Here is a 57,671-nt window from a genome sequence, read left to right on the forward strand (position 1 = left end):
GAGGGTCTTCGATGAGTTTCAAGTGTTCAAATAAAGACATGGATTAGGCTCAGTAGAATAACATGTCCGATCAGATCATGCAGATACGAAGAAGTTCCCTACTGTAACAAAGTATGATCCCGCCCTGTAGATAACCCTTGGCGAAATTGTTAAGCCAAACATACATCTTACGCCGCAAACACGTTACACTAAGCCCATCTTTATCCTAATAGATTCAGCTATGCGGACCGAAAATACAGCCACTCTTAATCTTATTTGGGGCGCCCTTATTCTTGAGGAATTAGCACGTCTTGGCGTGCAACATGTGTGTATGGCACCGGGCTCGCGCTCAACGCCATTAACCCTCGCCGCCGCCCAGCAAACTAAACTCCAGCGTCACCTGCATTTCGACGAACGTGGACTCGGCTTTATGGCCTTAGGGCTAGCCAAAGCCAGCCGATCACCCGTCGCTATTATTACCACTTCAGGCACTGCCGTCGCCAACTTGTATCCCGCAATCGTTGAAGCATGGTTAACGCATGTGCCTTTAATCGTCTTAAGCGGCGATCGGCCGTCAGAATTACTCGGCTGCGGCGCCAACCAAGCGATAGTCCAGCCCGGTATTTTTGCCAATTACGCCATGCAAGTGAATTTACCTACGCCGGATACACACATTGCACCGCAAGCGTTGCTCACTACCATCGATGAGGCAGTAGCGAATCAAACTCGTCCTGTGCACATTAACTGTATGTATCGTGAGCCTTTATATCCAAGTGAACTTAGTGGTGCGATTCTCGATGCAGAATCGCCCTACCTCAAACCGCTACACTCTTGGCTACAGTTAACGCACCCTTATACTCAATATGGCAAGAGTAAACAGCTAAGTAGCCCAAGTGATGATGCCATTATGCGGTTCGTCCACGGTAAAGGTGTAATTGTTGTCGGTACGCTTACACCAGAGCAAGATCCACAGCAGCTCATTGCCTTGTCGCAAAAAATTGGCTGGCCGCTTCTCACTGATGCACAGTCACAACTGCGTCAGCACCCTGCCGTCATTGGCAACATCGACCAACTGCTGCAACACCCAAGGGCGCGCAATTTATTACAAGAAGCCGATCGCGTGCTGGTATTCGGCGGTCGTTTATTATCAAAACGCTTGATTGGATATTTAGCCGAGCAAAATTGGCACAGTTACTGGCAAGTGTTACCCGAACAAGACCGGCTCGACCCTAGCCACAATACCAAACACATTTGGCATGCTAATGCAGGGCAGTTTGCAGCATTGAACTGGTATCGCTCATCCTCAGCAAACTGGGCAAATACCTTAATTACCTATAACGATGAATTGCATAACTTATTTGTTCGCAATATCGATCATGGTGAATTTGGTGAAGCACAAGTAGTACGGGCGATCGCCAATACACGCCCGCTAGAACAACAGCTTTTTATCGGGAACAGCCTACCAGTACGTTTGTACGACATGTATGCCCCCGTGAGTTGCTGCACAGCGACCACCTTCACCAATCGTGGCGCATCAGGGATTGATGGCTTACTTGCTACTGCATGTGGCATTGCGGCTCACGCAGGTAAACCCACTAGTTTGATCATTGGTGATTTATCGCAATTGCACGATCTTAACTCGCTAGCGATTGCTAAAAGCTTAACTAGCCCGTTAGTCATCGTCATTCTCAATAACGATGGCGGTAATATTTTCAACTTATTGCCCGTACCGAATGAGAAAATTCGTAGTGATTATTATCGACTCAGCCACGGCTTAGAGTTTGGCTATGCCGCAGCTATGTTTAATTTGCCCTATAATCAAGTGGATAATTTAGCCGATTTTCAAGATAGCTATAATGAGGCGCTAGATTTTCAGGGGGCTTCGATCATTGAGGTCAACGTGAGCCAAAACCAAGCCAGCGACCAAATCGCCGCGCTCAACTTATGGGTGAAACAAAGCTAATGCCAATCATGGCCCGTTACGGTGACGCTTCACTACCGACCTTAGTGCTACTGCATGGCTTGTTAGGCACTAAGGCCGATTGGTTGCCGTTAATTCCTACGCTAAGTCAGCACTTTCACTGTATTTGTGTAGACCTTGCAGGCCATGGGGATAATCAAGCTGAGGGGGCGACTGAGGCTAAGTTTGATTTTAACTTTTGCACGCAAGACATAATGATGCGGCTTGATAGCCTTAGTCTAAGTAACGGCCAGTTTCATCTCTACGGTTATTCATTAGGGGGGCGCATTGCCCTGCATCTTGCTAAAGCCTATCCGCAGCGATTATTGAGTCTTAATCTCGAGTCCTGTCATCCAGGGCTTAAAGATCCGCAGGAAAAACTCGCCAGAAGCCAAAGTGATGCCCTGTGGGCCGAACGTTTGCTCAATCTTAATAGTAAAGATTTTTTAAGCTTGTGGTACCTGCAGCCCGTATTTGCCGATATGAGCGCCGCCAAACGGAAAAGATTAATCGAATATCGAACCCATATATTGGACATGCATCCTAAGCAAATACTTAAACAGGTATTCTTAGCCACCTCATTAGCGCGCCAAGTTTCATTATGGGATGTGCCTTCACAACTTGCCTGTGAATGCCATTTCTTTGCCGGCAGCCAAGATGCTAAGTTCCACGCCCTCGCTCAAGAGTGGCAATTACATGCGCCCATTCTCGTCCACAGTATTAGCGGCGCTGGGCACAACATACACCAAGCTGCTCCCGAGGCATTAAGCTCAACAATAATTAAGCTGCTTGGGTAAATAATGGTATTAAAATGTAGGAAATATATGATCTTAACTTCGCTTAGCCTGTATCAATATCGACTACCGCTCGACGTATTATTACCCGTAGGCAAGCAACGGATTGATCACCGGGCTGGATTAGTATTGCAAGCCAGTGTCCGTTTAGAGGACGAGTATCGACAAGTCGAAGTCGACATTGCTCCACTCTCTGGCATTGATATCAATCAACAAGCCTTAGCAGGATTTAGCCGCGAATCGCTAGCTCAAGTGCAACACTCTTTAGCTGAGTTATTACCGCAACTCTGCGGTCAGCATCTCGACACATTACTGGAATATGCCGACACTAGCGCTTACCCTTCCTTAGCTTTCGGTCTAAGTCTATTACATGCCAAGTTAATGGGTAAACTTGATGCTATCCGCCCGCAAAGCGCGACTGTTCCTTTGATTTATCATCCTACGGATGCAAATACAGACTTACTCGATAACAAAATTGCTGCGCTTGGCATGGACGTTCACTCAGTGAAAGTGAAAGTGGCTCAGTCCTCAATTGAAGATGAGCTTAAACTCATTTATGGCATTCTACGTATCCGCCCAGACCTCAAACTACGCTTAGATGCAAATCAAGGCTTTACACTCGAGCAAGCGATCGAGTTTGCCGCGTGTCTCCCCCTAGATTCTATTGAATACATTGAAGAACCTTGCCATACCCCAAAGGATAATGTGGAATTTTATCAAGCGATTGGGATGCCATATGCCCTCGATGAGTCGCTTAATGATCCCGCATATCAATTTGAGATGCAAAAAGGTCTAACAGCACTGGTGATTAAACCTATGTTGCTCGGCACTCTCGAAAAGCTCGCTGATTTAATCGATAAGGCGCAAAGCTATGGCGTACGTTGTATTATCAGTTCAAGCCTTGAGAGCAGTGTAGGTATTCACGATTTAGCTCATGTAGCCACTATCCTTACTCCCGATGAAATCCCTGGACTCGATACCCTAAGCGCCTTTAGCCAAGATTTATTAATATCATCGGGTAAAAAACACTGCCTGACACTGGCGCAACTTGAGCTTATTGCACAACACACCCTTGATTTAACGCAGCAAAATGATTTTGATGTCCCAAAGTGTGAGGAAAACTAATTTGCCAGATGCTCGCCTATCAAAGTCGTTAGCACTGTTACCGGTGCACCAAGCTGCGCTTGCGTTTCCACAGCAAACGGCCATCAAGCGGGCAGGACAATACATTAGTTACTCTGAATTAAGTCAGCGCGTTATCGCACTTAATCAGCAGTTAAGTGCTGCGGGTATCAACCAAGGGCAATCCCTCGCTTGCGTTGCCAGTAATAATCTGGAGATGATTTGCCTCTACTGGGCCTGTATCGATATCGGGGCAATCTTTTTCCCTATCTCACCACGTTTCCCCCTAACGCAGATCCAAGGTTTAATCGATAGTCATCAGATAGGCTATTTTTGGAGTCAGGAAAATACTGGGTTACAACACTGTCGTCTATTAGAGTTAGATTTTGAATGCGTTAGCACCGACTTACCTCAACCTGTCGATGTGTCACGTCCTGCCAATGTGATTTTAACCTCTGGCTCCAGTGGCTTTCCCAAAGCAGCCGTCCATTGCCTAGCTAACCATATTGCCAACGCTGAGGGTGCTCGCAGCTTAATAGCGCTAGAACAAGGTGATGCTTGGTTACTATCACTCCCCTTATTCCACATTGGTGGTCTGGCAATATTAAATCGCTGCGCCTTAGTCGGTGCCAGTGTTGTCATGCCAGATCATGCGCTTAGTCTAAGCCAACAAATTGACCAAGATAAACTAAGTCATCTCTCTCTGGTACCTACGCAGCTGAATAAACTATTAACCGGCACCAGTAGCAAGCTTGAAAGCATCAAAGCCTTATTACTCGGTGGCGGCGCCGTCTCACTCGACTTACTCACGCAACTTAAGCAGCGTAATATCGCCAGCTACACCAGTTACGGCATGACAGAAATGGGCTCGCAGATCACCACGGGTCCCGCCTTAAGCGACGGCAGCAGTGGCAAATTACTCCCCAAACGTGAGCTTAAAATCGAAGACGGTGTTATTTGGGTGCGCGGCGCTTGCCTATTTATGGGCTATCTCACTCCCGATGGAATACAAGCGTGCGTTGATCAAGATGGCTGGTTTTATACCAAAGACAGGGGGGAATGGGACGAGAATGGTAATCTACGCATCCTCGGCCGCGTCGATAATATGTTTATCAGCGGCGGCGAAAATATCCAGCCTGAAGAAATTGAAGCCGCACTAAAGCAGCACCCACAAATAGACGATGCTATCGTTTTCCCCATACCTGACGATATATTTGGTCATCTTCCCGCCGCCATTATTCGCGGTAGTTTAGCTCGTCAGCCTGAGGCGATAACCAGCGAACTCGAATTATTTCTCGCCGATAAAATCGCCCGTTTCAAACGTCCAAGACAATATTACTCATGGCCAGAGAGTAGTGAGCAGACAGGGCTGAAAGTGAACCGAAAATCACTGATTGCTAGCCTTGCTGGTGGCTAATTTATTAACCTGAATTTCAACCACAAAAAAACCTGCCGCAGCAGGTTTTTTTATGGTTGAGCCACTTGTAATTAACGCGACTTAGGCTTCCATACAAGCTTTTAGCTTATTCATGGCATTTTTCTCAAGTTGGCGAATACGCTCAGCCGACACTTGATAGGTTTCTGCCAGTTCTTGCAGTGTCGTTTTATTATCATCTAACCAACGGGCGCGCAGAATATGCTGGCTACGCTCATCTAAGGTTTTAATCGCCGATAATAAACGACCTTGAGAATCGGATTCCCAGTTGTCGTTTTCGATATTCTCCGCTAAATCTGACGAATGATCTTCTAGATAATGCACAGGAGCAAAGTCATGCTCCTCATCTTGATCATTAGTCAAATCAAATGCAGGATCCTGCGCCGCCATACGTGATTCCATTTCGGTCACATCAGCTTTAGAAACACCGAGATTTTCCGCAACCATAGTAACTTCAGCATCGCTGAACCAACCTAAGCGAGTTTTCGCTTTGCGGATATTAAAGAATAACTTACGTTGCGCTTTAGTGGTGGCAACTTTAACAATGCGCCAGTTTTTCAGCACATATTCATGGATTTCAGCTTTGATCCAGTGCACAGCAAAAGACACCAGACGCACACCAACATCAGGATCGAAGCGTTTAACCGCTTTCATCAAACCTATGTTGCCTTCTTGGATCAAGTCAGCCTGTGGCAGGCCGTAGCCTGAGTAGCCTTTTGCGACATGCACAACAAAACGTAAGTGCGACATAATCAGTTGCTTCGCCGCCTGCAGATCGCCTGTTTCCTGCAAACGCTTGGCTAACTCATACTCAGCCTCAGCATCCAGCATGCTGATGCTAGTCACTGAATTGATATAAGCTTCTAGGCTACTGGCGCCCTGTGGGACAGTCAGTGCCATTGATTGCGTTTGAAAGGTCATTCGCTCTCCTACATTTTATCAGACTACTTACGAGTGTATTCTTGGGTTTGTTAACGAAACACCTTAAGAATAAGCTGACGAACTATCGGCTAATTGACAGACTATGTCAACCTTAGCGCGTTTACCGATAGCCTTTTTAACTCGTTAAAATAGACATATCAAGTGAAAAAAAGTTCATCACTGTGGATTTTTTTAGCGACTTTTTCGCTATTTTTTAACTTCACAAGTTAGTGATTACGACGGCTCAATAGCGCGTATATGTTGACGAACCGATAGATACGAACCCAACCAACCTAAAAACGATGCTAGACCGACTAACTGTAATAGCTCAGTAAACGTCAGTGATTTCATTTCGAGCTGGCTACCGTACAGCCCTAGCAATTCTGCCAACGCCGAATCGAGATACCACACTAATAAGTTAATAATAAGCCAAGCTAATATGCCACCAATAACCCCGTACCATATCCCTGTATAAAGGAACGGACGTTGGATAAAAGCTTCGGTTGCGCCGACTAATTTCATCACTTCGATTTCGCTACGTCGATTCATAATCGCAAGACGGATAGTATTACCAATCACTAATACCACAGCCAATATGAGGAGAGCCGCAATGGCCATCACAGTCCGCTCGAGCAGACGAACCACAGCTTGTAAACGCTCTAACCATTCAATATCTAAACGGCCAAAACTAATCTCAGGTTCCCGTTCTAGTTTAGTTAATAACTCTCTCGCCCCCGCTGGCGTTGAATAACGCTTAGTCGGTGTCACGGTTATAACGGCCGGTAAGGGGTTTTGATCCAAATAGGCCAAGGCTTCACCAAACCCTGACAGGCGTTGAAACTCCTCTAAAGCTTGATTTTTATCGATATACAGCACTTTATCAACTTCAGAATAAGTACCAATACGCGTCAACAAACTCTGGATTGTTTGGTCACTGCGATTATCATCAATAAACAAGGAAATCTCAGCGGCACTATTCCACGAGCTAGTGATGGTTTCCGCATTTTTGACTAATACTTGTAAGGCTGCCGGTAAACTCAAACTCACACCGAGTACAGCCATCGTCATCACAGAGGATATTGGATTACGCCAGAGCTCACCAAGACTCGCCATCGCTTGCTGCGCATGACGAATAAAGAACATCACAAACCGCCCCGAAAAGGGTAATTTACTACGCGTTAATTTTGCGCTAGTGCTCATTGGCCTTCACCTCTATTAAGCGGTGTGCTACGCGCGTGCAGGCTGTGATGTAGCTCTTGCGTGTCCAACATACGTCCCTGTTTAAGCGTAAAAGTGCGATATTTCATCCGCGCGATTAATCCCAAATCGTGGGTGGCAATGAGCACGCTAGTGCCGGCATCATTAAAGGTTTCAAATAAGCGTAAAATATCCATCGATAGCTTGGGATCTAAGTTACCCGTTGGCTCGTCGGCAAGTAGTAAAAGCGGTTTGTTCACAATGGCACGGGCAATACCGACACGTTGCTGCTCACCGCCTGACAACATGACTGGGTTATGACGCTCTTTGCCATATAGCCCCACCATGTCGAGGGCGCCAGCCACACGCTTACGGATCTCACCATGGGAAAAACCTTCTATCACCAGCGGTAAGGCGACGTTATCAAAAACACTTCTATCCATTAACAAGTGATGATTTTGAAAAATCATCCCGATATTACGGCGTAAATACGGCACATGTTTAGCGCTTAACTTGGCAATGTCGAAGCCATTAATCGCCACGCGGCCAGTCGTCGCGCGCTCAATAACTGTGATTAATTTCAACAGCGTACTCTTACCCGCACCCGAGTGGCCGGTTAAAAATGCCATTTCACCCTGTTGTAGATGAAAATTCACATCTTCCAGCGCCATTTGGCCGCCAGGATAAATCTTACTGACCTGCTGAAAATCAATCATAAATTAGCTATCCACTTTTTCTTGGGTGAACAAGGCTTCGATAAATTCTTTCGAATTAAAGGGGCGCAAATCATCAATTTGCTCACCAACACCGATATAACGGATTGGGATATTAAACTTGTCGGCAATCGCAAACACAACACCGCCCTTAGCCGTTCCATCTAACTTACTGATGGTAATACCCGTTACACCTACGGCTTCTTGGAATAATTGCGCTTGGCTAATCGCATTTTGTCCTGTGCTGGCATCGAGTGTCAGCATGACCTCATGTGGTGTATCGGGGTCGAGCTTTTTCATTACTCGTACGACTTTTTTCAATTCTTCCATTAGATGTGCTTTATTTTGCAAACGACCCGCTGTGTCGGCAATCAATACATCGACTTTACGCGCTTTGGCGGCTTGTAAGGCATCAAACAATACCGAAGCACTATCAGCGCCTGTATGCTGGGCAATCACGGTAATGTCGTTGCGCTGTCCCCAAACTTGTAGCTGCTCAACCGCGGCGGCACGGAAAGTATCACCCGCAGCTAACATCACTGATTTACCTTGGCTCTGGTACTGTTTGGCCATTTTACCGATGGTGGTCGTTTTACCCACACCATTAACACCCACCATTAAAATAACAAATGGGCCGTTGGCATTATCTGGTACTAACGGGATAGCGACAGGATCGAGTGTTTTTTGCAACTCATCCCGCAGCAATTCATATAAAGCTTCGGCATCTTTAAGCTGTTTACGTGAGGCATGCTCGGTCAAATTCTTAATTAATCGCGTAGTGGTTTCGACACCCACGTCGGCGATTAATAATTGCTCTTCGAGTTCTTCAAACAGATCGTCATCAATTTTTTTACCGCGAAATAGTCCGATAAAGCCGCTACCAATATTCTCGCTGGTACGCATTAAGCCGCGCTTCAGGCGAGCAAACAAGCCTTCTTTAACCGGTCTAGCCTGCGGCTCTGGTTGTAATTCAGCAACGGCTATAACAGTTTGCTCAGTTTCAGCTTGTTGCTGAACTAAAGACTCTGCTTGCTCACGTGCTAGTGCTTCGCCAGCAAGTTGTTCTGCCGCTAAGGCTTCAGCGGCCAAGCGGGCAAGTTCAGCTTGTTCCGCTGCGAGTAATTCTGCTTCTAGCTGAGCGGCAACTACACGCGCCGCCTCTGCTTGAGCTAATTGCTCTGCGGCGGCTTGCTCAACCGCTAACTGGTGTGCTGCCAATTGTTCAGCTTCTAACTGAGCGGTAGCAATACGTGCTGCTTCGGCTTGTTGCTCGGCTAAACACTGGGCCTCGATGGCTGCTTGTTCTTGGACAATACGCTCGGCTTGCGCCTGCTCGACAGCTAACTGTTCTACTGCCAGCGCTTCTGCGGCCGCCTGAGCGTCAGCGTCTAAATGCTGTGCCTCTACTTGTTCCTGCGCTACACGCTGTGCTGCTTCAGTGTCTTGTGTTGGAGTAACAACTGGCGTTTCAGCGACGACCTCATCTTGTGACTTATCTTTACGAAACCAGGAGAAAAAACCTTTCTTTGCCATGTGTGATTCCAGCGCTCTACTTCAGTGTTGAATTTTTGAATAAGACCCTGATGTTATACCAGATTGCCTCGGAAATTACGCCCGAAAAGTCGGCAATTAGCTAAGCTCACTCAGCCTTCTCACCTTTTAGTGAGACTTTGATATAAAATAGCGGCCTTTATTAAGGTGGCACAGTCTACCACTTTCTTTCTTCAGGCAAAATCACGGGGGCACTTTGGTTAATCATCGAACGGTCAAAAATAATGTGACCAAGGGTCAAACAGCCAAAAATAAACCCGGCAGTGGACAAGTGCGGATCATTGGCGGGCAATGGCGTTCGCGTCGCTTACCTATTCAGGATCTCGATGGCTTAAGACCAACACCAGATAGAGTGCGCGAAACGCTTTTTAACTGGTTAGCCAACAGTGTTGTTAATGCTCGCGTGCTAGACTGTTTTGGCGGGAGCGGCGCATTAGCACTCGAAGCCCTATCTCGTTATGCCAGTTTCGCCAAAATTATCGAGTTGCAACGCAGCGCAGCCATGCAATTAAAAGAAAATCTACAAACCCTTAAATGCGATAAGGCCGACGTGCTCAATGCTGATACGTTAGTGGTACTGCAAAGGGGCTGCGAGCAAGGTTTCGATCTGGTATTTATCGATCCACCCTTTCGTAAGGGATTGGCAGAAAAGACGATTCAACTGCTCGATACTCAAGGTTGGCTCAATGATGGTGCGCTGATTTATGTCGAAATCGAGTCTGAATTGATGCAACTGGCTATCCCTTCTCGCTGGCACGCCTTAAAAGAAAAGAATGCGGGGCAAGTGAGCTACCGTTTATATCAATATCACTCAGAAACCGCTGTTGAGCCCATCGAAGATGAAAACCATGCCCTTATTAATTAACTTAGGTAAAGCCATCACTCTGATTGCATGGTTGATGATGGCCTACAACTTAGTCACCCCCTTTGAAGGCAATGTGGCGATTATTTTAAATATCCTGTTTGCCATTACTTGCATGATGCATTGCTTCCAAGTCGCGATTTTCCACATGCTGTTTAAGACCTTGCTGCCATTAACGAAACAAGATTATCTACAAGTGTTTATCTTCGGAATTTTCAGCCTGTTAACTTATCGGCAAAAAGTGATGACTCAAGCGAATTAACCGAGTACTCAGACACAGACAAAAAAAGCCCTCAACAGAGGGCTTTTTAATGGCTATCAATTAAGAAACTTAATCGCTAAACCTTATCCTTTTGGATAGAGGTGTGCTACGCCTTTATGGCAGTCAACACAGGTCTTTCTCGCGTCAGGTTCTTTCTTGAAGTTATTTGAGTGCATTCTTACAGCCATTTTACTCATAGTTTCTGGCTGATTCTCGTAAATACGAGTGTGGCAATGCTGACAGTTAGCAGAATCGTTCGCACGGAAATAATTCAGCGCTTTATCTGCTTGTTCTTTACGATTTTCATCTAACCAAGCTTGAGTGTTAAAGCCATCAATTGTCATGAAACCATATAAATCTTTAGATACGATGATTTTTTTGATCAAATAATCGACTGGGCCATGGGGTAAGTGACAGTCTTGACACTGAACCGTAATCCCCGCTTTGCCGCCGCCATGGGCAGAAGCCAACACTTCATCCTTAAGCGAATGATTGCTATGGCAAGACATACAGAACTCATCTGTACTGGTCGCGTGTAATGTTTGCTGTGTTGTGAAATAGCCCACAACACCGATCACAATACCGACGACCAGTAGCGCCAGGATTGAATATTTCGCGCTAGGTTTAAATAGTGCACGCCAGTTCATCACTCTATCTCCAAAATTGTCAAAATTAGTTTTTATAAGACTATTTTATGTTCTTTCATTTATTAGAAATTTGATTTTAAGCAGAAATTTGCTGATTGCATTAACCTTAAAGCGCAAAATGAGACTTAGCTCTAACTATTTGGACATCATTTGGTAAAAACCGCTAGCTGAACTGTGATGCACTTTAACTAAAGCTAATGCAATCACCCGATAATCGCAAGTTACCGATTTTTTATAGTCAGGTTTTCCCTTGATAATCTAGAACTAGAAATTTATTTTCTAGAAAACAGAAATGTGATCACCACCATGTTTATTGCACCTTAAGAGTGAAGCAGAAATAAATGGTAAACGCAGGTAAGCCGAATAATACTGTTCGAAATGAAACTTTCTACGATCAATTTGAGTCTCTTAAAATACGCAGTCATATTCATGATAAGCCCGTTGAAGACAAAACTGCGAGTCAGAAATTCTATTGGCTAATTTAGATGAATTAGATATTTAAATTGAGGCGTTAACTGAAGTGTGAGTTAAATCATTACAGCTAAACATCGCTATGCTAGAATCGAGCCGTTCATCATTTGGAAGACTTATGCATCACACACTCGGTCGTTACTTTTTAGTCATATTCACTCTACTCGCACTCGTCGGGCAAAGTGTCGTGTCTAATGGTCACGCCATGGTGCCACACACTATGGATATGAGTGCGATGGATCATGAGGTTTCCTCCCAAATGTACCACGCTACAATGATGCAGATGGACACGGAGAACCCTTCTGACTCACATTCAATGGCCAACGCGGATTGCTGCAACGATAAAATGCTTCCCGGCGCGAAACAGCATTGCTGTGATGGCACCACATCATGTTCAAATGATTGTGGTCATTGTTTGACGATTTCAGTCGCTGGCACTCTATTCAGCCCACACCTCTGGCCAAGTGTGAGCATGAGCGATACTGCAATGGCCACTCCTATGCCTCATTTCCACTCTATCTCTTTGTCTTCGGCCTTTAAACCACCGATAGCCTAGCCCTACTTTGTGCTTATTGGGCAAATCAACCCTTAAAAAAGCCAAACGACCAAGCTAAAACGACAATACTGTTAGCCCTAAGCTAACGCCCTATTTAGCCGTTTATTGTGGTGCCTTATCATTAAATCGTGCACCCGAGTCTAGCAAAACGTTGATTACTGAGCTGAATGCCAAATTGTGGCATCAATCCGTCTATCGAAGCGAACCGCTTTGATCCACTGTGCTCACTGACGTTTATGCGCTCGTATTCGGCCGTTAATCCGGTGGAGTGAATAATATGAAAACACTAACTAATCTCGCCTTAATCGCATTCTTGCTGACCAGCACAAGCGTGTTTGCGACGGCCGCGCCGCACGCACATCAACACGACAATGCCAATCCACAGCAACAAGCCCATACCCATGTTTGCCCTATGCACCCTGAAGTGACTGGCAGCAGAGAGGATACTTGCCCTCAATGTGGTATGAACTTAGAGCCAAAGGCAGTAGAAGCAAAACCAGCTGAAGGTGCGGCAAAAAACGACCACAAACACCACTAAGCTAGGCTGGAGATGAGGCATATGAATTCATTTAAAACCGTAAAAAAGCAGACCCCTAAAGCCGTACTAATCTTGAGTAGCTTACTCTTAGGTACGCCTTGGTTGAGCCATGCCCAACTGGCGAGCACACAACAGCCAGTGGCGACCGAAGCGGCAGTAAATTCTGCAACAGCGCCGAAGAGTAATCCGTTAAATCAAGTCAAAACCTACACTTGCCCTATGCATCCTGAAGTGCTCAGCCATGAGCCTGGTCGCTGCCCTCAGTGCAATATGTTTTTAGTTGAGAAACAAGATGCCGCGAACTCTGCGGCCGAGCATGCGCAGCATCAAGCCGCAGATCACCAAGCCTCTGAGCATGGGCAAACCTTGGCAGCGAAAGCGTCGAGTCAGGTATTCGATACCCCAACACCTAAGGCCGACAGTGTAGTTAAAGCCCAAAATAATGTGACAACAATTAAGTACGTTTGCCCTATGCATGCCCACATTATCAGTGACGTACCCGGCACTTGCCCTATCTGCGGCATGAACCTAGAAAAGGTCGAAACGGGCGGCAATACCCAAGAAATCAATATCAATGTTTCCGGCAGTATGCAGCAAGCGCTGGCACTCAAAGTTGCCAAGGTTGAACGCGACACACTGTGGAAATTCGTCGAAACCGTCGGTCAAATCGATTACGACGAAAGCCAGATCACCCATATCCATGCCCGCGTCACCGGCTGGATTGAAAAGCTCATGGTCAAATCCGTGGGCGACACTGTCAAAAAAGGTCAGCTTCTTTATGAGATCTATTCACCCGATTTGGTCAATGCTCAAGATGATTACCTACTCGCTTTAGATACAGCGAAAACGTCTGGTAACCAAAGATATCAAGATCTGGTTCGCAGAGCGGGATTAAGATTGTCGTTCCTTGGGTTTAACGAACAACAGATCAAACTCTTAGCGAGTTCGCGCCAAACCCAATATCGGGTACCTTTTTATGCACAGCAGGATGGGGTGGTTGAAACACTTTCAATCCGAGATGGCATGTATATTGACCCATCCACTGAGGTCATGTCGTTAGTCGATTTATCCAAGGTATGGGTCATAGCCGATGTGTTTGAAAATGAACAAAGTTGGATTGCCAAAGGCCAGAAAGCCAACATTGCCGTTCCAGCAATGAACGTCAGCGGTATCGAGGGCACGATCGATTATATCTACCCTGAGCTTGATCCTGTCACCCGTAGCCTACGAGTTCGAGTGGTGTTGAATAATACCCAGATCGACCTAAGACCCAAAACCCTCGCTAAAGTCGCCCTTTTTGGTGGCCCCAATAAAGACGCCCTCGTGATCCCTCAGGAAGCCTTAATCCAAACCGGTAAAGAGAATCGTGTCATTGTCAGACAAGACGACCATAGTTTTGCCGCCAAGGTCGTCACCGTTGGCATGATGAGTCAAGGTAAAGCAGAGATTATCTCAGGTTTAACCGAAGGTGAAAGTGTGGTGATATCAGGACAATTTTTACTCGATTCCGAAGCCAGCCTCAAGGGCAGCTTAATGCGTTTAAGCAGCGGTCATCAGCACTAGGAGCGCGTCATGTTAAAGTACATTATCGAAGCCTCCATCAGGCAGCGACTTATGGTGTTAATCATCGCCATCATGATCACTGTTTGGGGCGTACAAGAGCTGCGGAAAACGCCACTCGATGCACTGCCCGATCTATCGGATGTGCAAGTCATTATTAAAACCTCCTACCCTGGGCAAGCACCTAAATTGGTAGAAGAACAAGTGACTTATCCATTATCGACCGCCATGTTAGCCGTCCCGGGTGCTAAAACCGTACGTGGCTATTCCATGTTTGGCGACTCCTATGTCTATGTGATTTTTGAAGATGGTACTGATATCTACTGGGCGCGCTCACGGGTATTGGAATACTTAAGTCAGATCAGTAGCCGCTTGCCACCGGGTGTACAACCGTCTCTCGGTCCCGATGCATCCGGCGTGGGTTGGGTGTTTGAATATGCATTGGTCGATCGCTCTGGCAGTTTAGATTTATCGCAACTTAAAAGCCTGCAGGATTGGTATCTCAAACTTGAATTACAAAGTGTTGCCGGGGTATCGGAAGTCGCCACAGTAGGCGGTATGGAGCAAACCTATCAGATTGTGCTCGAACCGGACAAAATGGCAATCTATAAACTGGATATTGCCAGCATTAAAGATGCGATAGAAAAATCCAATAACGAAGCGGGTGGCTCGGTCATCGAAATGGCGGAAGCCGAGTATATGGTACGCGCCAAGGGTTATCGTCAAACCCTTGAAGATTTTCGTGAAATTCCACTAGGCATCACCAGCCCATCGGGGACGGGCCTATTACTCAAGGATGTCGCCACCGTACGCAAAGGCCCAGCTTCACGCCGCGGTATTGCCGAGCTTGACGGTGAAGGTGAAGTCGTGGGTGGCATAATTGTGATGCGCTACGGCGAAAATGCCCTCGCAACCATAGATGCGGTAAAAGTTAAACTCGAAGAACTCAAAGCCGGCCTGCCCGATGGGGTTGAGATCATCCCGACCTATGACAGATCGCAACTGATCCTCAACTCAGTAGATAATCTGTTCAGTAAGGTTATCGAAGAGATGCTCGTCGTAGGCTTAGTTTGCCTGCTGTTTTTACTGCATGCTCGCTCAACCTTAGTAGCCATCATTACCCTTCCGCTGTCGATACTTATCGCCTTTATCGTGATGAATAAAATGGGCGTGAATGCCAATATTATGAGTTTGGGTGGGATTGCCATTGCCATCGGTGCTGTTGTGGATGGCGCGATTGTGATGATCGAAAACCTGCACAAACATTTGGAGCAGTTTCACGTAGAACACAACCGAGAACCCGATACCAAAGAGCATTGGCGGATCGTGACAGAAGCCTCCATCGAAGTCGGCCCAGCACTCTTTTTCTCATTAATTATTATTACCTTAAGCTTTGTACCTGTATTTGCTCTCGAAGCGCAAGAAGGCCGACTATTTGCCCCATTGGCATATACTAAATCCTTTGCTATGGCAGCCTCTGCATTACTGGCGATCACATTGGTGCCCATTTTAATGGGCTATTTTATTCGCGGAAAAATTCCGAGTGAAAATAAAAATCCCATTAGTCGCGTCTTAATTGCTTTATACAAACCGTCGCTTAATCTGGTACTTAAATTTCCTAAAATCACCCTAGGATTTGCATTGATTGCATTGGTTAGCGCGTGGTATCCCATGACACGCATGGGTAGTGAGTTTATGCCCCAGTTAGAAGAAGGTGATCTCCTCTACATGCCAACCGCTTTACCTGGGATCAGTGCCAGTAAAGCCGCCGAAGTATTGCAGCAAACAGATCGTTTAATCAAAACCGTCCCCGAAGTCGCTCGCGTATTCGGTAAAGTGGGCCGCGCAGAAACCGCGACCGATCCCGCGCCGCTGACCATGCTTGAAACCACTATCATGCTCAAACCCCATGAGGAATGGCGTGAAGGCATGACCTTAGATGGCATCATTGCCCAACTACAGCAAACCGTCAAAGTACCAGGACTCACCAATGCTTGGGTACAACCCATCAAAACCCGTATTGACATGCTCTCTACGGGGATAAAAACCCCCGTCGGCATTAAGATCACTGGTGCCGATGTCAACGAGCTGCAAAGCATAGGAGCTAAGATAGAAGCCATCTTAAGCAAAGTGCCACACACAAAATCAGCCTATGCTGAACGCAGTGGCGGCGGGCGTTATATTGATATCACCCCAAAACTGGATGTCGCCGCACGTTACGGTATGTCACTACAAGATATTCAAGATGTCGTGCGTTACGCCATTGGCGGTATGGATATTGGCGAGTCGGTACAAGGGGCTGAGCGCTATCCCATCAACCTACGTTATCCCCGTGAGCTACGCGATAATATCGAAAAGCTGCGCGAACTCCCTGTGATCACTAAATCGGGGAATTATCTACCACTGCGAAATTTAGCGGATATAGAAATCACCGATGGCGCACCTATGCTCACCAGTGAAAACGGACGTTTAATCTCTTGGGTATTTATCGATATTGAAGGCACGTCTATCGGCGAATACATTAGCACCGCTAAGCAAGCTTTAGCTGCCGAACTCAAGGTACCACCCCGTTACAGCTACACCTTTGCTGGGCAGTACGAATATATGCAACGGGTAGATGCAAAACTGAAGCAAGTGATCCCTATGGCGTTAGCCGTAATTTTCATCCTGCTGATGATGACCTTTGGCTCCACTATGCAAGCGAGCATCATAATGCTCAGCCTGCCCTTCGCCTTGGTCGGCAGCACTTGGCTCCTGTACTTACTGGATTACAACATCTCGGTCGCCGTTGCTGTGGGTATGATAGCTTTGGCCGGTGTTGCAGCTGAGTTTGGGGTGATCATGCTTATTTACCTCAATAATGCGATTAAGCACAGGCAGGAAAAGAATAACTACCACACAGTGACCGATCTCAAAGAAGCCTTAATCGAAGGGGCGGTCATGCGCATTCGCCCTAAGGCGATGACAGTGGCCACTATCTTCTTCGGCCTGCTACCCATTATGTGGGGTGCAGGATCGGGTAACGATGTGATGCAAAAAATTGCCGCACCTATGGTCGGCGGCATGGTTACAGCCCCATTATTGTCACTGTTTGTCCTGCCCGCACTCTATCTACTGATTTACTCGCGTAAGCTAAAGAACGAAACCGCGCATGTGAGTTAACAGCAATAGCGCACTTATAAATATCCCCTCCAGCGATGAGGTTTGAGGGGATTTTTTATTCAATATGGAAAAATACTTACCAAGATCATCCGAACAAAGTTTGATGATAGAAAGCCACAGGATATGAACGAGCAACAGCACACCACGCTGATTAAAATAAGCCTCTAAGTTTATAGCGCTTATGTGTACCATTGACTCAGTGCCACACAGAATTGACTCAATTCACTGCAGCAGGAAGGATCCCATCACATGACCAAGTCATTTTGTTTAACTATCAGCCGGATATGGCCGCAAGCACTTTCCCTTAAAACCCCATCACGCGCGTTACTTGCTGCATTCGGTTTATGCGCTGCGCTAATCATTACAGCACCCGCCTTTGCCGCACCCGCTACCGGTGAATTCGTTGCCGACAAACGCTGTGAGCTATTTCAATCGAAAAATAAGCAGACAAATCCAGACCAATGGCAGAGCAATATTGGTGAGCGCTACCCTGTACTCGAAATCCTCGGCAACAGCGCCAAACCTGATTGGCTGCGAGTGCGTACCAACGCAGTGAAGTCTCCCATGCGCTGGATCAGTGGCGCTTGTGGTCAGTATCTGTTCAACGTTGCAGGCAGTAATGTATCGACACCTGCAACGGCAGTAGAACCCGCGCAAACCACCACAGCATCAGATATCAAAGCGAAAAACAGAGATAGCTTTAAAGAACGGGGAACTGTAGAGAAAAAGCAGGAGGATCAATGCAAAATTGGTGGCGAATTCGATGCTAACGTGCTCGCATTAAGCTGGCAAAGCACCTTCTGTGAACTCTATGGCCGCCGTAAAGCCGAATGCCGCGCCCTCAGCCAAACACCAGAATCGAGCCAATGGCAACACTTCAGCCTGCACGGACTGTGGCCGAATAAACAACAATGCGGCACGCGATATGGCTATTGCAGCACAGTCAAACTGCAACCGAATGATTTCTGTACTTATCCGGAGTTTGAACTGAATCCATCGGTGCGCAAAAATTTAGAAGAAGTCATGCCAAGCGCCCAATATGGCACCTGTTTAGAACGCCACGAATGGTGGAAACACGGCACTTGCCGTAGCCAAGACCCTAACGAGTACTTTTTATTGGCAACCCAGCTGACCCAAGCGGTCAATGCCTCGGCATGGGTACAAAAATTTATTCATGACAACATAGGTAAGAGTGTCAGTAAAAGTGAGTTAAACCAAAGTTTTGATAACAGCTTCGGTCAAGGTGCTCACACTAAAATGAGCCTAGAATGTGGCAAGGGATTACTGAGTGAAATCCGCATTAATTTGCCCGAGGTCATTAAAGCCTCAGACTCCTTGCCTAGCCTACTCGCCAAAGCCAACAAGGCAGGCAGAGGCTCATGCCCTGAAACAATCATGATTGATAACGCTAATTAAACAAATAGTTAGACAAATAAAAACGGCGATTTAGCGTCGCCGTTTTTCATCTTAATGATAGTCCTAAATATGGCCGTCACATTTGATTAAGCTTGATCACCGCAAAGGTAGCGCCTTGGGTGTCAGCAATAACAGAAATCGTCCCACATCAGGAATATTGCGGCAGTAAATGTGCCATCGCTAACAGATGACAAGCCCCTGTGACTATGCCAAATAACACCACAAGAATAATCAGCGGTGTACCGCCTATCACTCTAAAACCTGTACTCTCGGGGAATAACTGCCGCGATTTATAGGCCATCAGTGCTGGGACGATTACCGCCCACACAGTTGCCGCTAATGCCGCAAAGCCAATCGCCACTAAAAAACCATCAGGGAAGAGTAAACCTAAAATCGTTGGGGGTACAAATGTCACTAATGCGGTTTTCATCCGGCCCGAGCGCGAATCGTCAAAACCAAATAAATCGGCGAGATAATCAAACAGACCTAAGGTCACCCCTAAGAAAGATGAAGCTACCGCCAAGTTAGCAAACAGCGACAACATACTGTTTAACCAGCTACTCGCCATCACCTCAGACAAAGCGCCCACCAACACACCCATATTGCCACCTTGAGCAATAATGTCGATAAACTGGCTGCGGGGAATATTGCCCATAGTCGCCACTAACCAACAGACATAAATCACCAGCGCGATAAAAGTACCAACGAAAATCGCCTTGATAATGGTGGAGGAATCTTTGCCGTAATACTTCACTAAGCTGGGAACGTTACCGTGGTATCCAAAGCTGGCAAGACCAAAGGGTAGCGCCGCCCACAGATAAGGTGAAAAGCGGTTATTACCATCAGGTTCGAGCAACTTAGTCACATCAATTTCGATCAGTAAATTGCCGATAGCGAGGAAGAAGGTAATGATCATACCGCCGAGCATAATCGTGGTAATCCGATCCACGGCTTTAGTGCTGATCAACACTATGCTCGCCAATACTATGGCGAACACTAGCCCTGCCACACTTTGCGGTAACTCAATTCCCATGCCCTGCAAGCTGTGATTCACAATCGAACCACCGCCGCTGATATAAGCATAGGTCAAAATATACAACACGAACGCGATAGAAACGCCGTTCACTATCCGCCAAAACTGCCCAAGAGTTTGCTTGCTTAAGGTGTCGAAGCTAGCACCAGGTTCGAAATGTAAATTGGTTTCGAGCAACAATAAGCCCGACATCAACATGCAAAACCAAATGCCCAATAACATTAAAATCGAATAGCCAAACCACATACCTGCACCGACCACGGGCAGAGAAAACATCCCTGCACCTACTGTCGTGCCGGCAATAATCATGGCGCCGCCGAGCAAGGACTTACCTGTGGGCTTATGCTTAGCCGCATTCATATGATTTGCCATTAAACAATGTGCTCCGCGGTGACACTCGCCACTATGGTTTGTCTCACTGACGGACGTAATAAATTATTGGCTTGATCTCGAATGCGATTGATATTGGACTTATCTTCGCTATCCGCCAGATAACCCAATGCTTTTAACTTAACGCTCAATGTGCCATAAAGTTTTTTATCGTAAAACTCAGGTGCGGTAATACCATGCAAAGCCCCTAAACGCTGAGCCAGTAGATGACTCTCAGATTCAAGCTCTGAGCGTTCCATCTTAGGTCTATTCGCTAACAAGTTGAAAATAATGGCGTAGCGCTGCAGGGTCTCACTCACTGAACTGGCCAACAACAATAGTTGGCTAGTGTGCTCAGGCACGATAGCTAAGGTATCAGTCTCAACCACTAATCCTTGTTCAATCAGGAAATCCAGCACTTGCTCAACATAGGCTGGTAAGTCTTTAATTCCCATGAAGAGTTCGGCTTTCAGCAGTGGATAAAAATCGGCAACGACTGACGCGACTTGCTGACGCTGAATTTGCTCATTATGCGTTAAACAGCTAGCGATTAATGACGGTACAATAAATAAGTGAATGATATTATTACGATAGTAAGTCATAGAGACCGCCTGACTTGCTTCGATCGACACGATTTCACCTAGGGAGTCGGCGGATACAACAAACTTATTTAGCTCTAAGCCCTGCTGCACTAACAGCTTGCCATCTCCTTCGGCAACCGAAGTATAAGCAGTGTAAGGCACTTTTTTAAGTAAGGTTAAATACAAATCAAGCTGACGCTCTAGCAGACTGCGCTGTAAGGCATTTTGATCTGTGGCGAGTAACACTAAGCTTGTTAATGTCACTGAACTCGCTGCCGCGGCATCATTGATATGGGTCATAACCCGATTAGCCAGAACATTTACCGCTGGTGTTAACCAACTTGGTTTTTGCTCGGGATCATCAGCAAGCTCAGCACGCCAGTTGGGTGCGCGTTCATTCAAAAAGTTTTGCAGAGTAATCGGCTCGCCAAAATTCACATAACCTTGACCGAAATTACCGAGTTTGCGAATCGCACCAAATACCTGCCAGACTGATTCTTTTTTCTTTTTCTTACCACTTAACTCTTTATGGTAAGTCGCCACTTCCATCACATGGTCATAGCCTAAATACACAGGCACTAGCGTTACCGGACGTTCAATACCGCGTAGTACGCTATTCATTGTCATGGCGATCATGCCCGTTTTGGGTGCCAACAGACGACCCGTACGTGAGCGGCCGCCTTCAGAGAAGTATTCTACCGAATAACCTTTCGCAAATAGCTGGTCTAAATATTCACGGAATACTGCGGTATAAAGCTTATTGCCATTAAAGCTACGACGAATAAAGAAAGCACCACCGCGACGGAACATAGGCCCAGCGGGCCAAAAATTAAGGTTTATACCAGCAGCAATGTGCGGCGGAACCATACCTTGATAATACAAAATATACGATAACAGCAGGTAATCCATATGGCTGCGATGGCAAGGCACATAGACAATCTCGTGACCATCGTGGTGTAACTGACGAACTTGCTCGGCGCCTTTAATGTTGATCCCGCTATAAAGCTTATTCCACAACCAAGTTAAGAAACGCTCGGCAATACGAACTAAGCTATCAGAATAATCAGCAGCAATTTCATCGAGATACTCAATAGCCGTCTCGCGCGCTTGGGTTTCTGAAATCTTTTTGGTAGCGGCTTCTTCTTGAATCGCTTTACGTATTGATTCAGATTTTAACAGCGAATGAAATAACGCTTGGCGATTAGGCAACACAGGCCCTGTCATCACTTTACGTTGGCGACGGAAATGCACTCGCGCCACTCGCGCTAACTTATGGGCAATACCCATATCAGTACCATGCTCATCAGCCATATAACGCAGAGATACTGCATTGGAAAACTGCACAAAATTATGTCGACCTAAGAACAGAATCATTAGGCACTTGCGCAGCCAAGTCGGGTTTTCCCGCTCAAATACGGCCGCCTTCATCGTATCGTCCTCTTTCCCTGGCGTTCTCCCCCAATACAAACTGACGGGTACCAGTTGAATATCGAGCTCAGGATGTTGTTTATGCACCGCTAATAAGCGCATAAAACATTCGAGGAAAGGTTCATTGCCGGTACGCTCACCAAACAACGGCTTGCGCCCTTGAAGGCAAACGACTCGCGGTGCAACTACGCCATTAGCGACTAACGGCTCATAGGGACTAGGCAGCCCGAGTTTAGCGGTTATTTCACTCAGTGCAGCAATGTCACTAAGTGATTCTGTTTTCATCACATAAGCAAGAGGTCTGGAGGCATCCAGATTCAGATCGGCAAAGGGATCCTGAGGCACCACAATGGTATGCACCAATTGTTTTTGGATCCAACGTAATGATTTTAACCAAAGAGAGTCATGTTTAGGCATTATTCTTATGCAATTAAGTACGTTCACTAGCCCGATAGAATACCAGACTATAGGGAATATTCGCTAATTCTCTCCGATATGGTTAAAAAGTGGTTAATACTTGCGCTGCAAACAATACTGTATATACTAACAGTAACTGTATAGAAAAACAGGAAAGACCATGAGACCTTTGACGCCACGCCAAGCTGAAATTTTAGAGCTAATCAAACGAAATATTGCCGACACTGGCATGCCACCTACTCGGGCTGAAATTGCCACCCGCTTAGGTTTTAAGAGTGCCAATGCAGCTGAAGAACATCTAAAAGCGTTGGCGAAAAAAGGCTGTATCGAGATTATACCCGGCACCTCACGAGGTATTCGCCTCACTGCTGAAGTGGAGGATGTAACTGAAACAGGTTTACCTCTTATAGGCCAAGTGGCTGCAGGTGAACCGATTCTCGCCCAAGAACACGTAGAACAGTATTACCAAGTCGACCCAAACATGTTCCATCCCGCTGCCGACTTTTTACTACGAGTTAAAGGCGACAGTATGAAAAATATTGGTATTCTCGAAGGAGATTTACTGGCAGTTCATAAAGTAGAACAAGCTAGGAATGGTCAAGTGGTTGTCGCTAGAGTCGACGACGATGTCACAGTTAAACGTTTCGAAAAAAAAGGTAATGTGGTCTATCTACACGCCGAAAATGAAGACTACTCTCCAATTAAAGTGGATTTAGGCTTTCAAAGTTTAACAATTGAAGGACTCGCCGTCGGTGTGATCCGTAATGGAGATTGGCTATGAACAAACTAATTGGCAATGCCCCGCGCCATCCGGGATTGTGGCGTGATGATGAAGTTCGTGCAGCCGATTATGATTGGCATCACACACCTATCGCCTGTATGCCCACTAAAACTCAAGGTCGCCAAGAATTAATTCATCTGAGTGCGCAACTCGCTCAGTTAAGCCAACAGGGCCGTTGGTTAGTGCTCATCAACCCACCAAGTATTGGCTACAAGCAAATGCTCGCCAGCGCAGGTGTGCGTATGGATAGAGTCTTACTGGTACATGCTAAAGATGAAGTAGAAACCCTGTGGGCGATGGAAAAAGCCTTAACAAGTGGTACGTCCAGTGCAGTCATTACTTGGACTCAATCATTAGATGCGCGGGATAATCGTCGCCTACAAATCGTGGCTAAAAGTGCCCGAGCTATGGGCATAGTGCTTGAAGACGTAAACAGTCACTTACATGCCGACGTACGCATTGAGCAAGGCAATCTCTTCGGTCAGCAATCTTTTTTTAGCGCTGTACATTAAATATTCATTTAATTTTTTACCTTGAAAGCCGCCTCACCTATGAATGTGAGGCTTTTTTTTGGCAATTTTTCAGATAATTAGATAAATAAGTGATCTTGATCAATATTTAAACAGCAAGTATGGTTGGTTAAGTCGGTGATGATATATCACCTTCCGTGGTCAATGAATCGAGTATTTATCGGACTCGAAGCGCCACTAAAAATAGAGAACAGATTTATTTCAGTCGTATGTGCCAGCGTGGCTAATTACCAGCAGTAACAATACTTGATTAAAAGTAACAGCCGCCAACGCACGTTGAAGTCAAAAAAGCTTTTTTGGGAACTGAAGAGTTTGCATAGAGTTGAGACTTACTGTGTTGCTCTTCTTTGTAGTTGCTATTCGCAATTGGCAGAGGAGAAGTCTTGTGAAGCAATTGTTGTATTGTTTACTCGTGGTGTTATTCGCACCACCGTTGGCCGCCGCGGACATGCGGTTCAACATGACCCCTGGCGTGACCGAGATCAGTGGCAAGGTTTATCACTTGCACATGACCATCTTGTATATCTGCTGCGCAATAGGCCTAGTGGTCTTTGGCGTGATGATTTACGCCATGATCAACCACAGAAAATCCAAAGGCGCTGTCGCGTCCCACTTTCACGAAAGCACTAAAGTTGAAATCGCTTGGACGATTCTGCCATTTATCATTTTGATCTTAATGGCGATTCCAGCGACAAAAACTTTAATCGCAATGGAAGATCCCAGCAACGCCGATCTCACCGTAAAAGTCACGGGATCCCAATGGAAATGGCATTACAGCTACTTTGATCAAGATATTGATTTTTATAGCATACTGACAACACCCAGAGCACAAATCGAAGGCACCGAAACTAAGGGTGAAAACTATCTATTGGAAGTCGATAAACCGCTCGTTCTGCCGATAAATCGCAAAATCCGCTTTTTGATGACCTCTGAAGATGTCATCCATTCATGGTGGGTGCCCGCCTTTGCCATTAAGAAAGATGCCAACCCAGGATTTATTAATGAGGCGTGGACTCGCATAGACAAACCCGGTATTTACCGTGGTCAATGCGCCGAACTTTGTGGTAAAGACCATGGTTTTATGCCGATCGTAGTGCAAGCCTTACCCGAAGCCGAGTTTGAAGCTTGGGTGACGGAGCAGAAACAAGCCGCAGGTGCTGCAGCTGAAGCCGCTCAAGCCGCTTTATCACAAACCCTAAGTAAAGAAGAGTTGATGACTCAAGGTGAACAAGTTTACCTCGGGCACTGCGCAGCCTGCCACCAGCCCAATGGCGAAGGGTTGCAAGGCGTATTTCCGCCCCTTAAAGGTAGCCCGATTGCAACGGGATCACTCAGCGGTCACCTTGAAATCGTGCTCAACGGTAAAACGGGTACAGCCATGCAAGCGTTTAGTAAGCAATTGACTGCACAAGAAATCGCGGCAGTGACTACCTACGAGCGTAATGCTTGGGGTAATAATACTGGCGATGCAGTGCAAGCCAAAGACGTAAACGAGTACATGAACGGCAATTCTGCACAAACATCCGCCGCGGTACCAAGCAGTACAACTCCGACACCCGCGCCTGCAAAAGACGTCTCAGCTGCAGTCGATCCCGCAAGCCTCCCCACACTCAGCCATGACGCCCTCATGGCCGAAGGTGAAACTGTCTATGCGACCTTCTGTGCTGCCTGCCATCAAGTGACAGGTGCAGGAATACCACCCGCCTTCCCCGCGCTAGTGGGTAGCGCTATCGCCATTGGACCAGTCGCCAATCACATCGATATTGTGATGCACGGTAAAACAGGCACGGCTATGCAGGCATTTGGCAAACAGCTTAGCCCACAGCAACTTGCAGCAGTCATTACCTATGAACGCAATGCTTGGGGCAACAATACCGGCGATACAGTGCAACCTGCTGATATCGCAAGTCATGGACAGTAGGGGATAATGATGAGCACAACGACTCAAGATCAAACCGCAGCCCATGATGAGCATCATCATGGTGCGCCAAAGGGCATCATGCGCTGGCTGCTAACCACCAACCATAAAGACATAGGTACTTTGTATTTATGGTTCAGCTTCATTATGTTCTTAACCGGTGGCGCTATGGCCATGGTTATCCGCGCTGAACTCTTTCAACCTGGATTACAATTGGTCGAGCCCAACTTCTTTAACCAAATGACCACAATCCACGGGTTGATCATGGTATTCGGCGCGGTAATGCCGGCCTTTACAGGGCTAGCTAACTGGCTGATCCCTATGATGATTGGTGCGCCCGATATGGCGCTGCCACGGATGAATAACTGGAGTTTTTGGATACTACCCTTCGCCTTCACTATCCTTCTCAGTTCGCTATTTATGGAAGGTGGCGGACCTAACTTTGGTTGGACCTTCTACGCACCACTATCAACCACATATAGCCCAGATAGCACGGCGCTCTTTGTATTTTCTATTCACATCATGGGGATAAGTTCGATCATGGGTGCGATCAACGTGATTGTGACCATAGTGAATTTACGCGCACCAGGCATGACATGGATGAAGTTACCGTTGTTTGTGTGGACTTGGCTTATCACGGCATTCCTACTGATCGCGGTTATGCCCGTACTCGCGGGCGCTGTGACTATGGTGCTGACCGATAAGTTTTTCGGCACGAGTTTCTTCGATGCGGCTGGCGGCGGCGATCCTGTGATGTTCCAGCATATTTTCTGGTTCTTCGGCCACCCTGAAGTTTACATCATGATCTTGCCGTCCTTTGGCATCATCTCTGCCATAGTGCCAGCCTTCAGTCGTAAACCCTTATTTGGCTATGCATCCATGGTTTATGCTACCGCTAGTATTGCAATTCTGTCGTTTCTCGTATGGGCGCACCATATGTTCACCACAGGTATGCCAGTGTTTGCCGAGCTGTTCTTCATGTATTGCACTATGTTGATTGCAGTGCCAACTGGGGTGAAAGTGTTTAACTGGGTTGCCACTATGTGGCGCGGCTCACTCAGTTTCGAAACGCCCATGCTGTTTGCTGTCGCCTTTATCATACTCTTCACTATTGGCGGTTTTTCGGGGTTAATGCTCGCCATTACGCCAGCCGACTTCCAATACCACGACACCTATTTTGTGGTGGCGCATTTCCATTATGTGCTCGTGACTGGGGCGATTTTCTCCATCATGGCAGCGGCCTATTACTGGCTACCTAAGTGGACGGGGCACATGTACAACGAACGACTGGGACAATGGCATTTCTGGTGTTCGGTGATATCCGTCAACGTGCTGTTTTTCCCGATGCATTTCCTTGGGCTGGCAGGAATGCCAAGGCGCATCCCTGACTACTCGATTCAATTTGCCGATGTTAATCAAATCGTCTCGATTGGTGGGTTCGCCTTCGGCTTATCGCAATTGATTTTCTTAGTATTAGTAATTAAGTGCATCCGTGGCGGCGAAAAAGCTCCCGCTAAACCTTGGGAAGGTTCCGAGGGTTTAGAGTGGACATTGCCAAGCCCTGCGCCTTACCACTCCTTCACGACACCACCTGAGGTGAAATGAAATGGCAACCCAACACCAGCAAGATAAACCCAAGTCAAATCGTAAACTTATCAGCATGTTAGTTATCGGCTGTATTGGCATGTTTGGCTTTGGATTCGCGCTGGTGCCGCTCTACGATGTGTTGTGCGAGCAACTCGGTATCAATGGAAAACCCTCCAATACCGCGAGTAGTTATCAAGCAATCACAGTAGATACAAGCCGAATAGTGACTGTGGAATTTATTTCTCAGGTACAAACAGGCATGCCATGGACATTTGCGCCACAAACCAAGCGGCTCGAAGTTCACCCTGGCGAGCTAATCCATACTGCATTTTTGGCGCGCAATATGTCCGCTAAAGCAACTATTGGCCAAGCGATACCTTCAGTTTCGCCCGGCCAAGGTGCCGCTTATTTTAATAAAACAGAATGCTTTTGCTTTAATCAACAACCCTTAGCGGCGGACACTAGCGCTGAGCTGCCGCTCATTTTCTATGTAGATCCTCAGTTACCTGAGTCTATCCATACTCTGACCCTCTCTTACACTCTCTACGACATTACCGACAAGCAGTTAGCGTCTGCCATAGAGCAAGGAGCTGCAAAATGACAACGAAACATCAGTCTTACTACGTTCCATCCCAAAGTGTCTGGCCTATTGTAGGTGCCATTGGCTTGTTCTTAATCGCCTCTGGTGCAGGCCTTTTCGTGCAGCAGTTGAAATCAGGTGCATCCGGTGGCGGTTATGTGCTGCTGGTTGGGATAGCTGTGATCTTATTCATGCTGGTAGGTTGGTTTAGAACCGTGATCCAAGAGTCGATGGCAGGGCTCTATTCTAGCCAAATGGATCGATCGTTTCGCCAAGGTATGAGCTGGTTTATTTTTTCGGAAGTCATGTTTTTCGGGGCTTTTTTCGGGGCACTATTTTATGCCCGCATGTTCGCAGTGCCTTGGCTCGGTGGCGCATCGAATAATGCCATGACCCACGAAGTACTCTGGCCTCAGTTTGAAGCTATTTGGCCGCTCATTACTACGCCAGATGGCACTAAAACCCAAGCTATGCCATGGACTGGACTGCCATTAATCAACACTATCGTACTGCTAACCTCCTCCGTAACCTTACATTTCGCCCATGTCAGCCTAGAAAAAGGTAAACGTTCTGCCATCCTCCTTTGGCTGGGGATTACGGTCTTATTGGGTGTGGGTTTCCTTTGTTTACAGGTCGAAGAATACAGGCATGCCTACCAAGAAATAGGGCTGACACTCGCCTCCGGCATATACGGTAATACTTTTTACTTGTTAACAGGTTTTCATGGCATGCATGTGACCTTGGGTACCGTTTTTTTATTGATTCTGTTTTTCAGGGTATTAAAAGGCCATTTTACGCCTGATAAACATTTTGCGTTCCAAGCGGGGAGCTGGTATTGGCACTTTGTGGATGTGGTCTGGCTATGTTTGTTTATTTTCGTTTACGTTCTCTAGTGCTTTAGTAAGGCGTGGGATTGGGGCTAATTAACCCAGTCCCTAAGGCCACCAGCAATAACAGGATAACGAGCACGGAGAAAATCACTCGCCGACCAAGATAACGGCTCATAGGCACTTTTTCATCACCTTTCACCATAATAAACAAGGCGCGACCTAGATTAAAAATGATGAATAGTAACAGCAGAACTAAGACCAACTTAAAAATGAACAGGCTATTCATACAATATCCTCATGTTCTGCTGAATAAATTAACGGTTTTTCTACTGATATTGACTGTGGCTGTATTAACTATATTGGTCAAGTTGGGTTTATGGCAGTTAGCCCGTGGTGAAGATAAAACGGCGCTTTTAGCCCAAATGGAAGCAAGGCAAGCTTTGCTGCCATTAAGTTTTGAGCAGCTCCAACTCAAAGTCGGCAAAGAAGGTGTAACTGGTTATCGACTGCAAGTACGCGCCACTCCCGCGAGCTCACAAATCTGGCTGCTGGATAATCAAATCTATCAAGGTCAAGTGGGATATTTAGCCTTTCAACCTCTGCAAGTAGAAGTTGAAAAGCCTTGGTTGCTGGTCGAATTAGGCTTTGTTGCCGCAGGCTCCCATCGTGATGAGTTGCCTCACATCACTCCCCTAAGCGGGGAATTAAATATCGAAGGCAGGCTTTATCAAAAGCAAATCAATCCCTTGAGCCAAGCTTTAATGGCTGAAATGGGGGCAAGCATTCGCTTTCAAAATTTAAATATGCCCGAAATGGCTAAGGTATTAGGGCACCCAGTGTTGCCTGTCGTGTTGCAACCAGAGCAATTACCTTCCCTCACATTGCCCCATCCTTGGCAACCTTTCCCACTGTCGGCACAAAAACATTGGGGCTATGCGTTGCAGTGGTTTTCGATGGCAGCCGTATTTGCAGGGCTAATGCTGTGGCAAGGGATTAAATATGTAAAACGCCATAGTGCCGAAACAATCGCAAACTCAAGGAGCGAATAGGGAAATTCGTACCATACTTAGCAAGACACAAATAAAAACTAAATAAATATAAAACAATAAATTAGGGATAATTTGAATGAGAGGAGCAAGCATGAACTCCCAGAATAAATCGAAACACAAGGCATTGGGCTTATTGTTGCTGGCGTTTATCGCGCCCGTGGTGATAGCCAAGCTAGTGCTGAGCCTGAATTTATACCACGGCGGTGCCACCAATCATGGCGAGCTGATCAGTCCCGAAACCAGCTATGCCAGCCTTGGGGTTGAAAATCCCAATCCCAAAGAGTGGCAACTACTGTATTTACTGCCCGCCAAATGCGACGATGCTTGCCGCGAACGCCTGTATATTTTGCGCCAAAGCCACACAGCGCTAGGGCCAGATCAGGCGCGAGTCGAACCGCTGATCCTCACTCATCCCGACAGCGATCTTAACGCCTTAAGCACCTTTAACTTCAATACTCGTCCCGCCAATGCAGGCTTAAGCAAATGGTTAGATGAACAGCAGCTAATCATAGTCGATCCCTTAGGCAGCTTAGTCCTACGCTATCCTCAAGTGCAGGGCAAAGAAGCGCATTTAGCTCAAGGCAAGGCGCTGATTGCGGATCTGCGTAAGTTGTTAAAACTGTCGAGGGTAGATTGATGCAACTAACTTGGATCCTACGCTTAACCTTAGTCTTTACCCTATTGGTGATTTTAATGGGCGCTTACACCCGCCTATCGGATGCAGGGCTCGGCTGCCCCGATTGGCCAGGCTGCTACGGCCATATTAAAGTGCCCACCCAAGACCATGAAATCGCCCATGCGCAAACTATATTCCCAGATCACGATATCAATCCAGAGAAAGCTTGGCTGGAAATGATCCACAGATATATCGCAGGCGGACTTGGCTTACTGGTGTTGTTCATCTTAATTTTGTGCTTAAAAACACCAGAAGCACCCAAAAAGTTGCCGATCATCATAGTGCTGCTGATCCTTTTTCAAGGAGCGCTAGGCATGTGGACAGTAACCATGAAACTCATGCCAATAATTGTGATGTCGCATCTTATTGGTGGCTTTAGCCTAATCTCGCTGCTGTTACTCCTTTACCTGCGAACCCGACCTCGGCGTATATTTAATAGCGAAACCCATGCTCGACATCTCGCACCGTTAGCGTTGGTAAGCCTATTAGTCCTTGTGGGCCAAATCATGCTGGGCGCTTGGACATCATCGAATTACGCGGCGCTCGCCTGCACCTCTTTACCCATCTGTGAGGGAAATTGGGTAGATAACTTAGCAATAGCCGAGGCATTTTCACCGTTCCAAGGCCAACACCCTAGCTTCGAATTTGGGGTGCTCGATTACCCTGCACGAATGACTATCCACGTAGCCCACAGAATTGGCGCTATCGTCACTGCCAGCTTGTTACTCGTGCTCGCCTACCGATTATTTGTGGGCGCTACGGGACTTAAGGCTTTAAGCCTTTTATTAGTGGGGCTAGTCATACTACAAGTGAGCTTAGGTATTTCTAACGTAGTGATGCATTTACCACTCGGTATTGCCGTGTCTCACAACGGTGGTGCGGCACTACTGCTACTGACCTTAGTCACAATCAACTATTTTTTATGGCGCAAAGCATAAGCGAGGGATCCAAGATGGCAAAACCACTCTCAATCACCAGTAGCCTACCCACTTTTAGCGTGACATGGCGCGCCTATTTTGAAATGACCAAACCTAAAGTGGTCGCACTTATGCTGCTCACTGTCTTAGTCGGCATGTGTTTGGCCGTGCCCAATGCGGTGCCCGTTCAACCTTTACTCGCTGGTATGCTGGGCATTGCCATGATGGCGGGTTCGGCGGCGGCGTTGAATCATCTGATCGATCGCCGTATCGATGGCTTAATGGCGCGCACCTACAATCGCCCACTGCCTAAGGGACGCATTTCGGCCACGCGCGCGTTAATTTTCGCCGCTAGCTTAGGTAGTTTTGGCTTTATCGTCTTATATTCCTTAGTGAATCCACTCACGGCTTGGCTCACCTTTGCCAGCTTGATTGGTTATGCCTTGGTTTATACTGCCTATTTGAAACGCGCGACATCACAAAACATTGTGATCGGCGGCCTTGCGGGAGCTATGCCACCCTTGCTGGGATGGACGGCAGTGACGAACGAATTTCACGGCCATGCGTTATTGCTAGTGATCATCATTTTTACGTGGACGCCGCCACATTTTTGGGCACTGGCCATTCACAGACGCGCCGAATATGCCAAAGTAGATATTCCCATGCTGCCAGTCACCCACGGTGTCGAATTTACTAAAACCTGTATTCTGCTTTACACAGTATTGCTGGCAATTGCTTGCCTGTTACCTGTGCTGGTTGGTATGTGTGGGCCAGTGTATTTCGTCTGCTCGAGTTTACTCAGCACCGGATTTATCTATAAAGCATGGCAACTTAAATATCGGGATCATGATGGCTTAGCGATGCAAGTGTTTCGCTTCTCTATCTATCATTTAATGTTGTTATTTATGGCATTACTGCTCGACCACTATTTGTGGAACTAGTGTATGCAACTCGTTTGTCGCGCTAACCTGTCGTTATGGAGCCAATAATGCAGAAAATAATGTTAGTCATCGCCATTTTATTGTTCGGTCTTGGCGGCCTATTTGCGGTGAAATTTAATCCCTCGAAACCTATCGAGCTAGAGAGCGGCTTTCTGTTTCCGCAGGCCTATGAATTAGCGCCCTTTGAATTGGTTGATCAACATCAGCAGGCTTTTACCAACGCCAGCTTACAGGGGAAATGGAGCTTATTCTTTATCGGTTTTACCTTTTGCCCCGATGTTTGCCCGACAACCTTAAATAAACTCGCTGCGGCTTATCCCGATCTAAACAAAATTGCGCCATTGCAAGTGGTGTTTCTATCCGTCGACCCCAAACGGGACACACCGGATAAACTCCTGACCTATGTGAATTTTTTCAATCCAGAATTTAAAGCGGTCACGGGCGAGCAGACACAAATCTTCCCGCTCACCCGCAGCTTAGGACTCACTTATGCCATGGTGGGTGAAGGGGAAAACTACCAAGTCGACCATAGTGCGGGTTATGTGTTGGTGTCGCCGCAGGGAACGCGAGTTGCAGTATTTAAACCTACGGCAGCGTTAGGCAAACCGCCGCAGGTATTAAATGATAAATTAATTAGCGATTTTGAAAAAATAGTGGCGCAATACAAACCTAGCCGTTGATCACTCTTTGACCCAAGAGCCATCGTCCTTTGGCCTCACCCAAGGCTGAGAAAACCAATAGTAGCCATTGCGCGCCTTGCTCGGCGCGGTGCAGTTATAACGCGATCGCCCCGCAGGTAAGGCTAAATCCGCTTGAACACTAAACTCGTTCTCACTCAACCAAGTCGGCTGTTTTGAACCTTGACCTTGGATATAACACATCACTTGATTAGCCGAGATATCGCTCATATCGAGCGTGACTTTAAGCTCTGGGCGCCAATGGCCGCCCTTTAACTCAGGATCACTAGGACTCTGCGCAATCACAGGCATATTTAAACTGTATAACTTTGCCTTAAGGCTTTTTAAATCCGCATATTGTCCAGCAACGGGGAAACGCGGCATGGCCGTTAATGGCGAATAGGGCCCCGCGGCACCGGACTGCTGCCCAAAAGCGACAAAGCCGTTCTCAGTTAACATATCCTGCAACGCTTGATTGTACTCACCGTAGGGATACGCCAGCATTTTAAAATTGTGCCCAGTGGCATCTGCAATCGCTTTTTCTGTATCTAAGATATTGGCTTTTATCCGCGCGAACCACTGCGCCTGTGATTCATTTTCTAAGGCGCGGATCAAATGTTCGTGCGCCCAACTGTGGTTAGCAATATCGGCGCCTTCCTTGGATAGTGTGATGAGTTCATCCCAAGTCATCATCTCGGTAAACTTTTGTTTAATCGGCTCAATTGCCACAAACAAGGTGTAGGGGAATCCAAATTCCTTTAGGATAGGATGCGCCGTCGTCGCTATACTGCGATAACCATCATCGAAGGTAATTGCGATTGTTTTAGCGGGTAAATCTTGTTTTTGCTTGATCGCTTCAACCACTTTAGAAAGCGGGATCACCTTAAAGCCGTCATCGACGAGAAACTGCATTTGCTCACGAAATTGCGCGGGCGTAACGCTAGTTGCCGCCGGAGTGGTTTCTGACACATGGTGATATTGCAGAATGACCACGGCATGGGCAGAAAACGTCATTAGCCCTATGAGTGCCAACAGCACACGTTTAACCATAATGTGAACACCTCTGAAATTAATGAATACTGCTAAATCAACTTGGCTCGACCTCATGCTCAACGGCGCGAAAAATCGCCAGTTACTGGCGCTCGCCCTGCCGATGATACTCTCCAATATCACTATCCCGCTGTTGGGCTTAGTCGATACGGCTGTTATTGGTCATCTGAGTGAGGCCTATTATTTAGGGGGAGTCGCTGTCGGGTCAACGATTATCACATTAATCATTTGGTTATTGGGATTTTTGCGTATGGCGACGACAGGTTTAGTCGCGCAAGCCTTTGGTGCTGACGATCTTCACGCCCAGCACAAACTCTTAGTCCAAGGCGCTATGCTAGCGATGTTATTGGGCGCAGGCGTTATCGCACTGCAAGTCCCGATATTGAATTTAGCGTTAGGATTATCCGAAGCGAGTAGCGAGGTCGAACGTTATTGCCGCGAATATTTTCAGGTACGGATTTGGTCAACGCCCTTCGCCCTGCTCAATTTAGTGATGTTAGGTTGGCTCTTAGGGCGACAACAACCTAAAGCCGCCATGTGGCAGCTGATTTTAGCGAACCTTGCCAATATTATTCTCGATGTGGTGTTTGTCCTCGGCTTGGGCTGGGGCGTTAAAGGCGCTGCCCTCGCCTCAGTCTTTGCCGATATCACCGCTTTCTCAGTCGCACTCACTATGGTGTTACAACAACTCAAGCGCGCACCAGAGTTTCACTTATCTCAGCTATTCCCCCATGTCACCTTAACGGGTTATGGCAAATTACTGAGGCTCAACACAGATATTTTTGTCCGTAGCCTCTGCTTGCAGGCAGCTTTTGCCTTTATGACATTCCATGGTGCAGGTCTAGGTGATAATACCGTTGCGGCCAATGCCGTGTTATTGAATTTACTGCTATTAATCTCCTATGCGCTGGATGGTATAGCCTATTATGCCGAGGCAGAAGTCGGTCGAGCTTATGGGCAAAAACAGGCAGAACAATTAAGGGAAGCTGTAATATTAGCTTGGTGCTGGTCGGCCATTACGGCGTTAGGGTTCTGCGCTGTATTCAGTCTTTTGGGCAGTAATATTATCGCCTTACTGACCAGCATTAATGAGGTCAGATCCACTGCGCAAACCTATCTTATCTGGCTAATATTCTTGCCTTTATGGTCTTTTAGCTCGTATTTATTCGACGGGGTTTATATCGGTGCCGCTAAAGGCAAAGTGATGCGCAATAGCATGATACTCGCCACCTTCGGTGCGTTTTTCCCAACATGGTATTTGCTGCAGCAACTGTTATTGCCTGAGCAATGCAACCATGCCCTTTGGGCCGCCATGAGTGTCTTTATGATCGCCAGAAGCCTAACGCTTGCGGGGCACTATTATTTCAGTAAAAATTTCTTGGTTTAAACTAACACGGCTAATAAACAACCCTATTTAGTACCACAAAATAATTTGCGAACGTAAAATAAAAAACGCGACCCAAAGGTCGCGATCTTTATTAAAATCAGCAAATAAAACTAAGCGTAAGAATGCTCGCCATGCTGATGATCGGTCACATCACGCACACCAGTCAGCTCACCTGGGAACATGTCTAACAATTGTTTTTCGATACCATCCTTTAAGGTGATATCAACTTGAGAACAACCGTTACATCCACCGCCGAACTGCAGTACAGCCACGCCTTCTTTAGTGATTTCAACCAGCATGATATTACCACCATGGCCGGCTAACTGAGGGTTGATTTCAGATTGGATCACGTATTCGATACGCTCGACTAAAGGTGCATCACCAGACACTTTACGCATTTTTGCGTTAGGTGCTTTGAGCGTGAGTTGTGAACCTAATTGGTCCGTCACAAAATCGATAGTAGCATCTTCAAGGAAAGGTGCACTTTTCTCATCGACCATAGCATTGAAACCAGTGAACTCGATTTCAATATCATCACTTTCTACTGCATCCGGTGGACAATAAGACACACCACACTCGGCTTGCGAGGTTCCTGGACTGATCACAAATACGCGAATATGAGTGCCTTCAGGTTGATCTGCTAACAACTTAACAAAATGGGCTTGAGCCGTATCGGAAATAGTAATCATGAAAACCTGCTCCGTCAGGGGATACCTGAGTGTTTTAGTAAGAATTAGCCGTATGATACTCCGACTCACCCTTGCTTTGTAGTCCCTTGGGTAGCAAGTTTGTGGATTTTTGCCATAACGGTCACCATTAAACACTACTATTTCGATGAATATAACGCCATAGCTTCGATAAATAAAAATAAAATAATTCTAATAAGACAATCACTTAATCAGATATAAACTAGAGCCCAAAACTTGCCAGTTCATTCGCTATCAAGGTCATCGAGCAAGCCTGGCGCCTCTGCCCTTGCCAGACACCAGACTTGCACATGCACGTATCGCGCTTCGAATAAGCGCGCAATTTCAGAGACTGTAGTGCCAGTGGTGACCACATCATCCACCAATGCAACACGCTGGAACGCAAAATCATCCGCTAATATAAAGGCATCATGTAAATTGCGTCGCCGCTGTGCACCCGAAAGCCCCGCCTGCGGTCGAGTGTCTTGTTGGCGCGTTAACCCTTCGCTCACTAACGGCAGTTGCAAGAGCTGTGATAACTCATGGGCAATTAACCAAGCCTGATTAAATCCCCGTTGTTGCAAACGTTTTGGATGCAATGGAACTGGTACTATCGCTTGAGGCAGCGAGATTAATCCTTGCTGTTCTAATACCTTAATGCGTGCCACCAAGGCGCGACACAGCACGGGCAAAGCGGCAAGTTGACCTTGATACTTTATAGCGCCAATCCAAGCGCCTAAACCTTGATGATAACTACAAGGAGCAATGACTTTGCGTGGTTGGTGTTTTTGGCATTCACCGCAATAATCGACCTCAATTTGCATCGACTTGCCGCAGCCTAAACAAATCGGGCCGTGATATAAGCCAGAATGCAGGCAAATAGCACAAATGCCGCTCTCGGGGAGTGATATCGATTGGTGGCACAGTAAGCAACGGTTAGGTAAACTGCTCGCTAGCCAAGTAGTACCAAGTTGATATCCTAAATGCATTATCCGCAAAGCGGCTGGCAGCCAAATCCTTTTGACAACATGCGACATATATTCACCTAATCCATTTTTGAGGCACTCAAGTGAGCCAAGTGATATCCACACATTCAGCAAATTTACATATTGAAATCAGAGGCCAAGGGCCAGATCTGGTGATGCTTCACGGTTGGGGAGTCAATAGCGCTGTGTTTACGCCATTACATGAGTCACTGTCTCAGTATAGGGTGCACTATGTCGACTTGCCGGGCTTTGGCCATAGTCAGCAGATAGAAGGTGGGCTATCCACTTGGGTTGATGCCTTAGTGGCAGCATTACCAGAACACGCCATTTGGGCGGGCTGGTCACTCGGCGGGCTTGTTGCGACTCAGGCAGCGCTGAGTTATCCACAAAAAATCAAAGGCTTGATTACTATTGCCTCTTCACCCTGTTTTATGGCGAAAGAAGATGAAGCTTGGCCGGGCATTCCGCCACAAGTACTCAATCAGTTTAGTGAACAGCTTGAGCAAAATTTACCTCGCACGATAGAACGATTTCTGGCAATTCAAGCTATGGGCAGCGAAACCGCTAAAGAAGATATCAAACAGCTGCGCGATCTTGTCCTCGTACGCCCTTTACCGACTGCAACAGCGTTAGCACAGGGCTTAAGTATGTTGACTGACATCGACTTAAGAACGCAACTTACAGAGCTACAGCTGCCTTGGCTTAGAATTTGGGGGCGACTTGATGGACTCGTGCCCAAACGCGTACAACCTAAAATGCCAATGGCGAGCCACATTGAAGATGCTATGTTAACCAAAGCCTCCCATGCGCCGTTTATTTCCCATCGACAGGAGTTTTTGCAGGTATTCATACCTTGGTTAACATTACAAACACACTAATGCTTTATCTTTAAGCGATTAATGGCTAGTATTTAACCATCAATGCACTAAGGGATTTTCTATGTTAGTTGTCAGTAACTACCCCCAAGTTCCGCTAGCGACCACTAATGTCGCGACGGACTCGGCTCGGGTCGACAACCAACTGAAACCTGTGGTCATTCCCCCACAAGCAGCAACTAAGGGGCACCAAGAACGTGCCTTTAATCCGCAGAATGAACGCACAGCGGATCAAACTCAGCAACAGACCAAAACCCTTGAGCATAATCAGCAACAAGTTCAAGAAAAACAACAGCAGCAACAATCCTCCCAACAACAAAGCCAACAGCAGCAAGAGAGAAAAGCGCCCCTTGTAGTCCCTGAGCGTGTTTTGCCCAAAACGCTAAAAATGGCCATAAGAGGTCAAGCAGCACTACAACGTAAGGATATACGCCTCAAAGTCAGCCAAGACGCGGCAAGTTATATCAGCAATAGTGCTAAAGCTAATACAACAAGTAGCGCTACACGGCAATTCCCCCAAGATGAGCCAAACTATTTCTATCAACAACTCGGGCAACGTATTAGCCAGTTCTACGAACAGCAAACACAACCAGCACAAGAACCCGCTTTGTCGACGTCGATTTGATCTCTTTATTTTTTATAAACAAAAATGCCGCTAAATAGCGGCATTTTTGTTTGATGTTGAATACGTTAGTAGCAAAGTTAACGCAGATAAAGGGGGAAAATAATCTGTAAAGACGCAGAGCTTATCCTGAGTTACTTATTTCGGTAATCGATAAAGCTCTTTTTGATACGCTAAACTGCCCCATAATGCCCAACTCAATGCTTTCTTTTCTAACGCTTGTGCCGCTGGGATGTGAGGAGTTAGTTGCTTAGTGTGTTTATTATATTGGAAACCTTGTGCAGCTTTTTCTGGCTGCAGAATGACTACGTCATTACCTTCCATTAAGGCGAAGTTTTTATCGTATTGCATTAATGCACGGCCAGGCCAATCATCACTGACTTGGGTCAAATCTCGGCCAAGCATAGGGTAAGAGTCCGAAATACCAATCAATGATAACAGTGTTGGTGGTAAATCGATTTGACTTACAATACGCTGATCGCGCTTTGGCGCTAGATTATCCCCAAGGATTAAACCCGGAATACGAAAACGCGATATCGGTACCAGATCCGCACCAACGACCCGACTGTCATGGTCAGCAACAACGATAAAAATCGTGTCCTTCCAGTAATCGGCATTTTTCGCCAGCTTAAAAAACTCGCCAATAGCATAATCGGCATACTTTGCCGCATTATTACGAGTTTGTTTCGGTTCTTCGTAAAGCTTAATACGGTCATCGGGGAACTCGAATGGATCATGATTACTCGAGCTAAAGACTAAACTAAAGAAGGGTTTACCTTCGCTGTGCAGGCGTTCAAACTCACTATTAGCCTTACGCATTAAGTCTTCGTCAGATGCGCCCCACGAGCCGACAAAGGCCGGAGACTTATAATCTTTCTGGTCTATAATGTCGCTAAAACCATTGCCTAAGAAAAAGCTGCGCATATTATCGAAATGACTCTCACCACCATAGATAAATTGGGTGGTATAGCCATGATTTTTAAGTAGTTCGGCAATACTAAAAAAGCCAACTTGACTCTTACCCAATTTGACCACCGAGCGAGCTGGCGTTGGTGTAAAACCTGTCGTCACGGCTTCGATACCGCGTACTGAGCGAGTTCCTGTGGCATACAAATTATCGAAATACCAACCCTCTTTAGACAAGGCATCAATATTGGGTGTTAGAGGTAAACCGCCTAAGCTACCCACAAAACGCGCGCCTAAACTCTCTTGCAATAAAATAACTAAATTCTTTGGCTTACCGGTATAACTGGCTTGATTAAAGCTCAGCGACGGAACATCGGTTGAGGTAAATGCACTTTCAGGACGGCCACTTTCCTGCCGAATTGTAGCAATAATATCCTTATCCTCTAGATCGCCATAAACGTCTGACGCCTCTTCTTCATTCCCCATCTGCTTGATTGCAAAAACTAATGAATAAGCAGAGTTAATAACCAAAGAGTTCACCAATGGATCATCGACAAAAGCTACCATCGCAGGGTTAATCGGCCTATGGCCTAAAGTTGAGCGAGCACCTACGATCGTGAGTGTAATCACAAGTAACGCCAACACAGGACGCCAGTACCAACGTGGAAAGCGAAGATTTTTTGTGAGCTTACCGCTTAATATCCACCCACCCCAGAGCGTGCCAATCGTTAACAATACCGAGAAAAAGAGTTCGAATTTACGGCCCGCCCAGAACATAGATAACACTTCTTTCGGGTAGATCAGATATTCCACATACAAACGGTTTGGGCGAATACCGTATTCTTCAATAAATGCAGGCGTCGATGCCTCCAAAAATAGGATGACCCACAGACCAACAGTTAACCACACGCGTAAAATAAATTGCCATAAACGCCCAACGGCATGATCACCAGAAAAAAGTGCGGTTCCTAACGCTGCGATACCCCATAACCAACACAGAGTTGCTATATCAACGCGTAACCCCTGCATTAATAGGTGTGACCAACCATCAACAGCAGCGACGCGATCGGCCTGCCACAACCCCAATGCGATACGGCTTAGGGTGGTAATGAATATGACAAATAGCGAAAAGATGAAGATGGCACGAAAAGGCCCATGGACCTTATTCTGCCCACGAGAAAATAAACTTGCTTGCATGTGCTACCCCAAAACATATAAAAAGCCACTCTGCTTTGGAGTGTCAATTCGAGAAAATCAGTTAATAAGCCATGCTATGACAACTGACTTTGCTTAACGTTGCATTAAATGCCAACGTTATATTCCGTAAAGCAGCATTTATGCAACAATTTTGTGAATAACAAGTAAAAAATGATGGCTCGGACACAATCTGTATCCGAGTCTTGATATTGCAGCAGTTACTTTTTCAGTTTAGCGAAGGCATCGGCAAACGCATTTCCCATAGCCGCATTGGCAGAGGCTTTAGGTGCCGATTTTTGTGCAGGTCGAGATGTAGGTTTTGCCAACACGGGTGTCTTAGCGTTATTACTTCGACTTTGGCTACTGGGTCGTGATTGGGATTTCGTTTGATCGATAGATTCATCCAAACGCATACTCAAACTAATACGGCGGCGCTCAACATCCACCTCCATTACTTTAACTTTCACTACATCACCTGCTTTCACCACGGTATGGGGATCGCTGATAAATTTATCGGTCAATGAAGATATATGTACTAAACCATCTTGGTGCACGCCAATATCGACAAAAGCACCAAAGTTAGTCACGTTGGTCACCACACCCTCAAGCACCATTTCGGCTTTTAAATGCTTAAGCTCTTCAATACCATCTTTGAAGGTTGCAGTTTTAAACTCGCCACGGGGATCGCGGCCGGGTTTATCAAGCTCAGCCAAAATATCGGTCACGGTTGGTAAACCAAAATCTGGCGTAATAAAGTCCTGCGCTTTTATGCTACGCAATAGCTCTGAGTTACCTATCAGGCTCGCCAATTCAACTTGCTTAGCCTTAGCGATTGATTCCACCAGCGAATACGCCTCTGGATGCACAGATGAAGCATCCAGAGGATTGTCACCAGCACTGATGCGTAAAAATCCTGCCGCTTGTTCATAAGCCTTAGGCCCTAAACGTGGTACTTTTAATAACTCTTTGCGGTTTTTAAACTGACCATTGGCATCGCGATAATCCACTACATTTTTAGCTAATGTTTTATTTAAACCCGCCACTTGCGACAACAAGGGCGCAGAGGCCATGTTGAGATCGACACCCACACCGTTTACGCAGTCTTCCACCACGGCTTCCAGCGAACCCGATAATTGGCTTTGGCTCACGTCGTGTTGGTATTGCCCCACACCGATAGACTTAGGCTCAATCTTCACCAGTTCGGCTAACGGATCCTGCAGACGACGCGCGATAGACACAGCGCCACGAATCGAGACATCAAGATCAGGAAACTCCAGCGCCGCTAATTCCGATGCTGAATACACAGACGCGCCCGCTTCACTGACCATCACTTTAGTCAACTGTGGATGGGTATCTTTCACGGCGGCAATCAGCTCAGCGGCTAGCTTGTCGGTTTCCCGTGATGCGGTACCGTTACCAATCGCAATCAACTCAACCTTATGCATTTTGACAAGGTTAGCCAAAGTACGAATCGACTTTTCCCACAGATTTTGCGGGGCATGGGGGAAAATCGTCGCATGGCACAACATCTTGCCAGTGTTATCCACCACAGCCACTTTCACGCCAGTACGTAAACCTGGGTCCAGTCCCATAGTGGCTTTTGCGCCTGCAGGTGCCGCCATCAGTAAGTCGCCTAAATTACGGGCAAAGACTTTAATCGCTTCGGCTTCAGCGCGTTCACGCATTTGCGAAATAAACTCGGTTTCCATTTGCAGGGCAATTTTGATGCGCCATGCTGCGGTAACTACGGTTTTCAACCACTGATCGACACTACTTTCGCCCAGTTTAAGGTGTAAATGATCAGCAATAATCACTTCACAATAACTACCTTGCCCCACTTGCGCGGCGGGATCGGCATTCATCGATAGGGATAAAAAGCCTTCATTGCGGCCCCGTAGCATAGCCAAGGCACGGTGTGATGGGATTTTAGCTAACGGCTCGGTATGCTCGAAATAGTCGCGAAATTTCGCGCCCTCTTTCTCTTTACCAGCGATTAAGCGGCTTTCTAATACGCTATTTTGGCCTAAATGCTCACGCACCTTGCGCAATAACTCAGCATCTTCGGCGTAACGTTCCATGAGGATATAACGCGTACCTTCAAGCACGGCTTTAATGTCAGCAAACCCTGAATCGCTATTAATATATTCGCTCGCTTTAGCGTCTATATCGGCGTTACGGTCAGCCAATAACGCATCAGCTAATGGCTCTAATCCTGCTTCAATCGCGATTTGGCCCTTAGTGCGGCGCTTAGGTTTGAAGGGCAAATATAAGTCTTCGAGACGTGTTTTACTGTCAGCCTCGTCAATCGCCCTTTGTAATTCTGGCGTTAACTTACCCTGAGCTTGGATGCTAGACAGGATCACTTGGCGTCTGTCGTTAAGCTCACGCAGGTAACCTAAACGTGTGTACAAGGTACGCAGTTGCGTATCGTCTAATCCGCCCGTGGCTTCTTTACGGTAGCGGGCGACGAAGGGAACCGTGGCACCATCGTCAAGCAGAGTGATGGTTGCGGCAACTTGTTGCTCACGAACATTCAGTTCTTGAGCGATAATCTGAGCGATGTTATGTGCATTAGTTTGCATAAATAAAGTGTCGTGCCTAACTGTAAAGTAAGTCGTTATTGCGCCAAAGATACCACAGACGCCCCGTATGTTTCATGCTAAAGCCTAGGTCGAAGCAGAGTCTTTGATCTTTCCCCATCATGCCATGACGACCGCGGCGGTTATCACGGCGGCAAGCCTGTCGCTAATCTGCCTCACTGGCGAGAGTGGTTTCAAAAGGAGTGTAACGGATCTGATTGATATACCACTCTTTTGGACCCGACGGCGTTTGCACTACCACCTCATCGCCCACTTGTTTGCCGATTAAGGCACGCGCCATGGGCGAGTCGATGGTGATATAGCCTAATTTTGTATCGAGCTCATCTTTACCCACAATACGGTAACGTACGCGTTCACCCGCTTCGTTTTCGAGTTCAAACCACGCGCCAAAGTAAATTTTACCTTCTTGCTGTGGCGAGTAATCAACAATCTTTAATTCTTCAAGTCGTTTAACTAAGTATCTGACACGGCCATCAATTTGCCTTAACAAACGCTTGTTGTAAGTGTAATCAGCGTTCTCACTACGATCACCCTGCGCTGCCGCCTCTTGCACTTTAAGGGTGATTTGCGGTCGATATTCTTTCCATAAATACTTCAATTCTTTATCTAAAGCTTGCCAACCTTGACGGGTGATCAAATGCGCTTTCATACTCATTACTCAATCGTTGGATTAAACGACCACAATTGATGCGGGATAATATATTGGACTGATGATACTCAGACTGGACGCTAAAGTTAACTCTCTAAATCATCTCTGTGCATAATGGCTTTTAAATCACCTCTTTTGCTGATGCCAATTTAGTTACAATTTCAGCTATAGCGTGAATAAACGCAACTATTCCCATGCAATTTCATTTGCTTAGTATTAACATTGGGCAATCAATGTCAGCATTTATCGCATTCAAGCCACTAAGGTGAGCTAGTCGCCTGTGTTGAATGCGGCTATATTAGGCAGATTCGTTTTCAATTTCAGCCAGTTGGTTAATCTTAACCACTTCTCAACTGTAGAATAAACGCCAATATGTGCAATTAAGGGACATTCCATGGGACAAGAAACCTCGAAAATTCTCGTCGTCGATGACGATATGCGCCTAAGAGCGTTACTCGAGCGTTACCTGATGGAGCAAGGTTATCAGGTACGCAGCGCGGCCAATGCCGAACAGATGGACCGCTTATTAGAACGCGAAAACTTTCATCTACTGGTGCTCGACCTGATGTTACCCGGTGAAGATGGCCTGTCTATTTGCCGTCGTCTGCGCCAACAAGAAAATCGGATCCCTATCGTGATGCTGACAGCCAAAGGCGATGAAGTTGACCGCATTATTGGTCTAGAACTCGGCGCCGATGATTATTTGCCAAAACCGTTTAACCCGCGGGAGTTACTCGCGCGAATTAAAGCGGTAATGCGTCGCCAAACCCAAGATGTACCTGGCGCACCCGCGCAGCAAGAGGCACAAATCAGCTTTGGTGAATTTTCCTTAGATTTAGCGACCCGCGAGATGTACCACGGCGACGAATCTATCGCACTCACGAGCGGCGAATTTGCTGTATTAAAAGTGCTCGTTACTCATCCGCGCGAACCATTATCACGGGATAAACTGATGAACCTTGCCCGCGGCCGTGATTATTCAGCATTAGAGCGCTCTATCGACGTGCAAGTATCGCGTCTACGTCGCTTAATTGAAAAAGATCCCGCCAACCCTCGCTATATTCAAACGGTTTGGGGATTGGGTTATGTGTTTGTGCCCGATGGCGCCGCCCGTCGATGAGCCGTATTTGCCACTCAATGTGTCGTGATTAAACCCGCCATGAAAACGAAATTTTGGTGGCGTTTTTTACCTCGTAGCGCGTTTAGTCAAACCGTAATGCTGATTGGTTGTTTACTATTAATCAATCAGCTGGTGTCTTACATCACAGTGGCAGTTTATGTGCTCAAGCCTAGCTACCAGCAAATCAACCAGCTTATCGCTCGCCAAGTCAAACTGCTGTTTGTCGACGGTATCGATATTGGCCGCGAACACTTAACCATAGTCGATGCCCTCAATGCCAAAGTACGTGACGATGGCATGAAGATTTATAATCAACAGCAGGCGCGCGAAGCGGGCATTGATCAAGCCACTTATTATGGTTTTTGGTCGTCACAGATGTCGGAATATTTGGGTGGTGATGCCGAAGTGCGCGTTACCCACGGCAATGTGCTACAGATTTGGATCCGCCCACCGCAAGCACCCTCGATTTGGATAAAAGTGCCACTTATCGGCCAAAATGTTTCAGATCTTTCACCACTGACCCTGTATTTACTGGTGATTGGTGCCCTAAGCGTCGCGGGCGGTTGGTGGTTTGCACGCCAGCAAAATCGCCCACTTAGGCGGCTACAAAAAGCGGCTATCTCAGTTTCCCGTGGTGAATTCCCCGATCCCTTGCCACTGAAAGGCTCGAGTGAAATTGTTGAAGTGACTAATGCTTTTAACCAGATGGCGCACAGCATGAAGCAACTTGAACAGGACAGAGCGCTATTGATGGCGGGGATTTCCCATGACTTGCGCACGCCGCTCACCCGTATTCGCCTCGCCTCTGAGATGATGGTAGAGGAAGATCAATATCTTAAAGATGGCATAGTCAATGATATCGAAGATATGGACGCCATCATCAGCCAATTTATTGCTTACATTCGCCAAGATCAGGAAACCAGCCGTGAGCTAGGCCAAATCAATAAACTCATTCAAGATATCGCTCAAGCAGAAGCCAATCGCGCTGGTGAAATTGAAGTGGTGTTAACTGACTGCCCAGAAGCACAATTTCAAGCGATTGCCATCAAGCGGGTACTGAGCAACTTAGTCGAAAATGCCTTTCGCTATGGTTCAGGCTGGATCCGCATTAGCTCACAGTTCGATGGCAAGCGTATCGGTTTTAGTGTTGAAGATAACGGCCCTGGGATCGACGAGTCGCAAATTACCAAATTATTTCAACCTTTTACTCAAGGTGATATCGCCCGTGGTAGTGTTGGTTCGGGCCTAGGCCTCGCCATTATCAAACGGATTATCGATAGACACCAAGGGCAAATCACTCTATCAAACCGTGCTGAAGGTGGGTTAAAAGCGCAAGTGTGGCTACCGTTAGAGTAACGCGAGATCACATATCTGCAAATCAAATAATAACGCTGATATTCAAGTGGGTACTTGTCATATTTATGTCACCTTAAATTCATAAACTCAGAACAGTTAACTGGCTCTGACAATTATGAAGATTGCAAAATGAAAATTTCAACACTGTCGCTCTCTGCTTCTGCCCTGTTGTTATTGCTCGCGGGATTATTAGCGGCCGTAGTGCTATGGAGCAGTGATCAGCGACAAAATATAGAACAGCAAACACTCACACTGCAAAGCATACAAGAAGACTTCCTGGTTGGCGTACGCCGCGATCTCGACGGCTATCTCGCCAGCGGCAACGCTAGCCAACTTGAGCAAGCTAAAACTAAACTCAGCGCCATTAAGAACCAGCTTACAGAGCTTAATCTCGCCACCATGGGCGCTACTGATAATAACTTGCAAGCCAGCCTAAGTAGCTTCATTCAAGATTTAGATACCAAGTACCGCGCTGCAGGTAAACTCGCTGGCAACCCTAGGCAATTGCTGGCCCACGCCGAATCTGAAATGCTCGACTATAACCGTCGTCTGGGCAGTTATGCCGATAAAGGCTTAGCCACAAATGCGGCGGTCGCCGAACAATATCTGCAATTGAGCCGCGATTTACCTTCTATCGTCTACCAACTTTCCCAGCTGACCGATGGCTATCTGATCGGTAAAAATCAGCAGCTCAAGGGTATTTTAGACAGCACCAGCAAAGAGCTAAATACGTGGCACGACTCCCTCAGCGCACTGCCGTTAATCGGCGTATATGAACAGCAAGAAGCCGATGAGTTTGCCCTCGGTGCCAGCGAACCGGAACAAATTGAAATCGGCGAGAGTGACCGCAGTGAGCTGCTCAGTCTCGCCAATCGATATAACAAAGAAGTCGCCAATACCCACCAATTGCTGCAAACCAACCAAGAGGTGCAAAACCAACTCATTCAAGCGATTAGCAATGTGGAACAACAGCTTATTGGTTTAGGTGAGGCTCAGGCAGCAAAGAATCAGCAGCTGAAATATGAGTTACAGCTGATCCTCTACACTATGGTTTCCATCATGGCCTTGTTTGCCATTGGTTATTTAGTCCTGCAGCAAAATCGCGTCGTCAAACCGCTAAAACGTCTCAACCAAGCTTTTATGAAATTAAGCGAATCGAACAGCCGCGAGCGTTTAGACATTAATCGTCGCTGCGAGACTGGCCAAATTGCAGGTCATTTCAACCAGTTACTGCACAGGTTTGAACAGGAAGACGAGGCACAGCGCCAGCAAATCACTAAGGTTTCTCAATCATTAAGCCAACTGGTGGCGCGCATTACTCAACTATCACAACACACAGAGCACACCCAAACGATTGTGGCCGATACGCAAACACAGACCGAACATATCCGCAGCCTCGCCAATGAGGTGAGCCATACTTCGGCACTCGTGGAAGACAGCGCAGCCGAAACTATGCGCCAAATGCAGTCGAGCCAAACACAAGCTGAGGCGGTATTGAGCGCAACTGAGCAAACACAAACCGCTGTTGGCCTTTGCCATACTTCCCTCGAAAGCCTGAATAACTCAGTGACGGACGTGTCGAAAATCATTGATGTGATTGGCAATATTGCCGAGCAAACTAACTTACTCGCCCTTAATGCTGCCATCGAAGCTGCGCGGGCGGGTGAGCAAGGTCGCGGCTTTGCCGTGGTCGCCGATGAAGTGCGTAATTTAAGTCAGCGCACCCAAGTGTCCTTAAACGAAATCGTGAAGATTCTGCAGCAACTGACCCAATCGAATCATGCCCTCAGTGAGAGTGTCGATGGCATAGCACAGGCCACCAGCAGTCAAAAACTGCGCGCTCAAAGCCTATGGCAAGTAGCACAAACAGTGCAAAACCAAGCGAGCGACATGGCCAATACCGCTAAACAAGGCTCGCTCAATGCCAAGGAGCAAGTCGATTATCTCGATCAATTTATGCGCACTATGGATAGCTTAAAAGAGCAGGCGCAAACCAGTTCGCAACAGAGTGAAGTCATCGCCCAAGAAGTGCAGCAAAGCGTCGAAGATATTGAGACCAGTTTAGGTATTGCCGATGCTGGTAACTTACCGCCACAGTCGCGGGCCGCTTAACCCATTAAAATATCAATAAAAATGGGAGCCTAAGCTCCTATTTTTATTGATGTCCGATTAAGTTCGGACCCTAATCATTACAGCGCGGCTAAAACCACTTCAGCTTTACTGGCTTCAAACGCCTTTGGCTCTTCAACATTCAGAAGTGTAACGACACCGTCATCGATGACCATCGCATAACGTTGTGAACGTATACCGCCAAAACCAGCTGTATCCATTTCTAAGCCTAATGCTTTAGTAAAACTGGCATCGCCATCGGCAAGCATCATTAACTCAGAGGCATTTTGCGCTTCACCCCATGCTTTCATGACGAAGGCATCATTCACGGCCACACAGGCAATTAAATCAACGCCTTTGGCTTTAAATTCGTCAGCAAGCACGACATATCCAGGCAAATGTGCTTCAGAACACGTTGGCGTAAACGCGCCAGGCACGGCAAACAATACGACTTTCTTGCCCGCGAATAATTCTAAAACTTGGTGATTCACCATGCCATCTTTCGTCAGTTGGCTTAATGTGGCGGCTGGTAATGTTTGACCTTGAGCAATCATGTTTATCTCCATTGAGTTGAATTAACTTGTCCATACTAGCCCTATTTCCCCAAGATAAACACCGAGAGAAAAAGAGAATTTGTAGGAGAGGAAGCAAATTGCTATGCGGGAACGCCTAGAAGTGAATAGCAAGTTTTTACTTTGGGATATGCCCACTTCTTTCTGATGAATTATACATCACCGCAAAGGACACCGACTCAACGGCAAAACCGCTTCAAGTTCAAATAATACTGACTAATCTTCGATGGTTATAGTTTGAACAAAATAGGACATTACCCTTGCTAAATCCGAGGAGACTATATATGTCTATTTCTCAATTCTACTTTTTCTCATAACTTTTAATGAAAATATCTGCTATTTTTTTAAAGTTTATTTTCACCGCCCCCCATTTAAACTCACCAACACTAATTACACCATTGAGAACTTTGAACTCATCTTGGTTCTTAATACTTTTCAGCAATAGCAATTCATTATCTTTTTTCTGGTTCTCAAACGCCAAGGAAGATAAAGTTGCATCTTTAAGTTGAATAATTGACTCTTTCATTTGAATTTGTAACTTAAAGTTCTCTACTTGATTTACTAAAAGCTGAAATGTAGCCTTATCAATATTCGAAGTGGCGTCCGTTTCACTAGGTAAGTACTCAGAGTATGGGAGAGCAAGGTACTGATAAAAGATCTTCTCAATTTCATCCAACAACTCTGGAGCGTCAGTTGGAGATACAATTAATGATGTCTTTCCGTTTTTAATTTCCGTAGTCACATTTGCATTTATATTTAATGTATTTAGAAGCTCTCCAAACCAAAGGACATATTGGCTACAAATTACCTCATACTCTTTTGGAAAATTAAATATTTTTACAAATGAGCTTTGAGCGTCATCTCTAACTATCTTTATCAGTAATTTCTCATAAACGTCTTTTGCTTTACGACTACTAGATATTACATGGTCTATTAAGCAACCAGCTGCTATATAGATGATAACATTTACCGATGCCCAAGAATCTGCTGTTTCTTTAAATACTCTAGTTTTAAACCCAACAGCCTGCAATTCTGAGCTATACAACTCCAAGAACTTACCTATAACAATAGGTTTATCCCACTTTTCCCAATCAAATGTTATTGATAATTCTATTTCGACAGATTCACCATCACGTTGAAAATCAACCCAATTTATGATTTCGAATTCATTATTAATGTAGTTAAAGTAAAACTGGAGCCCAAAAGGAATTTCAGTTGCATCACAGTGCAAAACTTTGACCGCAAGTTCATCAGTAAAATCTTCAGAATAGTATGCTAATACAGACGATTCTTTATCATTTTTTTCAATAGTTAGTAACTCAACGCCATCTTCAAAGATGATTAAGTTATTATTTACTTCTTTGAATTCAAGTTTCACCTAAGTCTTCGAAAGGTATAATATTTATATCGTGCGCATACACATAATATCACCTTCGACCACTTGGCAAAATTATTCACAAGCCACTGATTTAAAATTTTATTTACACAATAGCAAGAATCAAGCCGGGTAGAAAGTGAGCATACGCATGATTTTGCTGCTTTTGTTACCCGCATTTCGAAATAAAAAAGCAGCATATCGATAGATACGCTGCCTTTTTCGTGTGAGACCTTCTGCCTACTCTAAACTAGGCGCTATGACTATTGATGACTTTCATAAGATTTTATTTTGAACTCAAAGCATTAAACCCATTTTTCACGCCTGCGTAGTGCCGCCAACAACCCAAGACAGAGCAAGGCAAAGATAGAAAATGCGCCGCCACTTTCTTCCACCACAATCACTTCATCAATATGGTCACGGTCGCTACTTTCCAGTGGCAGCGCATACAAACTATCGGTCTCATCGGCGCTAATGGTCGCAACAATATCGCTGTAACCCACTTCATACACGTCAATCAACACATCATAGTGATCTGTTACATAACCCGTATAAAGCGTGGTTAGTACTTCATAATCATCCTGCTGCGAGTCACCATAAATACTAAACACCTCTGTGGTGTAGTAATGCACCCAAGGGCCACCATTACGACTTAGATACAGTTCGGCAAATAAGTCCGCTCTTTCATTAAGATAATTACCATAAACATCTACGTCAAAAGTTACACTAAAGGTTTGATAAAAACCATCATAGTCAAAGTCTTCGAACAAACGGCTGCTGGCATCATAAATCGAAAAACTATGATACACAGGCGCACGATTGAGATCTTCACTGGCCGCGCTCGAACGAGGCATGCCTTGGCTCGCATGCTTAGCCGTCACTTGTTCACGCGTCATCGGTGAAGCGCCCATCAACTCGACTCGTTTCGCAGCGGGTGCTTTAGCCGATAAAGCCGGCGCTAAGGATTTAACCACTGTTGCCGCCGCTTCAGTAATATTTTTAGCGGGGGCTGCTTGCTGTAACAAAGCAAGCGCTTGCTGCTCCCGTTCGGCAATTCGTTCACTGCTTTCTTCCGCTTTTTTGGCAAGACCCACACTCGCAGCCGCAAATGGTGTTAAGTTTTGTGACGATTCTAATTGTCTAGGCTCGGCACTCACCGCTGAAGAAACTAATAATAACGTGCCAATGGCTGCGCCTTTCACTAATAAGGTATTCATTATCGCTGCCATACCTAGGTTATTGCCTGTGTTCATCTTGAATACCCCATGGATAATCCGTTCAAATTGGAGCTATTAAAGTGCAATGAAGGTGAACATAAGCTGAACATCCAAGTTTATGACTTAATCAATACGTTCAGTCTCAATTCATCTACATTAGACGACACTAGGACACGCCCTAAGATAAGGCTAAAAATATGACTCGCGACCACAGCTTCAGTTCAGCTATCGCAGTTAAATAGCCGTAACGGGATGATTTAAGCCGCTGCAGAATTATTTTTAAAGGAATTTTGCTAACCAATTGGCTGATCTCTATATGTTTGTTAAGGTGATGAGGTATTCTTAATCGGCTCGATAACTTATCCATCTCACCCATTAACTCAAGATCGCCGAACACTGCGGGTACCCGATATGAAACTTGGTTTAACATTGGCCCTAATCGCTTGCTTATTTGCCTCTTTTGGCAGCGCGGCTGGCAATGATAAACGTGATGATCGCAATCAGTCTCGCAATCAAGGGGCAAAGAACGAGCAGCGCCGTCTTGCCGTCAACAGCCCAGATCAAGCTGTAGCGATGGCACAGCGCCAATTTAAAGGTAAAGTACTGAGCGTGCAATCTAGCGGCGCGGGTTATCGCGTTAAAATCCTCAATAATGATGGCCAAGTATTTTCAGTCTCAGTAGACGCCGCAACGGGCCGAGTATCGAGGAACTAACGATGCGATTGTTATTAGTGGAAGATGATTTAGAATTACAAGCGAACTTAAAGCAACATTTGCTTGATGCTCATTACAGTGTCGATATTGCCAGCGATGGTGAAGAAGGTTTATTTCAAGCGCTCGAAGTTAACTATGATGCGGCGATTATTGATGTGGGTTTACCCAAACTCGATGGTATCGCCCTGATCCGCCGCGTACGCGAACAGGAACGCGGTTTTCCGATCCTAATTTTAACCGCCAGAGACAGTTGGCAAGACAAGGTTGAAGGGCTTGACGCCGGCGCCGACGACTACCTCACAAAGCCGTTTCACCCCCAAGAACTCATCGCACGCTTAAAAGCGTTAATTCGCCGCTCCGCAGGTAAATCCAGTCCCTTAATTTATAACGGTCCTTTTAGCCTTAATACCAGCAGCTTAGAAGTGCGTAAAAGCGAAGCCTTAGTGAGTCTCAGTAGCTCAGAATACAAGCTATTCGAATTTTTTATGCTGCATCAAGGCGAAGTAAAATCTAAAACGGTACTGACTGAGCATATTTACGATCAAGACTTTGATTTAGACTCTAACGTTATTGAGGTTTTTATCCGCCGTCTACGTAAAAAACTCGATCCAGATAATCAATATAATCTTATTGAAACCCTGCGCGGCCAAGGCTATCGCCTAAAAGCTTTAACGCCCGAGCAAAGCGGCGATGAGTAAACGCGCCATGGCGTGGCAGGTATTAAATTCTCTTAAAACGCGTTTAGTGACCAGCGCGTTATTGTTTATTTTAGTGTTATTGCCCTTGATTGGTATTGCCTTAAACGATGCCTTTACTGAACAAGTTAAAAGTGCAACCAAAAATGAACTCAGCGCCTATGTCTATTCGATACTCGCGGTGACTGAAGTAGACAATCAACGAATCTCTATCCCAGAATTAGTACTCGAAAATCGTTTTAACCTCATTCAATCTGGGCTGTATGCCATTGCGACCACTGAAGATGCCAGCGGCACACAAGCGATTGTATGGCACTCGCAATCTTTTATGGGCATTACGCCACCGCCCCATTTTACTATTCCAGCAACAGGTCAAAGCGCATTTGAGCAAATCACACTCGCCGATAAACCCCATTTGGTTTATAGCTTTAGCGTGAGTTTTGCCAGTCAAGATCAAAACGTACCAGTAACAATCCACATCATTAAAGATGAGCTAGCATTTCAGCAGCAAATTGACCAATTTAATCAACAACTTTGGACTTGGCTGCTGATTTTAATGTTAGTCATGTTAGTGTTTCAACTCAGTTGGTTGTGGTGGACACTGCGACCACTGGCACGCTTTACTCAAGAATTACATTATGTTGAGCAAGGTAAATCGATGCAGCTCAGCTGCCAATATCCCACCGAATTACAAGCCGTAGCGCGGCAACTCAATATTTTACTTAATACCGAACAAACCCAGCGTTCACGCTACCGAAATGCCTTAGCCGATCTTGCCCACAGCCTTAAAACGCCACTGGCGGTGATTAAGAGCCAAGCCGATTTGAGCGAAGCTTCCAGTGAGCAAGTGTCGTTAATCAGCCGAATCATTGGCCACCAGCTGAAGCGCGCTCAAACCGCGGCAGCCGCTTCGTGGCATTTAGGGATTAGCACGAATGAAGTCGCAGCTAAACTGTTGCGTACATTAGCTAAAATCTATCGAGAACCACAAATAAACCTTAGTAGCGAGGTCGCAGCACCAGCAGTATTTAAGGGGGATGAGGCAGATTTAACCGAGATATTAGGCAACCTGCTGGACAACGCCTGTAAAGCGGCAAAATCTACCGTCAAGTTAACGATAACCGGTGATGCCTATCAATTACTGATTTGCATCGAAGATGATGGCCCAGGGATCACTGAAGCATTAAAGAATCAAATCTTTGAACGCGGTATCCGCGCAGACTCTTATCTGCAGGGTAATGGGATTGGGCTTGCGATCGTGCGCGATTTAGTCGATAGCTATAACGGCAGGATCACCGTGTCTCGTTCAGAAGCTTTAGGCGGCGCTAAATTCAGTATCAGCTTTGTGCATTCGGTTTAATTATTTAATTTCAATATGATAAAGCTACCACCCCACTTACCTGTCTATTAAAAATACATTTGATACCGCAAAACACTTTCAGCTTATGTTCATATTCAAACATCTATTATGCCTATAACATCCTCGAATAGGATTATTGGAGCGAATTATGAACAGATCATCTCGATGGAATTGGCTAGTGTTAACGGCGGCATTAGTGGCCTTGCCTTTCACTACCACAGCACAGGCGGCGGGCGTATCGGTGAGCCAAGGCTCAAGCTCAAACCAAGCAGCACTCGAACAAATGCTGGCACCCATTGCCTTGTATCCGGACAGTCTTTTGACTCACATCCTGATCGCTTCGACTTATCCACTGGAAATCGTGCAAGCACAACGTTGGTTAACACAGCGATCTAACTTATCGGTCGACCAAATCATGTCGCAGGCCGACGATCAAGATTGGGATCCGAGTGTAAAAGCCTTGCTGGCCTTCCCCACGCTATTACAAAAAATGGCTGAAGATCTCGACTGGACTCAAAGATTAGGAGAAGCCTTCTTAGAAGATGAAGGCCAAGTGATGAACGGCATTCAATCCTTAAGGCAACAAGCTGATAACGCCAACAGCTTGGCTAATATGGATAACATGGCAATCACTCGTACCAATAACCAAATTATAATTGAGCCGGCTAAGCGCGAAATAGTCTATGTGCCCTACTATGATCCCCGTGTCGTGTTTGGTTCATGGCGCTGGGGCGCGGCCTATCCACCGGTCTATTGGGAATTTAGCGGCTATGCGGGTTATCCCTATCGCCCGCGTCATAACCATGTTTACTGGTCACCCGGGATCCACATCTCCTTCAACTACTTCTTTAGCTCATTCCACTGGCATAGCAACAAAGTGGTCGTACTCGACTACCGTCACTCGCACCGCTATCGCCCACGGGAAAGATATAGCGTTAGCCATGGCGCGCAGCCTTGGCAGCATAAACCAGAGCATCGACGTGGCGTGAATTATCACAACCCCGTCGTCAAGCAACGCTATTACAACGATAACAAATATCGTGGCCGTGACTCGCACTCCAGTGGCAGTAACAAGCACTACAATAGCCAATATTCAAAATCTAATGAACGCCAAAATCAACATGACAAGAGTCGTGACCATAAAGATAACCAGCATAACAATGGGGGTCGTGAGCATGATAAGCGCGCACCTAATTACCAAAAAACGCAGGCCGAGTTAAAGGAACGTCGCTCTGCGCCTATGGTGCAAACGCCCACTCACAAGGATCGTAATGACGCCCAATCAAGACCCGTGCAGTCAAAACCTATACAAGTAAAAGAGCCACAGCAAAGGCAATATCAAACTCGGGAACCTCAATCACGCAATACTGATCAACAAAGGGCGCAGCCACAAAGGCAAGAGAACTTACGAACTGTGACGCCCAGAGTTGAAACTCCGCGCCCTGAGGTAAGACGTGCAGAACCACAACGCAGTCAACCACAGCAGCGTAATGAACCACAGCGCATCGAACAGCCAAGGCAGTCGGCGCCAAAACAACGTGAAGAAGTGAGGGTAAGACCAAGTGAGCCACGCCAAAATGCACAAGCGGCTCGCTCAGTAGAACATAACCAAGGTCGTACAACTCAAAGCCAAGAGCGACGTCACAGAGAATAGGTTCGCATTCTCAACACTAAAAAACGAAGAACGCCATAAATGGCGTTCTTCATTTAGTTAAGCGGCTAAATTTTTAAGTATTATCAATAACTCAGAGCCGTTATAAATTACGCTGGATAAAATGGAAACACTCCTCTGCCACTAAGGGTTTAGAGAAATGGAACCCCTGCGCTAAATCGCATCCCATACCCGATAACAATACCAGCTGCACCTCGTTCTCAACGCCCTCAGCGACGACCGTCAAGCCAAGTTCATGGGACATAGAAATCGTAGCCGCACTGATCGCAGCATCGTTAGGATCGTGTTCAATATCCTTCACAAAAGAGCGATCAAGTTTCAGCCTGTCTAAGGGTAAAAGCTTCAAATAGGATAGCGACGAATAACCAGTACCGAAATCATCGATAGCAAGCTCAATACCATACTGGCGTAATTGCGCTAATAAACGCGCATTTTGCTCTGGATGTTGCATCGCCACACTTTCAGTAATCTCGAGCTCCAATGCCCCTTTACCCAAATTATGTTTCAGCAATACATTGGTGATATCACTAACAATGGTATCTTTTCGTAATTGATGTGCAGATAAATTAACTGCCATGCGCAATTCAGTGGCGCCTGCTGCGCGCCAAGCAGCAAGCTGTGCCAGAGCGGTTTCTAACACCCATTGCCCAATAGGAATGATCATGTCAATTTCTTCGGCAATAGTGATAAAACGGTCTGGTGCCACTAAACCAAGCTCAGGATGTTGCCAACGTATCAGCGCTTCAACACTCACCACTTGGCCGCTATGAATATCCATTTGCGGCTGATAATGCAGTAGTAATTCATTCTTAGCTAATGCTTGCCTCAAACCGGTTTCAATATGTTGGCGCTCAGTGACAGAGGTATTCATTGCCGCTGTAAAAAATTGATAGTTGTTGCGGCCAGCCGCCTTAGCACGGTACATGGCCATATCGGCATTTTTCATTAAGGCTTCAACACTATCCCCATCCGTTGGAAACAAGCTTATCCCAATACTCGGTGATGAATGTAATGCCTGATTATCAATAACATAGGTTTGGCTCAAACCACCACGTAACGCTTC

General features: G+C 46.3%; 50 protein-coding genes and 1 pseudogene (1 of these 51 running past the window's edge). 32 read left to right on the top strand and 19 right to left on the bottom strand.

Going from position 1 to position 57,671, the window contains the following annotated elements:
- Nucleotides 1-220 precede the first annotated feature (220 nt).
- From menD to menE, 4 genes are read left to right on the top strand one after another with little or no spacing between them, the layout of a single operon-like run.
- Entirely contained in the window at nt 221-1,942 is a 1,722-nt protein-coding gene (gene menD, locus ACRN9H_RS14180; protein ID WP_432314609.1) for a 2-succinyl-5-enolpyruvyl-6-hydroxy-3-cyclohexene-1-carboxylic-acid synthase, read from the top strand.
- Nucleotides 1,942-2,736, top strand: a complete 795-nt coding sequence (gene menH, locus ACRN9H_RS14185) for a 2-succinyl-6-hydroxy-2,4-cyclohexadiene-1-carboxylate synthase (protein ID WP_432314611.1) — start codon at nt 1,942-1,944, stop codon at nt 2,734-2,736. The genes menD and menH overlap by 1 nt, the downstream gene beginning before the upstream one ends.
- A 27-nt stretch (nt 2,737-2,763) precedes the next feature.
- Complete coding sequence (gene menC, locus ACRN9H_RS14190) at nt 2,764-3,858, top strand: o-succinylbenzoate synthase (RefSeq protein WP_432314613.1); 1,095 nt, start codon at nt 2,764-2,766, stop codon at nt 3,856-3,858.
- A gap of 1 nt (nt 3,859) precedes the next feature.
- On the top strand, nt 3,860-5,272 hold the full coding sequence (gene menE, locus ACRN9H_RS14195; RefSeq protein ID WP_432314615.1) for an o-succinylbenzoate--CoA ligase: 1,413 nt from the start codon (nt 3,860-3,862) through the stop codon (nt 5,270-5,272).
- An 81-nt stretch (nt 5,273-5,353) separates the two neighbouring features.
- On the opposite strand, the gene rpoH is transcribed toward menE, so the two are convergent.
- The 4 genes from rpoH to ftsY form a co-directional block, all read right to left on the bottom strand.
- Nucleotides 5,354-6,211, bottom strand: a complete 858-nt coding sequence (rpoH, locus tag ACRN9H_RS14200) for an RNA polymerase sigma factor RpoH (protein WP_432314617.1) — start codon at nt 6,209-6,211, stop codon at nt 5,354-5,356.
- A gap of 234 nt (nt 6,212-6,445) precedes the next feature.
- Nucleotides 6,446-7,411 carry a permease-like cell division protein FtsX gene (gene ftsX / locus ACRN9H_RS14205; RefSeq protein WP_432314619.1) on the bottom strand — a complete coding sequence of 322 codons (966 nt, stop codon included), beginning with the start codon at nt 7,409-7,411 and terminating at the stop codon, nt 6,446-6,448.
- Complete coding sequence (gene ftsE / locus ACRN9H_RS14210; RefSeq protein WP_432314621.1) at nt 7,408-8,124, bottom strand: cell division ATP-binding protein FtsE; 717 nt, start codon at nt 8,122-8,124, stop codon at nt 7,408-7,410. The genes ftsX and ftsE overlap by 4 nt, the downstream gene beginning before the upstream one ends.
- 3 nt (nt 8,125-8,127) lie before the next feature.
- The gene (ftsY, locus tag ACRN9H_RS14215; protein WP_432314623.1) at nt 8,128-9,654 is read right to left on the bottom strand and encodes a signal recognition particle-docking protein FtsY; all 1,527 of its coding nucleotides are present in this window, start codon (nt 9,652-9,654) and stop codon (nt 8,128-8,130) included.
- Between the two features lie 214 nt (nt 9,655-9,868).
- Between ftsY and rsmD the strand changes: the two genes are divergently transcribed.
- Together rsmD and ACRN9H_RS14225 are read left to right on the top strand one after the other, a co-directional pair.
- Nucleotides 9,869-10,537 (top strand): 16S rRNA (guanine(966)-N(2))-methyltransferase RsmD, encoded by a 669-nt coding sequence (gene rsmD / locus ACRN9H_RS14220; protein WP_432314625.1) that lies wholly within the window; start codon nt 9,869-9,871, stop codon nt 10,535-10,537.
- Nucleotides 10,512-10,796, top strand: a complete 285-nt coding sequence (locus ACRN9H_RS14225) for a DUF1145 domain-containing protein (protein WP_432314626.1) — start codon at nt 10,512-10,514, stop codon at nt 10,794-10,796. The genes rsmD and ACRN9H_RS14225 overlap by 26 nt, the downstream gene beginning before the upstream one ends.
- Nucleotides 10,797-10,879: 83 nt before the next feature.
- Here ACRN9H_RS14225 and ACRN9H_RS14230 read toward each other — a convergent pair whose 3' ends face one another.
- The gene (locus tag ACRN9H_RS14230) at nt 10,880-11,443 is read right to left on the bottom strand and encodes a NapC/NirT family cytochrome c (protein WP_432314628.1); all 564 of its coding nucleotides are present in this window, start codon (nt 11,441-11,443) and stop codon (nt 10,880-10,882) included.
- A 589-nt stretch (nt 11,444-12,032) separates the two neighbouring features.
- Between ACRN9H_RS14230 and ACRN9H_RS14235 the strand changes: the two genes are divergently transcribed.
- The 5 genes from ACRN9H_RS14235 to ACRN9H_RS14255 all read left to right on the top strand — a co-directional run bounded on the left by ACRN9H_RS14235 (nt 12,033) and on the right by ACRN9H_RS14255 (nt 19,146).
- A complete protein-coding gene (locus ACRN9H_RS14235; protein WP_432314630.1) occupies nt 12,033-12,470 on the top strand; it encodes a hypothetical protein in 438 nt (145 codons plus the stop codon).
- Nucleotides 12,471-12,747: 277 nt separating this feature from the next.
- Complete coding sequence (locus ACRN9H_RS14240; protein ID WP_432314632.1) at nt 12,748-13,008, top strand: heavy metal-binding domain-containing protein; 261 nt, start codon at nt 12,748-12,750, stop codon at nt 13,006-13,008.
- Between the two features lie 21 nt (nt 13,009-13,029).
- Nucleotides 13,030-14,571 carry an efflux RND transporter periplasmic adaptor subunit gene (locus tag ACRN9H_RS14245; protein ID WP_432314634.1) on the top strand — a complete coding sequence of 514 codons (1,542 nt, stop codon included), beginning with the start codon at nt 13,030-13,032 and terminating at the stop codon, nt 14,569-14,571.
- A gap of 9 nt (nt 14,572-14,580) precedes the next feature.
- Nucleotides 14,581-17,730, top strand: a complete 3,150-nt coding sequence (locus ACRN9H_RS14250) for an efflux RND transporter permease subunit (RefSeq protein ID WP_432314636.1) — start codon at nt 14,581-14,583, stop codon at nt 17,728-17,730.
- Between the two features lie 249 nt (nt 17,731-17,979).
- The gene (locus ACRN9H_RS14255; RefSeq protein WP_432314638.1) at nt 17,980-19,146 is read left to right on the top strand and encodes a ribonuclease T2 family protein; all 1,167 of its coding nucleotides are present in this window, start codon (nt 17,980-17,982) and stop codon (nt 19,144-19,146) included.
- Nucleotides 19,147-19,222: 76 nt separating this feature from the next.
- Here the strand turns inward: ACRN9H_RS14255 and ACRN9H_RS14260 are convergent.
- The 3 genes and pseudogenes from ACRN9H_RS14260 to plsB all read right to left on the bottom strand — a co-directional run.
- Nucleotides 19,223-19,305 (bottom strand): annotated as a pseudogene (locus tag ACRN9H_RS14260) (VOC family protein); the annotation flags it as partial.
- On the bottom strand, nt 19,295-20,551 hold the full coding sequence (gene mtr / locus ACRN9H_RS14265; protein ID WP_432314640.1) for a tryptophan permease: 1,257 nt from the start codon (nt 20,549-20,551) through the stop codon (nt 19,295-19,297). The gene mtr and the pseudogene ACRN9H_RS14260, both read right to left, overlap by 11 nt.
- On the bottom strand, nt 20,551-22,974 hold the full coding sequence (gene plsB / locus ACRN9H_RS14270; protein WP_432314641.1) for a glycerol-3-phosphate 1-O-acyltransferase PlsB: 2,424 nt from the start codon (nt 22,972-22,974) through the stop codon (nt 20,551-20,553). The genes mtr and plsB overlap by 1 nt, the downstream gene beginning before the upstream one ends.
- Nucleotides 22,975-23,134: 160 nt before the next feature.
- Here plsB and lexA point away from each other — a divergent pair, with 160 nt between their 5' ends.
- The 6 genes from lexA (at nt 23,135) to ACRN9H_RS14300 (ending at nt 29,263) form a co-directional block, all read left to right on the top strand.
- Complete coding sequence (lexA, locus tag ACRN9H_RS14275) at nt 23,135-23,755, top strand: transcriptional repressor LexA (protein ID WP_432314643.1); 621 nt, start codon at nt 23,135-23,137, stop codon at nt 23,753-23,755.
- On the top strand, nt 23,752-24,267 hold the full coding sequence (locus tag ACRN9H_RS14280; RefSeq protein ID WP_432314645.1) for a cell division inhibitor SulA: 516 nt from the start codon (nt 23,752-23,754) through the stop codon (nt 24,265-24,267). Before lexA ends, ACRN9H_RS14280 begins: the two co-directional genes overlap by 4 nt.
- 403 nt (nt 24,268-24,670) lie before the next feature.
- On the top strand, nt 24,671-26,206 hold the full coding sequence (coxB, locus tag ACRN9H_RS14285; protein ID WP_432314647.1) for a cytochrome c oxidase subunit II: 1,536 nt from the start codon (nt 24,671-24,673) through the stop codon (nt 26,204-26,206).
- Between the two features lie 9 nt (nt 26,207-26,215).
- Nucleotides 26,216-27,808: a cytochrome c oxidase subunit I gene (ctaD, locus tag ACRN9H_RS14290; protein ID WP_432314649.1), complete on the top strand. Its 1,593-nt coding sequence runs from the start codon at nt 26,216-26,218 to the stop codon at nt 27,806-27,808.
- Between the two features lies 1 nt (nt 27,809).
- The gene (locus ACRN9H_RS14295; protein ID WP_105250643.1) at nt 27,810-28,391 is read left to right on the top strand and encodes a cytochrome c oxidase assembly protein; all 582 of its coding nucleotides are present in this window, start codon (nt 27,810-27,812) and stop codon (nt 28,389-28,391) included.
- Nucleotides 28,388-29,263 (top strand): cytochrome c oxidase subunit 3, encoded by an 876-nt coding sequence (locus ACRN9H_RS14300; RefSeq protein ID WP_432314651.1) that lies wholly within the window; start codon nt 28,388-28,390, stop codon nt 29,261-29,263. The genes ACRN9H_RS14295 and ACRN9H_RS14300 overlap by 4 nt, the downstream gene beginning before the upstream one ends.
- Nucleotides 29,264-29,267: 4 nt before the next feature.
- Here the strand turns inward: ACRN9H_RS14300 and ACRN9H_RS14305 are convergent, their stop codons facing one another.
- The gene (locus ACRN9H_RS14305; protein ID WP_105250645.1) at nt 29,268-29,486 is read right to left on the bottom strand and encodes a DUF2909 family protein; all 219 of its coding nucleotides are present in this window, start codon (nt 29,484-29,486) and stop codon (nt 29,268-29,270) included.
- Between ACRN9H_RS14305 and ACRN9H_RS14310 the strand changes: the two genes are divergently transcribed.
- The 5 genes from ACRN9H_RS14310 (at nt 29,485) to ACRN9H_RS14330 (ending at nt 33,463) form a co-directional block, all read left to right on the top strand.
- Nucleotides 29,485-30,249 carry an SURF1 family protein gene (locus tag ACRN9H_RS14310; RefSeq protein ID WP_432314739.1) on the top strand — a complete coding sequence of 255 codons (765 nt, stop codon included), beginning with the start codon at nt 29,485-29,487 and terminating at the stop codon, nt 30,247-30,249. The two genes, ACRN9H_RS14305 and ACRN9H_RS14310, sit on opposite strands and share 2 nt — an antisense overlap.
- A 91-nt stretch (nt 30,250-30,340) precedes the next feature.
- Nucleotides 30,341-30,886: a hypothetical protein gene (locus ACRN9H_RS14315; protein WP_432314652.1), complete on the top strand. Its 546-nt coding sequence runs from the start codon at nt 30,341-30,343 to the stop codon at nt 30,884-30,886.
- Nucleotides 30,886-31,863: a COX15/CtaA family protein gene (locus ACRN9H_RS14320; RefSeq protein ID WP_432314654.1), complete on the top strand. Its 978-nt coding sequence runs from the start codon at nt 30,886-30,888 to the stop codon at nt 31,861-31,863. The genes ACRN9H_RS14315 and ACRN9H_RS14320 overlap by 1 nt, the downstream gene beginning before the upstream one ends.
- A gap of 14 nt (nt 31,864-31,877) precedes the next feature.
- Nucleotides 31,878-32,783 (top strand): heme o synthase, encoded by a 906-nt coding sequence (gene cyoE, locus ACRN9H_RS14325; RefSeq protein ID WP_432314656.1) that lies wholly within the window; start codon nt 31,878-31,880, stop codon nt 32,781-32,783.
- A gap of 47 nt (nt 32,784-32,830) precedes the next feature.
- Nucleotides 32,831-33,463, top strand: coding sequence for an SCO family protein (locus ACRN9H_RS14330; protein ID WP_432314658.1), 633 nt, complete (start codon nt 32,831-32,833; stop codon nt 33,461-33,463).
- Here ACRN9H_RS14330 and ACRN9H_RS14335 read toward each other — a convergent pair whose 3' ends face one another.
- The gene (locus tag ACRN9H_RS14335) at nt 33,464-34,510 is read right to left on the bottom strand and encodes a polysaccharide deacetylase family protein (protein WP_432314660.1); all 1,047 of its coding nucleotides are present in this window, start codon (nt 34,508-34,510) and stop codon (nt 33,464-33,466) included.
- A gap of 22 nt (nt 34,511-34,532) precedes the next feature.
- Here ACRN9H_RS14335 and ACRN9H_RS14340 point away from each other — a divergent pair, with 22 nt between their 5' ends.
- A complete protein-coding gene (locus tag ACRN9H_RS14340; protein WP_432314662.1) occupies nt 34,533-35,897 on the top strand; it encodes an MATE family efflux transporter in 1,365 nt (454 codons plus the stop codon).
- A 110-nt stretch (nt 35,898-36,007) separates the two neighbouring features.
- Here the strand turns inward: ACRN9H_RS14340 and nfuA are convergent, their stop codons facing one another.
- Both nfuA and ACRN9H_RS14350 read right to left on the bottom strand, forming a co-directional pair.
- Nucleotides 36,008-36,586: a Fe-S biogenesis protein NfuA gene (gene nfuA / locus ACRN9H_RS14345; RefSeq protein ID WP_432314664.1), complete on the bottom strand. Its 579-nt coding sequence runs from the start codon at nt 36,584-36,586 to the stop codon at nt 36,008-36,010.
- 242 nt (nt 36,587-36,828) lie between these two features.
- The gene (locus ACRN9H_RS14350; protein WP_432314666.1) at nt 36,829-37,620 is read right to left on the bottom strand and encodes a ComF family protein; all 792 of its coding nucleotides are present in this window, start codon (nt 37,618-37,620) and stop codon (nt 36,829-36,831) included.
- A gap of 32 nt (nt 37,621-37,652) precedes the next feature.
- Here ACRN9H_RS14350 and bioH point away from each other — a divergent pair, with 32 nt between their 5' ends.
- Both bioH and ACRN9H_RS14360 read left to right on the top strand, forming a co-directional pair.
- Complete coding sequence (gene bioH / locus ACRN9H_RS14355) at nt 37,653-38,447, top strand: pimeloyl-ACP methyl ester esterase BioH (protein WP_432314668.1); 795 nt, start codon at nt 37,653-37,655, stop codon at nt 38,445-38,447.
- A gap of 61 nt (nt 38,448-38,508) precedes the next feature.
- Nucleotides 38,509-39,069, top strand: coding sequence for a hypothetical protein (locus ACRN9H_RS14360; protein ID WP_432314670.1), 561 nt, complete (start codon nt 38,509-38,511; stop codon nt 39,067-39,069).
- A gap of 135 nt (nt 39,070-39,204) precedes the next feature.
- Here ACRN9H_RS14360 and ACRN9H_RS14365 read toward each other — a convergent pair whose 3' ends face one another.
- From ACRN9H_RS14365 to greB, 3 genes are all read right to left on the bottom strand, one after another.
- A complete protein-coding gene (locus ACRN9H_RS14365; protein WP_432314672.1) occupies nt 39,205-41,169 on the bottom strand; it encodes an LTA synthase family protein in 1,965 nt (654 codons plus the stop codon).
- A 218-nt stretch (nt 41,170-41,387) separates the two neighbouring features.
- Entirely contained in the window at nt 41,388-43,751 is a 2,364-nt protein-coding gene (locus ACRN9H_RS14370; protein ID WP_432314674.1) for a Tex family protein, read from the bottom strand.
- Nucleotides 43,752-43,914: 163 nt separating this feature from the next.
- Entirely contained in the window at nt 43,915-44,418 is a 504-nt protein-coding gene (greB, locus tag ACRN9H_RS14375; protein ID WP_432314741.1) for a transcription elongation factor GreB, read from the bottom strand.
- 394 nt (nt 44,419-44,812) lie between these two features.
- Between greB and ompR the strand changes: the two genes are divergently transcribed.
- The 3 genes from ompR (at nt 44,813) to ACRN9H_RS14390 (ending at nt 49,006) form a co-directional block, all read left to right on the top strand.
- Entirely contained in the window at nt 44,813-45,538 is a 726-nt protein-coding gene (gene ompR, locus ACRN9H_RS14380; protein WP_432314676.1) for an osmolarity response regulator transcription factor OmpR, read from the top strand.
- Nucleotides 45,539-45,577: 39 nt separating this feature from the next.
- Nucleotides 45,578-46,894, top strand: a complete 1,317-nt coding sequence (gene envZ, locus ACRN9H_RS14385) for a two-component system sensor histidine kinase EnvZ (RefSeq protein WP_432314678.1) — start codon at nt 45,578-45,580, stop codon at nt 46,892-46,894.
- 129 nt (nt 46,895-47,023) lie between these two features.
- Nucleotides 47,024-49,006 carry a methyl-accepting chemotaxis protein gene (locus ACRN9H_RS14390; RefSeq protein ID WP_432314680.1) on the top strand — a complete coding sequence of 661 codons (1,983 nt, stop codon included), beginning with the start codon at nt 47,024-47,026 and terminating at the stop codon, nt 49,004-49,006.
- 77 nt (nt 49,007-49,083) lie between these two features.
- Here ACRN9H_RS14390 and ACRN9H_RS14395 read toward each other — a convergent pair whose 3' ends face one another.
- The 3 genes from ACRN9H_RS14395 to ACRN9H_RS14405 all read right to left on the bottom strand — a co-directional run bounded on the left by ACRN9H_RS14395 (nt 49,084) and on the right by ACRN9H_RS14405 (nt 52,203).
- The gene (locus ACRN9H_RS14395) at nt 49,084-49,557 is read right to left on the bottom strand and encodes a peroxiredoxin (protein WP_432314682.1); all 474 of its coding nucleotides are present in this window, start codon (nt 49,555-49,557) and stop codon (nt 49,084-49,086) included.
- Between the two features lie 319 nt (nt 49,558-49,876).
- Entirely contained in the window at nt 49,877-50,953 is a 1,077-nt protein-coding gene (locus ACRN9H_RS14400) for a hypothetical protein (protein ID WP_432314683.1), read from the bottom strand.
- Nucleotides 50,954-51,255: 302 nt separating this feature from the next.
- Nucleotides 51,256-52,203 (bottom strand): choice-of-anchor H family protein, encoded by a 948-nt coding sequence (locus ACRN9H_RS14405; RefSeq protein WP_432314685.1) that lies wholly within the window; start codon nt 52,201-52,203, stop codon nt 51,256-51,258.
- Between the two features lie 375 nt (nt 52,204-52,578).
- Between ACRN9H_RS14405 and ACRN9H_RS14410 the strand changes: the two genes are divergently transcribed.
- From ACRN9H_RS14410 to ACRN9H_RS14425, 4 genes are all read left to right on the top strand, one after another.
- Nucleotides 52,579-52,881 (top strand): PepSY domain-containing protein, encoded by a 303-nt coding sequence (locus ACRN9H_RS14410; protein ID WP_432314687.1) that lies wholly within the window; start codon nt 52,579-52,581, stop codon nt 52,879-52,881.
- 2 nt (nt 52,882-52,883) lie between these two features.
- Complete coding sequence (locus ACRN9H_RS14415; protein WP_220772059.1) at nt 52,884-53,579, top strand: response regulator transcription factor; 696 nt, start codon at nt 52,884-52,886, stop codon at nt 53,577-53,579.
- A complete protein-coding gene (locus ACRN9H_RS14420; RefSeq protein WP_432314689.1) occupies nt 53,572-54,936 on the top strand; it encodes an ATP-binding protein in 1,365 nt (454 codons plus the stop codon). The genes ACRN9H_RS14415 and ACRN9H_RS14420 overlap by 8 nt, the downstream gene beginning before the upstream one ends.
- 148 nt (nt 54,937-55,084) lie before the next feature.
- Nucleotides 55,085-56,590, top strand: coding sequence for a DUF3300 domain-containing protein (locus ACRN9H_RS14425; RefSeq protein WP_432314690.1), 1,506 nt, complete (start codon nt 55,085-55,087; stop codon nt 56,588-56,590).
- Nucleotides 56,591-56,690: 100 nt separating this feature from the next.
- On the opposite strand, the gene ACRN9H_RS14430 is transcribed toward ACRN9H_RS14425, so the two are convergent.
- Nucleotides 56,691-57,671, bottom strand: partial view of an EAL domain-containing protein gene (locus tag ACRN9H_RS14430; RefSeq protein ID WP_432314691.1) — the 3' portion only. It continues 2,688 nt past the right edge of the window; 981 of the gene's 3,669 nt are visible here — the last part of the coding sequence; its start codon lies off the right edge, out of view; its stop codon occupies nt 56,691-56,693.

This window comes from Shewanella sp. MF08487, from assembly GCF_050848685.1.
In the GTDB taxonomy this organism is placed as follows: Bacteria; Pseudomonadota; Gammaproteobacteria; order Enterobacterales; family Shewanellaceae; genus Shewanella; species Shewanella glacialipiscicola.

Bases quoted from the DNA above. Each gene is read 5' to 3' on its own strand.
- ACRN9H_RS14305 (WP_105250645.1), bottom strand. From the start codon at position 29,486: ATGAATAGCCTGTTCATTTTTAAGTTGGTCTTAGTTCTGCTGTTACTA.
- ACRN9H_RS14425 (WP_432314690.1), top strand. From the start codon at position 55,085: ATGAACAGATCATCTCGATGGAATTGGCTAGTGTTAACGGCGGCATTA.
- cyoE (WP_432314656.1), top strand. From the start codon at position 31,878: ATGGCAAAACCACTCTCAATCACCAGTAGCCTACCCACTTTTAGCGTG.
- ACRN9H_RS14390 (WP_432314680.1), top strand. From the start codon at position 47,024: ATGAAAATTTCAACACTGTCGCTCTCTGCTTCTGCCCTGTTGTTATTG.
- ACRN9H_RS14280 (WP_432314645.1), top strand. From the start codon at position 23,752: ATGAACAAACTAATTGGCAATGCCCCGCGCCATCCGGGATTGTGGCGT.
- lexA (WP_432314643.1), top strand. From the start codon at position 23,135: ATGAGACCTTTGACGCCACGCCAAGCTGAAATTTTAGAGCTAATCAAA.
- greB (WP_432314741.1), bottom strand. From the start codon at position 44,418: ATGAAAGCGCATTTGATCACCCGTCAAGGTTGGCAAGCTTTAGATAAA.
- ACRN9H_RS14300 (WP_432314651.1), top strand. From the start codon at position 28,388: ATGACAACGAAACATCAGTCTTACTACGTTCCATCCCAAAGTGTCTGG.
- mtr (WP_432314640.1), bottom strand. From the start codon at position 20,551: ATGGCAAATCATATGAATGCGGCTAAGCATAAGCCCACAGGTAAGTCC.
- menC (WP_432314613.1), top strand. From the start codon at position 2,764: ATGATCTTAACTTCGCTTAGCCTGTATCAATATCGACTACCGCTCGAC.
- ACRN9H_RS14235 (WP_432314630.1), top strand. From the start codon at position 12,033: ATGCATCACACACTCGGTCGTTACTTTTTAGTCATATTCACTCTACTC.
- ACRN9H_RS14405 (WP_432314685.1), bottom strand. From the start codon at position 52,203: ATGAACACAGGCAATAACCTAGGTATGGCAGCGATAATGAATACCTTA.
- ACRN9H_RS14295 (WP_105250643.1), top strand. From the start codon at position 27,810: ATGGCAACCCAACACCAGCAAGATAAACCCAAGTCAAATCGTAAACTT.
- ACRN9H_RS14250 (WP_432314636.1), top strand. From the start codon at position 14,581: ATGTTAAAGTACATTATCGAAGCCTCCATCAGGCAGCGACTTATGGTG.
- plsB (WP_432314641.1), bottom strand. From the start codon at position 22,974: ATGCCTAAACATGACTCTCTTTGGTTAAAATCATTACGTTGGATCCAA.
- ACRN9H_RS14350 (WP_432314666.1), bottom strand. From the start codon at position 37,620: ATGTCGCATGTTGTCAAAAGGATTTGGCTGCCAGCCGCTTTGCGGATA.
- ACRN9H_RS14340 (WP_432314662.1), top strand. From the start codon at position 34,533: ATGAATACTGCTAAATCAACTTGGCTCGACCTCATGCTCAACGGCGCG.
- nfuA (WP_432314664.1), bottom strand. From the start codon at position 36,586: ATGATTACTATTTCCGATACGGCTCAAGCCCATTTTGTTAAGTTGTTA.
- ACRN9H_RS14240 (WP_432314632.1), top strand. From the start codon at position 12,748: ATGAAAACACTAACTAATCTCGCCTTAATCGCATTCTTGCTGACCAGC.
- ACRN9H_RS14420 (WP_432314689.1), top strand. From the start codon at position 53,572: ATGAGTAAACGCGCCATGGCGTGGCAGGTATTAAATTCTCTTAAAACG.
- ACRN9H_RS14360 (WP_432314670.1), top strand. From the start codon at position 38,509: ATGTTAGTTGTCAGTAACTACCCCCAAGTTCCGCTAGCGACCACTAAT.
- ACRN9H_RS14255 (WP_432314638.1), top strand. From the start codon at position 17,980: ATGACCAAGTCATTTTGTTTAACTATCAGCCGGATATGGCCGCAAGCA.
- menH (WP_432314611.1), top strand. From the start codon at position 1,942: ATGCCAATCATGGCCCGTTACGGTGACGCTTCACTACCGACCTTAGTG.
- ACRN9H_RS14330 (WP_432314658.1), top strand. From the start codon at position 32,831: ATGCAGAAAATAATGTTAGTCATCGCCATTTTATTGTTCGGTCTTGGC.
- ACRN9H_RS14315 (WP_432314652.1), top strand. From the start codon at position 30,341: ATGAACTCCCAGAATAAATCGAAACACAAGGCATTGGGCTTATTGTTG.
- ftsY (WP_432314623.1), bottom strand. From the start codon at position 9,654: ATGGCAAAGAAAGGTTTTTTCTCCTGGTTTCGTAAAGATAAGTCACAA.
- menD (WP_432314609.1), top strand. From the start codon at position 221: ATGCGGACCGAAAATACAGCCACTCTTAATCTTATTTGGGGCGCCCTT.
- ACRN9H_RS14410 (WP_432314687.1), top strand. From the start codon at position 52,579: ATGAAACTTGGTTTAACATTGGCCCTAATCGCTTGCTTATTTGCCTCT.
- ACRN9H_RS14395 (WP_432314682.1), bottom strand. From the start codon at position 49,557: ATGATTGCTCAAGGTCAAACATTACCAGCCGCCACATTAAGCCAACTG.
- ompR (WP_432314676.1), top strand. From the start codon at position 44,813: ATGGGACAAGAAACCTCGAAAATTCTCGTCGTCGATGACGATATGCGC.
- ACRN9H_RS14230 (WP_432314628.1), bottom strand. From the start codon at position 11,443: ATGAACTGGCGTGCACTATTTAAACCTAGCGCGAAATATTCAATCCTG.
- envZ (WP_432314678.1), top strand. From the start codon at position 45,578: ATGAAAACGAAATTTTGGTGGCGTTTTTTACCTCGTAGCGCGTTTAGT.
- ACRN9H_RS14365 (WP_432314672.1), bottom strand. From the start codon at position 41,169: ATGCAAGCAAGTTTATTTTCTCGTGGGCAGAATAAGGTCCATGGGCCT.
- ACRN9H_RS14370 (WP_432314674.1), bottom strand. From the start codon at position 43,751: ATGCAAACTAATGCACATAACATCGCTCAGATTATCGCTCAAGAACTG.
- ctaD (WP_432314649.1), top strand. From the start codon at position 26,216: ATGAGCACAACGACTCAAGATCAAACCGCAGCCCATGATGAGCATCAT.
- ACRN9H_RS14415 (WP_220772059.1), top strand. From the start codon at position 52,884: ATGCGATTGTTATTAGTGGAAGATGATTTAGAATTACAAGCGAACTTA.
- ftsE (WP_432314621.1), bottom strand. From the start codon at position 8,124: ATGATTGATTTTCAGCAGGTCAGTAAGATTTATCCTGGCGGCCAAATG.
- ACRN9H_RS14320 (WP_432314654.1), top strand. From the start codon at position 30,886: ATGCAACTAACTTGGATCCTACGCTTAACCTTAGTCTTTACCCTATTG.
- rpoH (WP_432314617.1), bottom strand. From the start codon at position 6,211: ATGACCTTTCAAACGCAATCAATGGCACTGACTGTCCCACAGGGCGCC.
- ACRN9H_RS14335 (WP_432314660.1), bottom strand. From the start codon at position 34,510: ATGGTTAAACGTGTGCTGTTGGCACTCATAGGGCTAATGACGTTTTCT.
- ftsX (WP_432314619.1), bottom strand. From the start codon at position 7,411: ATGAGCACTAGCGCAAAATTAACGCGTAGTAAATTACCCTTTTCGGGG.
- ACRN9H_RS14225 (WP_432314626.1), top strand. From the start codon at position 10,512: ATGAAAACCATGCCCTTATTAATTAACTTAGGTAAAGCCATCACTCTG.
- ACRN9H_RS14245 (WP_432314634.1), top strand. From the start codon at position 13,030: ATGAATTCATTTAAAACCGTAAAAAAGCAGACCCCTAAAGCCGTACTA.